Origin of the sequence: Neolewinella aquimaris, assembly GCF_014197245.1 — a bacterium.
GTDB lineage: Bacteria > Bacteroidota > Bacteroidia > Chitinophagales > Saprospiraceae > Neolewinella > Neolewinella aquimaris.
On sequence record NZ_JACIFF010000001.1, the window covers coordinates 574,301 to 631,971 of the forward strand.

46 protein-coding genes and 1 tRNA gene (2 of these 47 running past the window's edge) are annotated in these 57,671 nt (G+C 58.1%); 26 read left to right on the plus strand and 21 right to left on the minus strand.

The window, feature by feature from the left end:
• Positions 1–1,713, minus strand: the 5' portion of a protein-coding gene (locus GGR28_RS02380) for an alpha-1,4-glucan--maltose-1-phosphate maltosyltransferase (RefSeq protein ID WP_183494112.1). Its footprint begins 216 nt before the window's first position; 1,713 of the gene's 1,929 nt are visible here — the first part of the coding sequence; the start codon lies at positions 1,711–1,713; the stop codon falls past the left edge of the window.
• 223 nt (positions 1,714–1,936) lie between these two features.
• Here GGR28_RS02380 and lpdA point away from each other — a divergent pair, with 223 nt between their 5' ends.
• On the plus strand, positions 1,937–3,334 hold the full coding sequence (gene lpdA, locus GGR28_RS02385) for a dihydrolipoyl dehydrogenase (protein WP_183494113.1): 1,398 nt from the start codon (positions 1,937–1,939) through the stop codon (positions 3,332–3,334).
• Positions 3,335–3,419: 85 nt separating this feature from the next.
• On the opposite strand, the gene GGR28_RS02390 is transcribed toward lpdA, so the two are convergent.
• The gene (locus tag GGR28_RS02390) at positions 3,420–3,734 is read right to left on the minus strand and encodes a type B 50S ribosomal protein L31 (RefSeq protein ID WP_183494114.1); all 315 of its coding nucleotides are present in this window, start codon (positions 3,732–3,734) and stop codon (positions 3,420–3,422) included.
• Positions 3,735–3,831: 97 nt separating this feature from the next.
• Here GGR28_RS02390 and GGR28_RS02395 point away from each other — a divergent pair, with 97 nt between their 5' ends.
• Genes GGR28_RS02395 through radA form a run of 5 tightly spaced genes read left to right on the plus strand, consistent with a single transcriptional unit; the run spans position 3,832 to position 9,190 of the window.
• Positions 3,832–5,442: a lamin tail domain-containing protein gene (locus GGR28_RS02395; protein ID WP_183494115.1), complete on the plus strand. Its 1,611-nt coding sequence runs from the start codon at positions 3,832–3,834 to the stop codon at positions 5,440–5,442.
• A 4-nt stretch (positions 5,443–5,446) separates the two neighbouring features.
• Positions 5,447–6,025, plus strand: a complete 579-nt coding sequence (locus GGR28_RS02400) for a phosphatase PAP2 family protein (RefSeq protein WP_183494116.1) — start codon at positions 5,447–5,449, stop codon at positions 6,023–6,025.
• A gap of 46 nt (positions 6,026–6,071) precedes the next feature.
• Entirely contained in the window at positions 6,072–6,782 is a 711-nt protein-coding gene (locus GGR28_RS02405; RefSeq protein ID WP_183494117.1) for a ZIP family metal transporter, read from the plus strand.
• 44 nt (positions 6,783–6,826) lie between these two features.
• Positions 6,827–7,735 carry a DMT family transporter gene (locus GGR28_RS02410; protein WP_183494118.1) on the plus strand — a complete coding sequence of 303 codons (909 nt, stop codon included), beginning with the start codon at positions 6,827–6,829 and terminating at the stop codon, positions 7,733–7,735.
• 45 nt (positions 7,736–7,780) lie between these two features.
• Positions 7,781–9,190 (plus strand): DNA repair protein RadA, encoded by a 1,410-nt coding sequence (gene radA, locus GGR28_RS02415; RefSeq protein ID WP_183494119.1) that lies wholly within the window; start codon positions 7,781–7,783, stop codon positions 9,188–9,190.
• Here the strand turns inward: radA and GGR28_RS02420 are convergent.
• Together GGR28_RS02420 and GGR28_RS02425 are read right to left on the minus strand one after the other, a co-directional pair.
• On the minus strand, positions 9,187–10,473 hold the full coding sequence (locus GGR28_RS02420; RefSeq protein WP_183494120.1) for a putative HlyD family type I secretion protein: 1,287 nt from the start codon (positions 10,471–10,473) through the stop codon (positions 9,187–9,189). The two genes, radA and GGR28_RS02420, sit on opposite strands and share 4 nt — an antisense overlap.
• Positions 10,473–12,722 carry a peptidase domain-containing ABC transporter gene (locus tag GGR28_RS02425; RefSeq protein WP_246416186.1) on the minus strand — a complete coding sequence of 750 codons (2,250 nt, stop codon included), beginning with the start codon at positions 12,720–12,722 and terminating at the stop codon, positions 10,473–10,475. The genes GGR28_RS02420 and GGR28_RS02425 overlap by 1 nt, the downstream gene beginning before the upstream one ends.
• 43 nt (positions 12,723–12,765) lie before the next feature.
• On the opposite strand from GGR28_RS02425, the gene mnmA reads away from it, so the two are divergent.
• On the plus strand, positions 12,766–13,869 hold the full coding sequence (gene mnmA, locus GGR28_RS02430) for a tRNA 2-thiouridine(34) synthase MnmA (RefSeq protein WP_183494121.1): 1,104 nt from the start codon (positions 12,766–12,768) through the stop codon (positions 13,867–13,869).
• Positions 13,870–13,905: 36 nt separating this feature from the next.
• Here the strand turns inward: mnmA and GGR28_RS02435 are convergent, their stop codons facing one another.
• Both GGR28_RS02435 and GGR28_RS02440 read right to left on the minus strand, forming a co-directional pair.
• Positions 13,906–15,060: a THUMP domain-containing class I SAM-dependent RNA methyltransferase gene (locus tag GGR28_RS02435; protein ID WP_183494122.1), complete on the minus strand. Its 1,155-nt coding sequence runs from the start codon at positions 15,058–15,060 to the stop codon at positions 13,906–13,908.
• A gap of 73 nt (positions 15,061–15,133) precedes the next feature.
• Positions 15,134–15,724, minus strand: a complete 591-nt coding sequence (locus GGR28_RS02440; protein ID WP_183494123.1) for a UbiX family flavin prenyltransferase — start codon at positions 15,722–15,724, stop codon at positions 15,134–15,136.
• A 174-nt stretch (positions 15,725–15,898) separates the two neighbouring features.
• Here GGR28_RS02440 and GGR28_RS02445 point away from each other — a divergent pair, with 174 nt between their 5' ends.
• From GGR28_RS02445 to GGR28_RS02460, 4 genes are all read left to right on the plus strand, one after another.
• Complete coding sequence (locus tag GGR28_RS02445; protein WP_183494124.1) at positions 15,899–16,384, plus strand: hypothetical protein; 486 nt, start codon at positions 15,899–15,901, stop codon at positions 16,382–16,384.
• Between the two features lie 90 nt (positions 16,385–16,474).
• Positions 16,475–18,961: a DUF5686 and carboxypeptidase regulatory-like domain-containing protein gene (locus GGR28_RS02450; RefSeq protein WP_183494125.1), complete on the plus strand. Its 2,487-nt coding sequence runs from the start codon at positions 16,475–16,477 to the stop codon at positions 18,959–18,961.
• A 112-nt stretch (positions 18,962–19,073) separates the two neighbouring features.
• Complete coding sequence (locus GGR28_RS02455) at positions 19,074–19,448, plus strand: single-stranded DNA-binding protein (protein WP_183494126.1); 375 nt, start codon at positions 19,074–19,076, stop codon at positions 19,446–19,448.
• A 1-nt stretch (position 19,449) separates the two neighbouring features.
• Complete coding sequence (locus GGR28_RS02460; protein WP_183494127.1) at positions 19,450–19,743, plus strand: single-stranded DNA-binding protein; 294 nt, start codon at positions 19,450–19,452, stop codon at positions 19,741–19,743.
• Here the strand turns inward: GGR28_RS02460 and ccsA are convergent.
• Positions 19,740–22,616, minus strand: coding sequence for a cytochrome c biogenesis protein CcsA (gene ccsA, locus GGR28_RS02465; protein ID WP_183494128.1), 2,877 nt, complete (start codon positions 22,614–22,616; stop codon positions 19,740–19,742). The genes GGR28_RS02460 and ccsA overlap by 4 nt on opposite strands.
• 6 nt (positions 22,617–22,622) lie before the next feature.
• Positions 22,623–23,021 carry a cytochrome c maturation protein CcmE domain-containing protein gene (locus GGR28_RS02470; RefSeq protein ID WP_183494129.1) on the minus strand — a complete coding sequence of 133 codons (399 nt, stop codon included), beginning with the start codon at positions 23,019–23,021 and terminating at the stop codon, positions 22,623–22,625.
• Positions 23,022–23,226: 205 nt separating this feature from the next.
• Between GGR28_RS02470 and GGR28_RS02475 the strand changes: the two genes are divergently transcribed.
• Positions 23,227–23,922: an L-type lectin-domain containing protein gene (locus tag GGR28_RS02475; protein WP_183494130.1), complete on the plus strand. Its 696-nt coding sequence runs from the start codon at positions 23,227–23,229 to the stop codon at positions 23,920–23,922.
• A 15-nt stretch (positions 23,923–23,937) separates the two neighbouring features.
• Here the strand turns inward: GGR28_RS02475 and GGR28_RS02480 are convergent, their stop codons facing one another.
• Positions 23,938–25,512 (minus strand): carboxylesterase/lipase family protein, encoded by a 1,575-nt coding sequence (locus GGR28_RS02480; RefSeq protein WP_183494131.1) that lies wholly within the window; start codon positions 25,510–25,512, stop codon positions 23,938–23,940.
• Positions 25,513–25,595: 83 nt separating this feature from the next.
• Positions 25,596–28,430, minus strand: coding sequence for a carbamoyl-phosphate synthase large subunit (gene carB, locus GGR28_RS02485; protein WP_183494132.1), 2,835 nt, complete (start codon positions 28,428–28,430; stop codon positions 25,596–25,598).
• A gap of 237 nt (positions 28,431–28,667) precedes the next feature.
• On the opposite strand from carB, the gene GGR28_RS02490 reads away from it, so the two are divergent.
• Positions 28,668–28,752, plus strand: a tRNA-Ser gene (locus GGR28_RS02490).
• A 40-nt stretch (positions 28,753–28,792) separates the two neighbouring features.
• Here the strand turns inward: GGR28_RS02490 and GGR28_RS02495 are convergent.
• Both GGR28_RS02495 and GGR28_RS02500 read right to left on the minus strand, forming a co-directional pair.
• Positions 28,793–30,322, minus strand: coding sequence for a tetratricopeptide repeat protein (locus tag GGR28_RS02495; protein WP_183494133.1), 1,530 nt, complete (start codon positions 30,320–30,322; stop codon positions 28,793–28,795).
• Between the two features lie 381 nt (positions 30,323–30,703).
• Positions 30,704–31,531 carry an alpha/beta hydrolase gene (locus GGR28_RS02500; RefSeq protein ID WP_183494134.1) on the minus strand — a complete coding sequence of 276 codons (828 nt, stop codon included), beginning with the start codon at positions 31,529–31,531 and terminating at the stop codon, positions 30,704–30,706.
• A gap of 87 nt (positions 31,532–31,618) precedes the next feature.
• On the opposite strand from GGR28_RS02500, the gene fmt reads away from it, so the two are divergent.
• Entirely contained in the window at positions 31,619–32,560 is a 942-nt protein-coding gene (gene fmt, locus GGR28_RS02505; protein ID WP_183494135.1) for a methionyl-tRNA formyltransferase, read from the plus strand.
• A gap of 18 nt (positions 32,561–32,578) precedes the next feature.
• Here fmt and bshC read toward each other — a convergent pair whose 3' ends face one another.
• Positions 32,579–34,177, minus strand: coding sequence for a bacillithiol biosynthesis cysteine-adding enzyme BshC (gene bshC, locus GGR28_RS02510; protein WP_183494136.1), 1,599 nt, complete (start codon positions 34,175–34,177; stop codon positions 32,579–32,581).
• A 57-nt stretch (positions 34,178–34,234) separates the two neighbouring features.
• On the opposite strand from bshC, the gene GGR28_RS02515 reads away from it, so the two are divergent.
• Together GGR28_RS02515 and GGR28_RS02520 are read left to right on the plus strand one after the other, a co-directional pair.
• Positions 34,235–35,329 (plus strand): endonuclease/exonuclease/phosphatase family protein, encoded by a 1,095-nt coding sequence (locus GGR28_RS02515; RefSeq protein ID WP_183494137.1) that lies wholly within the window; start codon positions 34,235–34,237, stop codon positions 35,327–35,329.
• A gap of 18 nt (positions 35,330–35,347) precedes the next feature.
• Positions 35,348–36,142: a hypothetical protein gene (locus GGR28_RS02520; RefSeq protein ID WP_183494138.1), complete on the plus strand. Its 795-nt coding sequence runs from the start codon at positions 35,348–35,350 to the stop codon at positions 36,140–36,142.
• Here GGR28_RS02520 and GGR28_RS02525 read toward each other — a convergent pair.
• Positions 36,139–38,796, minus strand: coding sequence for an AAA family ATPase (locus GGR28_RS02525; protein WP_183494139.1), 2,658 nt, complete (start codon positions 38,794–38,796; stop codon positions 36,139–36,141). The genes GGR28_RS02520 and GGR28_RS02525 overlap by 4 nt on opposite strands.
• 193 nt (positions 38,797–38,989) lie before the next feature.
• Between GGR28_RS02525 and GGR28_RS02530 the strand changes: the two genes are divergently transcribed.
• From GGR28_RS02530 to GGR28_RS02555, 6 genes are all read left to right on the plus strand, one after another.
• Entirely contained in the window at positions 38,990–39,460 is a 471-nt protein-coding gene (locus tag GGR28_RS02530; protein WP_183494140.1) for a ribonuclease H-like YkuK family protein, read from the plus strand.
• 46 nt (positions 39,461–39,506) lie between these two features.
• Positions 39,507–40,805: an amidohydrolase gene (locus GGR28_RS02535; protein WP_183494141.1), complete on the plus strand. Its 1,299-nt coding sequence runs from the start codon at positions 39,507–39,509 to the stop codon at positions 40,803–40,805.
• Between the two features lie 40 nt (positions 40,806–40,845).
• Positions 40,846–41,748 (plus strand): DUF4421 family protein, encoded by a 903-nt coding sequence (locus tag GGR28_RS02540; protein WP_183494142.1) that lies wholly within the window; start codon positions 40,846–40,848, stop codon positions 41,746–41,748.
• Positions 41,749–41,758: 10 nt separating this feature from the next.
• Complete coding sequence (locus GGR28_RS02545) at positions 41,759–42,127, plus strand: DoxX family protein (RefSeq protein WP_183494143.1); 369 nt, start codon at positions 41,759–41,761, stop codon at positions 42,125–42,127.
• Positions 42,128–42,235: 108 nt separating this feature from the next.
• Entirely contained in the window at positions 42,236–43,207 is a 972-nt protein-coding gene (locus GGR28_RS02550; protein WP_183494144.1) for a hypothetical protein, read from the plus strand.
• A 17-nt stretch (positions 43,208–43,224) separates the two neighbouring features.
• Positions 43,225–43,764 (plus strand): hypothetical protein, encoded by a 540-nt coding sequence (locus GGR28_RS02555; RefSeq protein WP_183494145.1) that lies wholly within the window; start codon positions 43,225–43,227, stop codon positions 43,762–43,764.
• 19 nt (positions 43,765–43,783) lie between these two features.
• Here the strand turns inward: GGR28_RS02555 and GGR28_RS02560 are convergent, their stop codons facing one another.
• The 4 genes from GGR28_RS02560 to trxA all read right to left on the minus strand — a co-directional run bounded on the left by GGR28_RS02560 (position 43,784) and on the right by trxA (position 47,830).
• A complete protein-coding gene (locus GGR28_RS02560) occupies positions 43,784–44,551 on the minus strand; it encodes a succinate dehydrogenase/fumarate reductase iron-sulfur subunit (protein ID WP_183494146.1) in 768 nt (255 codons plus the stop codon).
• A gap of 6 nt (positions 44,552–44,557) precedes the next feature.
• Positions 44,558–46,552: a fumarate reductase/succinate dehydrogenase flavoprotein subunit gene (locus tag GGR28_RS02565; protein ID WP_183494147.1), complete on the minus strand. Its 1,995-nt coding sequence runs from the start codon at positions 46,550–46,552 to the stop codon at positions 44,558–44,560.
• A gap of 19 nt (positions 46,553–46,571) precedes the next feature.
• Positions 46,572–47,315 (minus strand): succinate dehydrogenase cytochrome b subunit, encoded by a 744-nt coding sequence (locus GGR28_RS02570; protein WP_183494148.1) that lies wholly within the window; start codon positions 47,313–47,315, stop codon positions 46,572–46,574.
• Between the two features lie 173 nt (positions 47,316–47,488).
• On the minus strand, positions 47,489–47,830 hold the full coding sequence (gene trxA, locus GGR28_RS02575) for a thioredoxin (protein ID WP_319936701.1): 342 nt from the start codon (positions 47,828–47,830) through the stop codon (positions 47,489–47,491).
• Positions 47,831–47,908: 78 nt separating this feature from the next.
• On the opposite strand from trxA, the gene GGR28_RS02580 reads away from it, so the two are divergent.
• A complete protein-coding gene (locus GGR28_RS02580; protein WP_183494150.1) occupies positions 47,909–49,036 on the plus strand; it encodes a DUF3810 family protein in 1,128 nt (375 codons plus the stop codon).
• Here the strand turns inward: GGR28_RS02580 and GGR28_RS02585 are convergent.
• Genes GGR28_RS02585 through GGR28_RS02595 form a run of 3 tightly spaced genes read right to left on the minus strand, consistent with a single transcriptional unit; the run spans position 49,008 to position 52,152 of the window.
• A complete protein-coding gene (locus GGR28_RS02585; RefSeq protein WP_183494151.1) occupies positions 49,008–49,949 on the minus strand; it encodes a hypothetical protein in 942 nt (313 codons plus the stop codon). The two genes, GGR28_RS02580 and GGR28_RS02585, sit on opposite strands and share 29 nt — an antisense overlap.
• A gap of 24 nt (positions 49,950–49,973) precedes the next feature.
• The gene (locus GGR28_RS02590; RefSeq protein ID WP_183494152.1) at positions 49,974–50,849 is read right to left on the minus strand and encodes a septal ring lytic transglycosylase RlpA family protein; all 876 of its coding nucleotides are present in this window, start codon (positions 50,847–50,849) and stop codon (positions 49,974–49,976) included.
• Between the two features lie 37 nt (positions 50,850–50,886).
• Entirely contained in the window at positions 50,887–52,152 is a 1,266-nt protein-coding gene (locus GGR28_RS02595) for a PDZ domain-containing protein (RefSeq protein WP_183494153.1), read from the minus strand.
• 346 nt (positions 52,153–52,498) lie between these two features.
• Between GGR28_RS02595 and GGR28_RS02600 the strand changes: the two genes are divergently transcribed.
• The 3 genes from GGR28_RS02600 to GGR28_RS02610 all read left to right on the plus strand — a co-directional run.
• Positions 52,499–55,597 (plus strand): SusC/RagA family TonB-linked outer membrane protein, encoded by a 3,099-nt coding sequence (locus GGR28_RS02600; protein ID WP_183494154.1) that lies wholly within the window; start codon positions 52,499–52,501, stop codon positions 55,595–55,597.
• 28 nt (positions 55,598–55,625) lie between these two features.
• A complete protein-coding gene (locus GGR28_RS02605; protein WP_183494155.1) occupies positions 55,626–57,197 on the plus strand; it encodes a RagB/SusD family nutrient uptake outer membrane protein in 1,572 nt (523 codons plus the stop codon).
• Between the two features lie 84 nt (positions 57,198–57,281).
• Positions 57,282–57,671 carry the 5' portion of an NUDIX hydrolase gene (locus GGR28_RS02610; RefSeq protein ID WP_183494156.1) on the plus strand. 162 nt of this gene lie beyond the right edge of the window, so the window shows 390 of its 552 coding nt (coding positions 1–390); the start codon lies at positions 57,282–57,284; its stop codon lies beyond the right edge, outside the window.

The window sequence follows — 57,671 nt, forward strand, 5'->3', positions numbered from 1 at the left end:
GTCGCTGTACTTGACGTAGCTGAGCAGGTTGGGGTTGTTGGTGTCGGTGAATACGAGGTTGTTCGTTTGCTGAAGGGCGGTGTGCTCCTTGCGAATCCGGTTGATCTGTTTGTAGGTCTCCGTGATCCGGTTGCGGTACGTCCAGTCGTAGTGGCGGGCGACGTACTTCTCGCTATCGTAGTATTCTTCCTTGCCGTTGGTGTTTCCACGGTTTTCCATGATCTCGTAACTGGGGCCGTAGAGTCCGTAGCTGCTCGAGAGGGTTGCCGCCAACAAGAGGCGCTTGACGAATTGGTTCTCGTTGGCCGCCATCATCTCGTAGGCGAGAATGTCCGGGGTATTTGGCCAGAAGTTGGGCTGCATGTACTGGCTTAGCTCCGTAGTGGTGAGCTCCTCGAGGTACTCCCGCATCTCCGCGGCCGTGGTGCGCCAGGTGAAGTAGGTGTAGCTCTGCTGGAAGCCGCGCTTGGCGAGTTCGGCCATGATCGCCGGGCGGGTAAAGGCCTCGGCCAGGAAAATGACGTCGGGGTAGCGCTCGTTCGTTTCCCGGATGATGTATTCCCAGAAGCGGTAGGGCTTGGTGTGGGGGTTATCCACCCGGAAGATGCGCACGCCGGCTTCGCACCAGTAGAGGGTCACGTCGAGCAGTTCCTTCCAGAGTGCCTTCCAGTCTTCGGTCTCGAAGTTGATGGGCACGATGTCCTGGTACTTCTTCGGCGGGTTCTCGGCGTACATGATCGATCCGTCGGGACGCCAGATGAACCACTCGGGGTGCTCCTCGATGTAGGGATGATCGGGAGCGCACTGAAAGGCGAGATCCAGGGCAACCTCCATGCCGTGCTCGTGGCACTTGGCCATGAGGCGTTTGTAATCGTCAAGGGTGCCCAATTCGGGAAGAATGCTCTTGTGGCCGCCTTCCTTGGAACCGATGGCCCAGGGACTGCCGGGTTCTCCTTCCATCGCGTTCGTTGCGTTGTTGCGGCCCTTCCGGTTGCGGAAGCCGATGGGGTGGATCGGCGGCATATACAGCACGTCAAATCCAAGTTCTTCGATACGTGGTAGCAGTTCTTCCACGTCCCGGAAAGTGCCCGTGCGATTGATGTCCGGGGAAGTGGACCGGGGAAACAGTTCGTACCAGCTGCTGAATCGCTCTTTCCTGCGTCCCACCTTCACCTTCAGTCCCAGATCGTACACCGTCTCGTACCGCCGCAGGGGATGGTCGTGCAGCAACTGAGCGAACGATTCGCTGAGGACGTACTGAACGCCCTCCTCGGTTTCACCACCCAGTCGTTGGATGGCCTGGGTTACTTCACCGTGGGCATCGCCGCTGAGTTGGTCGGCCTTTTCGCTCAGCAGGTTACCCCCGATGCGCAGTTCGACGTCCATTTCCTGTCCGTCGGCGTGCTTTTTCTTGAATCCCCGGTACCAGGTTTTGAGGTGGTCTACCCAGGCTACGAGGCGGTAGTCGTAGTAACCCTGTTCGTCGACGGGAAAGGAGGCGGACCAGAGGTCGTTGGGGCTTTCCTCCATTTCCGTGACCTGCCACGTGTCGCCGTCGCTCTTGCGGTATTCGACGATGGCACGCAGGTAGTCGTGGCTGTCGCCGAAAATGGTGGCGGAGACCTTGACGGATTCACCGACTACGCGCTTCACCGGAAACCTTCCGTTGTTGATCTGGGGGGTGACGTGGTCGATTATGGTACGGTTCTGCATAGTGTGCTTAAGCAATGTGATAAAGGCATAGAAACGATTGCTCCGCGTTACGTTCATTGCCCGGGGCATAAATTTCGGACGGGCGGGTACGCGGGTGCGGTGGGTACCGGCCCAACCGCTTACCTTTGCGGCTTTCTACCGTTTGCCTTGCTCCTGCCTTCCCGCCAACTATGGCTGCCGGAGCGGCGTTTCACCCATTCAAAATAAATAACCCCACCTCCTTATGGCTTACGATCTAATTGTTGTCGGAAGCGGACCCGGCGGCTACGTCGCCGCAATCAGAGCCGCCCAATTGGGCATGAAAGTCGCCGTCGTCGAACGCGAAAGCCTCGGCGGCATCTGCCTCAACTGGGGCTGTATCCCCACCAAGGCCCTGCTGAAGAGCGCCCAGGTCTTTGAGTACATCAACCACGCCGGTGACTACGGCATCGAAGTAGCAGAACCCACCGCCGATTTCGGTAAAATGATCGGACGCAGCCGGGGTGTCGCCGACGGCATGAGCAAGGGAATCAACTTCCTCTTCCGCAAGAACAAGATCGAAGTACTGAAGGGTAGCGGCAAACTGATCCGCGGTAAGAAGGTCGAAGTGACCGACGAAGATGGAAAGGCCACTACCTACGATGCCGAAAACATCATCGTTGCCGTCGGCAGTCGCGCCCGTCAGCTCCCCAACCTGCCCATCGACGGCAAGAAGATCATCGGATACCGCGAAGCCATGACGCTTCCCACCCAACCCAAGCGGATGGTCGTGGTGGGAGCCGGGGCCATCGGCGTCGAGTTTGCCTACTTCTACAGCAGCATCGGCACGGAAGTGACCATCGTCGAATTCCTGGAGCAGGGCCTCGTACCCCGGGAGGATGCCGACATCTCGAAGGAGCTCACCAAAATCTACAAGAAGAAGGGCATCAAGACCCTGGCCAACACCAGCGTGGAAAGTGTCGACACGAGCGGCGACGTGCTGCAGGTCAAGACCAAGAACCGCAAGAGCGGCAAGGAGGAAGTGATCGAGTGCGACGTCGTCCTTTCCGCCGCCGGCATCAGCCCCAATACGGAGAACCTCGGCTTGGAGGACCTCGGCATCGAAACCGACCGTGGTATCATCAACGTCGATGAGCTGTACCGGACCAACGTCCCCGGCATTTTTGCCATCGGCGATGTAGTTCCCGGTCCTGCGCTGGCGCACGTTGCCAGTGCGGAAGGCATTATTTGCGTGGAGGGCATTGCCGGAATGAAGCCGGCCCCCCTCGATTACGGCAACATTCCCGGATGTACCTACTGTTCGCCCGAGGTGGCCAGCGTGGGCTACACCGAAGAAGCCGCCCGCGAAGCCGGTTACGAAGTGAAGGTGGGCAAGTTTCCCTTCTCCGCTTCCGGTAAGGCGAGTGCCGCCGGCGCAAAGGAAGGTTTCGTGAAAGTGATTTACGACGCCAAGTACGGCGAGTGGCTCGGTGCCCACATGATCGGAGCCAACGTGACCGAAATGATCGCCGAAGTAGTCGCCTGTCGCAAACTGGAGACTACGGGACACGAGATCATCAAGACCGTTCACCCACACCCCACCATGAGCGAGGCCGTGATGGAGGCTACCGCAGCGGCCTACGACGAGGTGATACACCTGTAGGGCCACGGCCGTTCAACCATCGCAAAAAGCCCCGGCGAACATTCGTTCGCCGGGGCTTCTTCGTTTCGCGCAAAAGGAGCGAAGACTAGGCCTCCTCCTTGGTGGCTTCGACTTCTTCCGTTGCCGGCTCGTCTTCGATCTTCTTGGCGAAGCGGCTCTTGCCGAACTTCTTGTTGAATTTGTCGATCCGGCCGGCGGTGTCGACGAATTGCATCTTGCCGGTGAAGAAGGGGTGGCTCGCGCTGGAGATCTCCAGTTTGATCAGGGGGTACTCGTTACCGTCTTCGAAGGTGTCGGTGTCGCGGGTCTTGGCGCACGACTTACCGAGCCAGCTTACGTTGGCGTTGATGTCACGGAAGATGACCGTCCGGTAGGTATCGGGATGCAGTTCCTTTTGCATTGCTTTTTATTTTAGGGCGCAAAGATAAGGAATATAAACCATTTACCTTTGGGCGGTGCTTAGATTGATTGGAATAATAATAGCGGGCTGCTTTGGTATGGCCCCCGTAGCTGCGCAGGAGCTCATGGTTACCGAGATCATGGCCGACCCTACACCAAGTCAGGGACTACCCGCAGCCGAATACCTCGAGCTATACAACGCCGGATCCGCCCCGGTGGATCTCACCACCCTGCAGGTAGCTAGTGGCGGAGCACCCAGACCCGTCGCAAGCACTGGATACCTTCTACCGGCCGGCGGGTACGCAGTAATTGTCGATCACGAGGTCGCGGAAGATTTCACGGCATTCGACGTAACGGTGCTTTCCACTGACTTACCCGGTTTAACCAACGGCGGGGACGAAGTATCCATCTATATGAACGATAGGGTGGTAGTAAGCCTGAATTACACCGATGATTGGTACCAGGACAAGGACCGAGACGATGGCGGATACAGCTTAGAATATACCGGACGGGGTGCGGTAAACTGCGGAGGAAATTGGCGGGCGAGTGTGAACGTGCAGGGCGGCACCCCCGGCCGACCGAATAGCGTAGTGGGCCAACCGGCCGATAATACGCCCCCCCAAGTAGTGGAATACACCGTAGACCCGTTCGGTGTGGTGGTTACTTTCGACGAGGACGTGGTCGGGCCGGCGGACCACATTTTCCTGCTCAATGGCGATCCGGTTCGGGTAAATCTGCAGGACGGACGAACGTTCAACATTCGGTTCGACCCGGTGGCGGGACGAGTGGATACGCTGGCGGTACTGCCCGATTACGCAGACTGTGCCGGCAATTTTCCGACCGAGATCGTAGATCTATTCATCCTGCTACCCGTACCCACCGCGCCGGGTGATGTGGTTATCAACGAGGTGTTGTTTGACCCCGGCCCGAATGAGGGCGATTACGTAGAGTTAGTTAACGTATCGGATCACGCGATCGACCTCCGAAATTGGGGGATGTCGAACGTCGAATCGTCGCAGCGGCCAAAGTCGCTCGATAGGTCGATTTTGCTTCTGCCGCAGGATTTTCTTGTGCTCGCCGAAGACCGGGCCGGTTTGCTTGGACGCTTCCCCCGCGTAGACGCGGCGCGCGTACTGGAAGTCGACTTGCCCCCGCTACCGAATGAGCGGGGCAATTTCACCCTTGCGACCGGCGAAGGAATACCGGTCGATGCCTTTACTTACGGGGTAGACATGCATGCTCCCCTGCTTAGTTCCGTTGAGGGCGTGAGCCTAGAACGGTTGCACACCGATGCTCCTACCCAGGAGGCAAGCAACTGGTACTCCGCTGCTGGTACCGCGGGTTATGGCACGCCGACGCTGCCAAATTCCCAAGCTCCAAGCTCACCGGCACAGGTCGCCGAATCCGTGAAGCTGGTCGAGCGCATTTTTTCACCGGACGGAGACGGGCACGACGACGTCCTGGAGATCGCTTACCGGACTGCCGCACCCGGAGCGATGGCCCGCCTGACCGTCTTTGATAGCCAGGGAGCACCGGTCGTCGACCTTCAGCCTACCGTTCTGTTGGGTGCGGAAGGCGTACTGGAATGGAATGGCACCGATGCAAGTGGGCGGATCGCGGATCCCGGGGCGTACATCCTCCTGGTAGAAGTTTTCGATCCAAACGGCCGGACCGACCGGTACAAATTACTGGCCGTACTCGCCGGATAACGCCATGGACCTAGATCATACCCTCTTCGAGTTTTTTAACCAGCAGTTGGCCAATCCTTTCCTCGATGCGGTGCTGCCCGTCTACCGGGATAAGACCACCTGGATTCCACTTTACGTAACGCTTCTTTACCTGATCTGGCGATCCTACGGCATTCGACGGACCCTGTATCTGGTAGTTTGCATCGCAGTGGTTATCGCGGTTGCCGATCAACTCGCTGCGGGGATCATTAAGCCGTGGGTCGGCAGGCTGCGGCCGTGCGCTACTCCGGAACTTGCCGATCGGGTGCGGACGCTCGTTAATTGTGGGGGGGTGCTTAGTTTTCCCTCCAATCACGCGACCAATCACTTTGCCCTGGCGACTGTACTGAGCTTGACCTGGGTGCGATCGAGGGGGTGGCGAACGCTGTTGTTCGTTTGGGCGCTCACCATATCCCTGGCTCAGGTGTACGTGGGCAAGCACTTTGTCGGAGACGTGATTGCGGGCGGGCTGCTCGGCAGTTTTATCGGATTGATCGGCGTGCTGATCTACCGAAGGGTCGCCGGTCGGGAGGCTATTGTACAGAAGTCTGGTCCGGTCAATTAACTTATTGCAACTGGGTGGCGTTAGCAGTGTTCGTATTTCCCTCTCTATGGCTTGGTGGCAGTATTTCTTTCTTTTCGCGTCCGCCCTCATCGGCGGTGGGCTGGCGCAGTACGGTGAGCAGCGGTACCGAGCTTACTTACCCATTCTGCTGTCCTTCAGCGGAGCCTACCTGCTGGCCATCGCGGCCCTGGAATTGATTCCGGACGTATTCGGTGAACCATCGGATGCTCCCGGATTGTGGCTCCTGCTCGGCTTTTTCGTCCAACTGCTGCTCGAAGGCTTCAGTCAGGGAGTGGAGCACGGCCACGTACACACCCACCGCGGGCAGGGTTTCGGCTATGCAATGCAGGTGATGATCGGACTGGGGCTACACGCCATCCTGGAGGGGCTTCCCCTGGGGGCGACCGACGGCCACGTCCACCACCACAATCTGTTGCTCGGTATTGGACTCCACAAACTTCCCGCTGCATTCGCACTTGGCTTATTACTCCGGGGATCGGGCTATTCTCGCCAGTTCGTCTGGGGTTGTTTGACGGTATTCGGCCTACTTTCGCCCCTGGGAGCCTTCCTTGGCGAGATCATCAGCATCGACCCGGTCTGGAGAATTCGGATTCTCGCCCTGGTGGTGGGCAGCTTCCTCCACATTTCCACCACCATCCTTTTCGAGGCCGACGGCAGTCACCGGCACGGTATCTCGGTCAGAAAATTTTTGGTCATCCTCGCGGGCATGTCGGTTGCCTTCTTCACGGTTCACTGACCCGATCCGATTAATGGCCTGACTGTAGGTTCAATTTCTCCCCGATGCATCAGCAGCCACGTCCCTACAGTGCCCGTACCGTCGGCATCCTTTGCCTGCTGCTCGGGGCAGTCCTGTTCAGCTCCAAGGGAGTGATCATCAAACTAGCCTATGAGTACGGGGTGAGCAGCATTAGTTTGCTCGGTCTGCGGATGATCTTTTCGTTGCCGCTGTTTCTGCTGATCGGATACGTTCGCGGGGGAAAAAAGGCCGGGCGAGCGTCAATTTCTACCGGTGATTTTATCATCATTATATCGCTGGGGGTCATGGGGTACTACCTGGCCAGTTACACCGATTTCCTGGGTCTGCGCTACCTAAGCGCCGGCATGGAACGGGTGATTCTGTTCACCTATCCGACTATGGTGCTCATCATCCAGCGATTGGTGTTCGGTACGCCGATCAGGCCCGTTCAGTGGGTGGCAACGGGGATTTGCTACCTGGGCATCGTCATTGCCTTTAGCGGCTCTGACCTAACCGCCGGAGGTGATTTTTTGCAGGGGGCTGCCCTAATTTTCCTAAGCGCCCTGCTGTACAGCACTTACATCATCGGGAGCGGCCGCCTGGCGCCGAAACTGGGGAATGTCCGTTTTACCAGCATTGCTTTGATCACGGCATCCGTCGCGGTGATCCTGCACGTTTTGCTGAGCAGTGAGCCCTTGCTTGGCTTGCCTCCAATGGTCTACGCCTACGCGGGAGTGATGGCGGTGTTTTGTACCGTCATTCCCAGTTATCTGGTCACCGAAGGTGTTCGGCGGCTTGGCGCGGGAGATGCCGCCATCATCGGGGCGGTCGGACCGGTCGCTACGATTGTCCTGGAGTACTTCGCACTGCACGAGCACATGAACGGATTGCAGGGGCTGGGAGCCGTTTTTATCATTGCCGGGGTGGTGATTATCGGCAGGAGCAAGGGATAGACAAACAATTTGTGTTATATTTGTCGGCTCGTCTAAACAACTTCCATGGCCAAAGTAAAAGTCGCTTTCTTCTGTACCAACTGCGGTGCCGAAAGTCCCAAGTGGATGGGGCAGTGTCCTTCCTGCAGGGCCTGGAATACGCTGGTTGAGGAAAAGGTTGTCAAGACCAAAAACGACCGCATCGAACACCAGCCCGACTGGCGATCCGTCGGCAACGGGGCCGCCGCGGCGGCGGCCGGGCCGATCGGGAAGGGTCCCCGTCCCGTAAAGCTGGCTGAGGTGACCGCCGGTGAAGTAGCACGACTCGTCGCTCCCGATCAGGAGCTCAATCGGGTGCTCGGCGGCGGGATCGTCCCGGGTAGTATCGTGCTCTTCGGTGGACAACCCGGTATCGGAAAATCCACCCTGCTGCTGCAACTCGCCCTTCGCCTCGGTAAGCGCGTCCTCTACGTGAGTGGAGAGGAAAGCGAGGAGCAAATAAAGATGCGGGCGGACCGTCTCGGTGGCGTCGCCGACAACTGCTACCTGCTCACCGAAACCAATACCGACAAGCTCCTCAAGCACGCCGCTAACCTCAAGCCCGACCTGCTGATCGCCGATTCCATTCAAACCCTGTCCAGCCCCCACGTGGAAAGCATGGCCGGTACGGTCAGCCAGGTCCGCGAATGCGCCGCCGAGTTGCAGCGATTCGCCAAGGAGAGTGGCATACCGGTATTCCTGATCGGGCACATCACGAAGGAGGGCAGCATCGCCGGACCAAAGCTGCTCGAGCACATCGTCGATGCCGTCCTTCAGTTCGAAGGTGACCGCAACTATACCTACCGCATCCTCCGTACCCTTAAGAATCGGTTCGGCTCTACGGACGAACTGGGCATCTACCAGATGGACAGCACCGGCCTGCGGGAGGTATCCAACCCCTCCGAGCTGCTGCTGAGCGAGCGCGACGAAAATCTCTCCGGCTCCGCGGTCTGCGCAACGTTGGAAGGGATGCGGCCGATGCTCATTGAAGTGCAGGCACTGGTGAGCGCGGCGGTCTACGGTACCCCCCAGCGCTCGGCCACCGGCTTCGACCTCCGCCGCCTGTCCATGTTGCTGGCCGTTCTGGAAAAACGTGCCGGCTTGTCCCTCGGCAACCAGGATGTATTTCTCAACATCGCGGGTGGGTTGCGCGTCGACGATCCCGCCATCGATCTATCCATCATTGCCGCCCTGCTCTCCTCCGCCCAGGATGTGATGGTGCCCCCCAATTTGTGCTTTGCCGGCGAGGTGGGTCTCAGCGGGGAGATTCGTGCCGTCACCCGCATCGAGCAACGGATCCAGGAAGCCGACCGGCTCGGATTTCGCGGTATCTACGTGAGTAAGTACAACGTGAAGGGACTCGATCCCGACCGCTACGGCATCCGTATCCATACCGTGGCTACCGTTCGCGAGTTGTTCGAGGCGCTGTTTGCCTAACCGAAGTTTAGGAGACGGGCGATCAGGCTCTTTCGCTCCACAATGATCGTGGCTTCCCCCTGCATGAATGGGGTTGATTCGATGCGGTACCCAGTGCTGGACAGTAGGCCATTGGGAAAGGTTACTTCGACGGTCAGGTACTCTCCATCCGGAATTACCCCCACACTGGCCACCGTGCCCGCAACCGATCCATACTCAAGCGAGGGCCAACTTGGGAACTGGACCACGACGCGCTGACCGACGCTTACCTTTCCGCTTCCCCGGATGTGGAGTTTCATGACGCCGATGGTATTGCCCGCATTCAGGGGCAGTACCGTAGCGACCATCGTCTCCTTGAGCAGAAAATTATCCTCCCGCACATCGGGCTGCAAGACTACCGTTCCGCTTACCGGTGAAACCACCGTAAAGTCCCGCTTCCACGTTGCCACGGTCCGTTGCAGGGCCTGGTAGGCTTCCTTTAGTTCGCTAGCCGTCTGGGTCGTGCTGCCCTGACGGCCGCTGCGGTAGGATTCGATCTGGTTGCGCATCAGTTCGATGGAAAAACTTACCGACCGTAGATTTCCGGTATTTCGTTGAAGATTTTCCTCGGCCCGGTCCAATCGTTGCTTCGCCTGGGCCAGCTCGTCCGCACTGCCGAGCCCTTCCTGCTGCAATTGCACTTCGGCTTCGAGGGCCGTCCGGGTCTGGATCAACTGCTGCTCCAGAGCACGCTGCAGATTTCTTAATTGCACAACTTCTCTTTCAGCATTCGCGATCATCGTCTGTAATTCGCGGGAGGTGAAGGCATCCAGCCGGCGGATGGAGAGGTTGCGGTAGACCTCCTGCATGTCCTGAAAATTGTAGACGCTCTCCTGAATCGGGCCAAGGACGAGGGTGGGGGGGATGTTGAGGTCGAGCAGGCCGGGGGCATCGTCGCCCCGGTGTTCGATAAGTTGGTCCTCCAGGTAGAGTACGTGCTCGAAGCGTGCGCTACCGTTGCTGGCGACGATGAGGGTCTGTCCGACCGAAACCGTGTCCCGGTCGGCGACCAGTACCCGCTGTATCTCCATATCCTGGCGCGCCAGCAGCCGGCGAGGCGGGTCGACGGTCGTCAGGACCATTTCACCGACGAGCGTCGTCGGATACGTATATAAGGCGGCGAAAGTGCCGAGTGCCAGAACGATCACTACGAGCAATAGCGTTCCGTTCCGCGCGACCCAGCCGGCCGGCGTTCCAATCACTTCGCGCACTTCGGGAGATCGCTCCGACTGAAGTGGACCCGCCGTGGTTACGTCCTGCTGCATCAACTTCCGAGTAGGGTTTGGTTCTTAACGAGGCGGTAGTAACTGCTGCGTTCGGCCATGAGGTCGCGGTGACTGCCCCGCTCCACGATCTGCGTATCTTCAATGACCAGGATGTCATCGGCCCGCTCGAAGGTCGAGTAGCGGTGGGCGACGATGATGATGGTCGATCCCTTCATGTAGTTGAACAGGTTGTCCATGATGGTCACCTCGGTGAAGGCATCTAGGCCGGTGGTCGCCTCGTCCAAAAAAAGGTAGGGCGGGCGGTGGTAAATGGCCCTGGCCAGCAAGATCCGTTGCTGCTGCCCCTTGCTCAGTCCCATCCCCGTTTCGCCGATCACCGTACGGTAGCCCTCCGGCAAACCGTCGATGAACTGCTCAATCTGGGCGATCTTGACGACTTCGAGCAGCCGCTCCTGGTCGATCGCTTCCTCGTTCAGAACAATGTTGCGGGCGATGGTATCGCCGAAGATAAAACCGTCCTGACTCACCATACCGACCTGGTCCCGCCAGAAACGTTGGTCGATGGTCGTCAACCGAGTACCCCCCAGCAGGATGGTTCCCTCGGTGGGCTGGTAGAAGCCCAGGAGCAGCTTAAGCAGGGTCGACTTCCCACTTCCCGACGGTCCTACGATGGCCGTTATCTGTCCGGCCCGGATCCGGGCGTCTACCTCACGCAGCACCCAGGGGGCTTTCGGGATATTGTAGTGGAAAGACAGTTCGCGTAGTTCGATGTCGCCGTCCCCGGGCACCACCCGCATCCGGTGTTCCTCGGCCGATTGTTCGTCGGCCTTGCTGTAAATCTCGTTCATCCGCTCGAGACTGATCAGACTCTCCTGGTACCCCCGGAAAAACTCGCTCAGGTCCTCAATCGGGCTGTTCAGTTGGGCGAGAATGTAGAAGATCGCCACCAGCGCACCGATGGTAAGGGATCCGTTGGTAACCGCGAGGGCGGCCACCAGGGTGATCAGCAGATTCTTAAACTGGTTGATGAGGCTACCGACCGTCTGCTGGTACTGATCGTAGTTATTGATCGCGAGCGTGGTCTGGTACAGCTTGGCCCGCTGCCGCTCCCAGGTCCAGCGGCGCTGCACTCCGGCGTTGTTCTGCTTGATCTCGCCCATGCCGTCGATAATCTCCATCAGCTGCTCGTTGTTGGCGGCGGACTGCTGAAAGTATTCGGTATCCAGTTTGCGCTTGCGCGACTGGAAGTAGGCTACCCAGGCAACCTGGAGTAGGGTGCCGACAAAAAAGATCGCGAAAACCGTACCGCTCCAAAACAGCAGCACGACCGAGAAGGCAACGAAGTTGAGCAAATTGAATATGCGAAAAAGGGTGCTGCCGGTCAAGAACTCCTGGAGCCGGTCGTGGTCGTGGATCCGCTGCAGGATGTCGCCCCGGCTCCGACTATCGAAAAACTCCATCGGCAGCCGCGTTAGTTTGCTGATGTAATCGCTGACGAGATTCACATTGACCCGCCCCCCGATGTGGATCAGAATGTACCGTCGCAGCCCCGCCAGTAGGGTAGTGGTCAGCAACAGTACGGCCTGGGCGATGATCACGACGGTGATAAAATTCGGGTCGTTCAGCACGATCCCCAGATCGATCATACTCTTCAGCAGAAACGGAAGCAACAACTGCAGGACCAGGGCCAGCAGTAGTCCGGCACCGAGGTTGGCGAGTAATTTCCCGTGACTGAGAACGTAGCCGGCAACGTACCGCAGGCTGCCCCCGTACCCGGAAGAAGCCTTGCGGCGGCGAAAGGCGGGGGTAGGCTCGAGCACCAAAACGTTGCCCACGTACTCCCGGTTTTCACTGACCTGGTGCGACCAGCCGGCAACGAGGTCCACCCGACTGACTTCCGTCAACTCCACGGTCGGATCGGGGTCCGCGAGGTGGAAGATGCCATCCACGATCTTGTAGAGGACCACGAAGTGATTTCCCCGCCAGGGGAGGATGCACGGCAGGGGAATGTCTTCCTCCAACTGGGCCAGGGTAGCGGGCAGCGCCAGCGTTTGCAGGCCAATGCTTTCGGCACCTTCACTGATGCCAAGCAGGCTTACCCCGTTGCGGCTCAGGCGGGTGCGTTCGCGCAGTTCTTCCAGCGCGTACTCCTGCCCGTGGTGCCTGGCCACCATGCGCAGACAGGTGGCACCGCAGTCCATCTCCTCAAACTGCCGATAATAGGTGAATCCCAGCATCAGGGGTAAAGATAGCAACTTCGGCAGGCGCTGAATCGTTACCTTTGCCATTCGTTTTGGCCGGGCCCTTGAACCCGTGCGAAAATCAGTACTTATGAGCAAATTAGGACGCGTGCTGGTCGCGATGAGCGGCGGTATCGACAGTACGGTAACGGCCATGATCCTGCACGAGCAGGGCTACGAAGTGGTCGGCATCACAATGAAAACCTGGGATTACGCCAACTCCGGCGGGTCCAAAAAGGAAACGGGCTGCTGCAGCCTGGACTCCATCAACGATGCCCGCTCGGTGGCCGTACAGATGGGTTTCCCCCACTTCATCATCGACATTCGCGAGGAATTCGGCGACCACGTCATCGATAATTTTGTCGACGAATACATGGCGGGCCGCACACCCAATCCCTGTGTCCTCTGCAACACCCACATCAAGTGGAGCGCCCTGCTGAAACGGGCCGACGCGATGGACTGCGAGTTCATCGCCACCGGTCACTACGCTCAGCTCCGGCAAACGGAAGCGGGACGCTGGCATGTGCGCAAAAGTGCCGACGACCGTAAGGACCAGAGCTACGTCCTCTGGGGGCTCAGCCAGGAATGCATGGCCCGCAGTCGCTTCCCCCTCGGCCACATGACCAAGCCGGAAGTACGCCAGCTGGCCTACGACTTCGGCTACGAGGAGCTGAGCAAAAAGGCCGAAAGCTTCGAAATCTGTTTCGTTCCCGACAACGACTACCGGGGATTCCTGAAGCGCCGGCTTCCCGAGCTCGAAGCCAAGGTGGCCGGCGGCAAGTTTGTCACCACGGCGGGTGAGGTGATCGGCACCCACGACGGGTATCCCTTCTACACAATCGGTCAGCGGAAGGGCCTCGGCATGGCTTTCGGCGAGCCCATGTACGTGACCAAGATCGACGCGTCCTCCAATACGGTCACCCTCGGTCCGGTCGATGCCCTGGTCAAAAACGGCATGATGGTGGGAGGGGCCACGCTCCAGAAATACGCCGAACTGCCCGCACAGGGGCTCGAACTGGTTACCAAAGTGCGCTACAAGGACCCGGGCACCCTTAGTCTGGTCGAGCAGATCGCTCCCGATCGCATGGCCGTGGAATTCTTCGCGGACGTACGGGGTGTCGCCCCCGGACAGAGCGCCGTGTTTTACGAAGGCGACGACGTGGTCGGCGGAGGCCTCATCCACGCATCCCGCTAACTAGTTGGGCGGGTACGCAGGTGCAGCGAAAATGGGTCAACGAGCACTGCCCCGGTACAGCTCGTACTTGTAGAAGCGTACCTCCACCGGGCCGTTCATCAGCGGGATCTTCTTACTTGTCCGTAACCCGACGCGCTTGATCGCAGTGGGGTTGGCGGAGATCAACCAGCCCGTGTAACCGGCCCAATTTTGCTTGAAGGTGTCGCCGATGCTTTTGTAAAATGCCTCGATGTCGCCCGTCTCCATGCGCATCTCATAGGGAGGATTGGTCACCAGTAGGCCGGTAACCTCCTCGGTTACTTCGGGTGGGGTAAGATCGACAAATGCGGATTCCTGTAGTTCTACATAGGACAGCACGTTGGCCCGCTCCAGGGTAGCCCTACTGATGGCGATCGCGAGCCCGTCGATGTCGGCGCCCATTAGGGGAAAAGCCGGTGACTTTCGCCGCGCAAGCGCTTCCTGGCGGATGGTACCCCAGGCGGCGGGATCGAAGTCTGGCCAGCGTTCAAACCCGAAGTTGCGCAGTAGGCCGGGGGCGTGATCGGCGGCGATCATGGCGGCTTCGGCCAGTATCGTGCCGGAGCCGCACATGGGATCCACGAAGGGCTGGTCGCCCGTATATCCGGCAATTTTGAGCATACCGGCGGCCAGCACCTCGTTGATCGGAGCCTCACCCGTCCTGCGGCGGTACCCGCGGCGGTGGAGGCCGTCTCCCGAACTGTCGACGCTAAGGTCTACCTCCCCGCTGCCGCTGATGCGCAAGTGGATGTTCAGATCGGGCGATCCTTTTGCAACGGACGGGCGCGTTTGGTACTTGTCGCGAAATTGATCGACGATCGCATCCTTGGTAAGCTGGGCGATGAAATGAGTATTGCGGAACCAGCGACCCGGATCCACAACGTTGACGAACAAGCTGCCTTCTGGCTTGAGGTACTTTCTCCAATTGGTAGCGCGTAGGCGATCGTAGAGCGCCTGCTCGTGCTCCGCCGCAAACTCGTCGATATTGATCAGTACCCGCAGTGCGGTTCTCACTTCCAGGTTGAGTCGATACACCAGTTCGAGGTCGCCGGCGCAGGTAACGACCCTACGCCCCGCGGAGATTTCGGTAGCTCCCAGCTCCAACAATTCCGCAGCCAGTACATCTTCCAGTCCGGCCAGGGTAGGCAGGGCCAGTTTTAAATCGTGGGGCATCGTCTAGGTTTTGCGGCAAGGTAGGTAATGATGGGGTGTCCGCGTTCCGGTGTGCCTTCCCTGAAATCCCAACTTACTCCATCGGGTCGATGGACTCGGTCTCCCCCCACCGGTAGGTATCCTTCAGTTCGAAGCCCGCCAGATCGAGCACGCGATCGACCACCGTGCCGGCAATTTCTTCCGCGGTCGAAGCACCACTGTAGAAGGAGGGAACGGCGGGACAAATCACGGCACCGCTCTCCGTCAGGGCGGTCATGTTGCGCAGGTGAATAAGGCTGTAGGGGGCCTCGCGGGGCACAAGAATTAATCTCCGACGCTCCTTAAGCACGACGTCGGCGGCCCGGGTGATGAGATCGTTCGAAATGCCGGAGGCGATGCGGGCAAGGAGTCCCATGCTGCACGGACAGACGATCATCGTCCCGTAGCGTGCCGAACCCGAAGCGAAGGGGGCCGAAAAGTCGCGTTGCCCGTAGTAGTCGAACGGATAGGATTTCCAACCATCCTCCCTGAGTTCGAATTGCCAGTTGAATTTGCCGTTCTCGGTGATGACGATGCCGACCTTGGTCCACTGATCTTCCAGCTCGCGCAGTTTGTCCAGCAACACCTTGGCGTACAGCGAGCCGCTGCTGCCGCCGATCGCCACCACTATTTTCTTTTCGGACATGCCCAACGTTTGGGTTGCTAACGTGCGTTGGGATGATAGGTTGTCGGCCCTGCCGTCAGCAAGCCCCGCCGCCGGATTGACTCCCTTCAACCGGGGATGCGGATAAGTGATTGATGGGATAACGGTGTGGGGGCGGGGTAGTATCTTTGAGGTCCCAAAACCACCGATACGTATATGGCCTCACCCCTCGACAATTTATCCTCCGAAAGCCGCATTTGGATCTACGGCGCGGAGCGTGCTCTGACCCGTGACGAAACCACCACGGTGCGCAAGCGCGCCCAGGAATTCGTGAGCCAGTGGGGAAGTCACCAGAAGGCCCTGAGTGCCGGTGCCGACGTGCTGCACAATCGCTTCCTGGTACTGGCCGTCGACGAAACCGAAGCCGAGGCCAGCGGCTGTTCGATCGATGGGAGCGTACACTTTGTCAAGGAACTGGGGGCCGAGATCGGCGTTGACTTCTTCAACCGCATGCGCTTCAGCTACCGCGACGACAACGGCAAGATCCACACCGTAGGGCGCGAGGAGTTCAAACTGCTGTACGCGCAGGGGCAGCTTACCAACGAGAGCATCGTATTCGATCCGCTGGTGAAGGAGCTCGGCGAGCTGCGACAAATTTTCGAGCGGCCACTCGAAGACAGCTGGCACAGCCGGATGGTATAAACAAGCCGTTAACGGGGCTTAAATAAGGTTTAAAGGCGGTGATCGGCACAACGATCGAACACACCCGAACGTCTATCTGGCAGCAACAGCATGACCAGATTACTACCACTCCTCAGCCTGATTTTACTGGGCCTCACCGCGGTGGGGCAGTCGGTCAGCGGCCGGATCGTCAACGAGTTCGACGAGCCCGTACCCTTCGCCAATGTGTACGTCCGCCAATTGGAAACCGGCGCGGTATCCGACGATGAGGGCCGCTACACCGTAACCTTCCGGGTGGACGGCGAGTACGAACTGGTTTTTTCCAGCCTGGGCTACGAAAGCAGGTCGATCCGCCTGGTGGTCGGGATGGAGCCCGTAACCTACGACGTGCGGCTCCTTACCTCCGGCGTCGAGCTCCAGGAAATTACCGTTAGTGCTTCGGCCCGCGACCCGGCCTATGCCATCATCGGCAAAGCCATCGAGCGCAAGCGAGCGCACCTGCAAGCCGCGGAAAGCTACCGGACCCAGGTATACGTTAAGGCCGTGGAGGAGGTTGGGGAGCGCACACCGGATTCCCCCGCTTCCCTTGGGGAAAGCACCGGACCCGCGGCCCCGCCCTACGATCCCTTTGCCGCCGAAGAGAAGGACGCGAAGGCGCTGCTTGACGGGCTGAATATGGTGGAAATGGCCGTTCAGCTCAACTACGCCTATCCGCGAAAATTTAAGGAGGAACGCAACGCGTATTCGGCTTACGGTGACGTACGGGGTTTATTCGTTCCCAACTTTACCGAGACGGACTTTAACTTTTACCGTAACCTGGTTTACCTGCCGGGCATATCCGATGCGCCGGTCATTTCGCCGCTGAGCAACACCTCGGTGTTGACCTACAAATTTACCCTGGAGGCGACTGATTCGGAAAACGGAAGGCTGGTGTACCGCATCCGGGTGGAGCCCCGAAAATCGGGAAACAGCACCGTCTCCGGACTGCTCTTCATCGATGCGGATACGTATGCGATCAATCGGTTCGACTTCCACTTTCCGGAGGGCAGCCTCGTGTTTTCCGATCGCTTCCAACTGGCGCAGGATTACGCACTCACCGCGGACAGCATATGGGAGGTGCGCAAGCAGGTGTTCACCTACGAGACGCGGCAGGGCAAGCGGAAGCAATTCCGCGGCACCACCACCCTGAGTTACCGCGACTACGACTACGATTATGCCTTCCCCGACAAGTTTTTCGGGAACGAGGTAGCCGTTACGACGGCGGAGGCTTACTCCCGCGACAGCAGCTACTGGAAGACGGGCAGGACGGTAGCGCTAACGGCGGAGGAGCAGCGCATGGTGTACCTGCGCGACAGCATCGATGCCGTTACGAGTTCGCGGCGTTACCAGGACAGTATCCAGGAACTCTACAACCGGGTTACCCTGATGGACCTTGCCTGGGACGGAGTCGGGTTTCGGAACAACGAAAAGAAGAGCCACCTGTACATCGGACCGGTGAGTAGCCTGATCGATTTTTCTCCGGTCGGTGGATGGCGGGTCGGGCCCTACGTATCGAATTACCGCAGGTATCCGAACGGGAAGGTCCTCAGTATTTCCGGATCGGTCGACATCGGGTTAAAAAATCTGGACGTACAGGGTAAAACGGTCACCTGGTACCGTTACGATCCCTTCCATATGGGCGACGTCTCCCTCTGGGCGGGGCGGGCATTTGAGTCGTTTAATCCCAACGATGCCTACCTAAACCAACTGAAAGCCTCCAGCTACTTCGTAAAGGATGAATTCAGGATCGGACAGCAGCGGGAGATCTGGAACGGGTTCTACCTCAATACCAATATCGGGCTGGCCGACCGTAGGCCCATCACCGGTTACGATACCGACAACATCATCGACGGGGTGATCGACGACGACGCTCCGGCCGTAGACTTCGATCGGTACCAGGCCCTCATAAGCAACGTGTCCGTTTCGTATACGCCCGGTCAGCGGTACATGCGGGAACCGAACCGGAAAGTGGTTTTGGGAAGCAAGTGGCCGACCTTCAGCCTGCTCCACCGCCGGGGGTGGTCAGGCCCACTCTCGAGCGACGTCCGTTTCGATTACCTCCAGTTTGCCGTGGAGCAGAACATCACCTTCGGCGCCCTGGGCCAGTCGAAGTACCGGGTGCAACTGGGTGAGTTCGTTAACGCCGACGATTTGCGGTACGTGGACATCAAGCGATTCCGTGACTCCGATCCGTTGCTGTATTCCGATCCCCTTACCACCTTTCAGGCGCTCGATGCCTCACTAAGCACCGACGGATTGTTCCTTGAACTGCACCACATTCACCACTTTAACGGGGCCCTCATCAATAACATACCCCTCCTGAAGAAAACCCGGCTCAGGGCCGTTGCCGGGGGTGGATTGCTCTGGATGAAGGAGAACAAGTTCAACTATCAGGAGCTTTTCGCCGGGGTGGAACGGGTATTTAAACTGGGTGCCCGCCGCAGGGTACGGGTTGGACTGTACGGAATCGCCGCCGACTCGAACCAGGGCACACCCACAGCAGCCTATAAGGTCAGTTTCGACCTTATCGACATCTGGAAGCAGGACTGGAGCTTCTAAACGAGCAGTTACCTAAAGGTTTGTAAACGCATATATTCGCAAGTACACGGTTAACTTACGGGTATTCGGTGATGAACGACGCAATTTTGCCGCATCACCAATCCAGTAGTCTATGCTACCCATCCACAATCAAATTCAATTGATCGGTCGTGCCGGACACGACGTCGAACTGCTGACCCTCACCGACGGAACCTACCGCGCCACGCTACGGCTATACCAGAACGAGCGCGTTCCCGGCCGGGAGCACGAGGCCCAGGTGCACTCGCTGGTTGCCTGGAGCGCGGTGGCGACGCAGTTGCACGCCCGGATCAGGCGGGGAGATCGTATTCTCGTGCAGGGGAAACTGCTGCACCGAAAATTTGAAGTGAACGGACAGCCCACGGTTAAATCCGAGATACACGTGGCGCACTTCAGTCTGCTGGGGTCCCGTTCGATCACGCGGTCCGTGTCGCTCGCGGCCGAGCCCGCACCGGAAACCTTCGGCTGATATGAATTCACTAACGCTGATCGGTACGGTGGCGGCGGCTCCGGTGTACCACTGTACTTGCCGTGCCCAGGATATCGTAAGGATTCAACTGCAGACCCTTGACCGAAGCGGCGGGGAGCACCGGCACCACTGCGTGGCGTTCGGTCAGGCCGCCCTCGATCTCCACGAGCACCTGAAGCCGGGGGAACGGTTGGTGGTCCGGGGCGAATTACTCTATCGCAAACTAAGAAGGAGCGATGCGGCGGCGGAGCGACCCTACGTATTGATCAGGAAGTACGGCTTTCTGGGCGGCTAGGATAAAACCGATGCGTCGCGCGCAGCCTTGCGGGATCGTATCCGCACGACCATACTAATCAGCAGCCCGAGCATCATCGAGATGGTACCGAACCAGAACAAGTTGATGCCGGGAAACTCGATGGCCTGTAAGGTCACGTAGTCGGTCCGGTAACTTTTAGGTGCAACCGCCAGGGGAACCGCGAAGGCATCCTGCGGCGGGGCCGTAGCGATCCGGAGGGTTGCTTCGTTGGTCTCGGGATTAAGGCTCACCAGGTGGGCGTATAGTCCGAGCGAGGTGATCTCATCGCGGACGCCACTGGGCTGGTTGCCCCGGATGAGGAAGACCGGCTGCATGGACTGTCCTTCCGACTCGAGTAGGGCACTTACCCAGATGTCGCCCTCCTGCGGTTGGAAGTGATCTACGGTGGGTTGGGAAACGAACTGCTCGAAGGTAATGACGTGGTCGTCGATGACGATGGAATTGCCCGGCTTGAGCACGTACTCCCGGTAATTGAGGTCGGCGTCCTTGATCAGGAGTTGTTCGAATACGCCTTCGTCGATCTTGACCCGGAGCGACATGTCGTTGATCTGAGCGGGGTAGTGGTACAGCAACCCCTCGCGGAGGACCAGTGCGACACTTGCCGTGGTGTCGTGATCGGCGATTCCTCCCGTCCTGGTCGCTCGGACTACCGCCCCCATTCCGATATCACCGGGTTCGGCGACGTAATCCGGATGGACGGGCAGACGGGAGAAATTCTCCAGTCCGACGGTGTAGGTGTAAATAATGGAGCTGTTGCGTTGGGGGATATCTACCGTATCCCGGAACGTCGCACGTTCGCCGATGTCGAGGGGAAAAACGCGGTACTTCAGGCTGTCCTCCGTTTCCTGACGAATCTTCACGCTTTGTTCCTCGGGGGGCAGTCCCATAATCACGGTGAAGATGTCCTTGTTCCAGTAGTGCTTGGTGCTGGGGTTGGTGATGGCGATCTTTTCGAATCCCTTGTCGTAAAGCACGTTTGGTTCGAGCTGAAATTCTTCGAGGACGCGACCGTCGGGATCGACCCGCTGGTAGTCCATGAAGTACTTCCGGTTCATGCCTTCGATGGTATCTCCCTTGAAGGTGACGATGTAGTCTTCCATGCCCAGTGGAATATCCTGGTAGAGGCGCACGGTGCTGCGGGCGAGTTGTTCGTCCTCGGTCAGGCCTTCCATCAGGTACTGGTTCTGGGAGACGATCCGCTTGTTGCCGGAACTCGCCATGATACCGACCAGCATGATGCCAAAACCAATGTGACTGACCACGCTGCCGGCCACCTTCGCATCCTTCCGGAGAAAGAAGATCAGGTAGTCCAGATTCGACCATACGGCAAACCAGCCGGCAAACAGCATCAGCTTGAAGGGAATGCCGGGGGCCTTGATCCAGAGCAGGGTAAGGGCGGTAAGCCCGGCCGCACCCACGACTGCGACGCCAGTGTGGAGCAGGAAGGTGCGCAGGTGCTTACTGAAGTTGCGTTCCCGCCAGCGCAGGAACTGGGCTAAGCCGCTGAGGAGGCCGATGAAGATGCCGATCCAGATTTGAAAGCCGTTGTGGTGGGCTTCCGGATCGGTAAGCGTGAGGCCGTCGTAGACCGGGTTCATCCACTCCCGGAGCTCGTTGTACACCGGTAAGCTCGTGGAGCCGGTGATGAGCAGAGCCGACATAAAGAGCGTAAGGCTGCCGATGAACATCCAAAACTCACGGCTGCTGGTAGCTTCTTCCTTCTCGGGTACCGGAATGTGTCGCCAGCGCCAGATGACGAGTCCAATGCTGAGCAGGAAGTAAAATCCGAGGAAGAAAAGTAGTTGGGCTTCGAGTCCCATCTCAGTAAAAGCATGTACGCTCGTATCTCCTAATACACCGGAGCGGGTAAGGAAGGTGCTGTACACGATCAGCACGAAGGTGAAGAGGTAAAAAAGGTAGGTGGCCCGGATACCCTGACCCGTGGCCCGACTGATCAGGTTAGTATGAATACCGGCAACCAGCATCAACCACGGGACCAGGCTGGTATTTTCTACCGGGTCCCACGCCCAGTAACCGCCGAAGTTAAGCGCTTCGTACGCCCAGGCCGCACCCATGAGGATTCCGATGCCCAGGATACCCGCGCTGAACAAACTCCAGCGCAGACCGGGCGTGAGCCATTCGCGGTGACGGCCCGTCCACAATCCGGCCACCGCGTAGGCGAAGGGCACGACCGTGCTGGCAAATCCCAGGAAGAGGGTGGGGGGGTGAATGGTCATCCAGTAATTCTGGAGACTCGGATTAAGTCCGTTGCCCCGCAGCAGTTCGACGTAATCCGCCTGCTGGAAGATGGGCGCATTAACGGTTTCCCGCAGGAGCAACATCGGGTTGGATCCGAGCTTGATGAGGCTGTCGCCGAACCCGAAGTGGACACCGAGCAACATCGATACGATGACCACCTGCACGGAGCAGACTACCGCCATCACAGGTTTCTCCCAACTGCGGGCGGTGACCATAAGGACGTAACCTAAAATGACGTGCCAAAACATCCACAACAGGAAGCTGCCCTCCTGGCCCTCCCAGAAGGCGGAGAAAATATAGCGCTGCTGCAACTGTCCGTCGACGTGGGCGGTGACGTACTGGTACTCGTAGTACTGATTGAGCATCGCGTAGAAGATGCAGCCAATCACGGTGAACACGGCCGCTCCGTGCGCCAGGAAGCTCAACTGGCCCAGGCGCTGCCAGCCCCGGCTGCGCAGTACTTCGCTCCGGTACTGGGTGGCCAGGAAGTAGCTGACCATACTGAGAATCGCGGAAAAAAACGCGAGCAGAACGGCGAAGTGGCCGATGTAGCGGGGACCGAGGTGCTCGTTGAGGTACTGTATTTCTTGCATGTAAGCCTAGCTCTCGGTAAGGTTCTTGATCATCGCCTCTTCGTCCTTGTACTTGCTCGGACACTTCATCTGGATGTCGCTGGCGATGAACTGGTCGTCCCGCATGCGGCCCGTCAGTACGATGCTTTCGCTCATTTCAAAGTCCTGGGGTTTGCCCATCAGCAGCACCACTTCCCGTTCGTTGCCGGTGATATCTTCGAGGAAAAAACTAAAGTAATTGGGATCGGTGAGCGGATCGTAGATCGTAGGCTTGTCCTTGACGTAGGTACCGACCAACTGCACCTTTTCCCCCGTTGCGGCCGCCTTATCGAAATTGGCGTATTCCGAGGTAGCCTTGCCCGTCTGGAGCAGGAGAACGGCGGCGACAACGACCAGGAGAATCGCGAGGATATAGGACTTTTTCATTGGGCGAACGGATTAAAAAATTGCGGCGTGCATCAGGAAAACGCTAAGGTAGCCGGACCGTTGCGCCACACGGTCAGGCCAGGGTAAAATGCCTCTCTACACCATCCATCCGCGACCCGCAATTACCCGACCGATTACGTAACTTTTAGGGAACAATTCCCTATAAATCAGTATTTTGATGGAAACCGCCCGTACGGGTTAGCCGATGATTACCGCCGACCGTTCCCTGTTCTTTGCTCTACTATTCGTTTGCCTCGGTCCCGCGCTCGCCGCCCAGAGCAGCGTACGGGAATTCCGACTCGGCGGCAGCGCCAAAATTCTGAGTGAAGACTGCATCCGGCTCACCCCCGCAACGCCCTACGTTTCCGGCTCGGCGTGGTTCCAGAATCCGATGGACCTGAGCTATCCCTTCGAGCTAACGGTAGACCTGGTGCTCGGCGAAAACGACGAGCTGGGAGCCGACGGAATCGTGTTCGTTTTTCATCCCACGATGCAGACCGGCTACCGGGGGGAGGGCATGGGTTTTGCCGGTCTCTACCCCTCGCTCGGGATTGAATTCGATACCTACCAAAATTTTCACCTCGGAGACCCCGCGGGCGACCACCTGGCCATTATGCCCCACGGACAACCGAACCACTCGGTCAGCCTACAGGGGCCGGTGCCGTTACCCAATTTGGAAGACGGTGTGCGACATCCGCTCACGATCAGCTGGCACCCGGGGACAAACACCATGAAGATCACGTTGGACAACCAGCTTCGCGCCACCTTTACCCGCGATATCGTAGCCGATATTTTCGGCGGCAACAGCAAGGTGTACTGGGGAGCTACCGCGGCTACCGGACGCAAGATCAACTTTCAGGATGTGTGCATTCGAAAGCTGGTCTACGCTAGCCTCGACTGATTAGAGCGCCTCCAGTTACCGTCGTGCCCCTTCGTACATCTGGAGCAGGTAGCGGTACCGCGGCTCGGCGAGGAAGGCTTTGGCCTCACTCTCGGTATTCAGAAGCATCACTTCCGGCGTTTCCCCTTCCCCGAGACGGGGCCACTGGGGTAAACCCTCACCGTTCGGATCGCCCCGCTTGACGAAATTGGCTAGGTAGGACAGCATGGTGGATGCCGTTTTCCGGTCTTCCTCCTCCCAAGCGTACTGATCCGAGAGCGAGAGATTGTCCAAAAAGTATTCGATATCCGTGGCGTGTGCCGCGCCGTCGGGCTCCTGCTCGCGCTGCTCACCCCTGAGCGGCGGGCGAATGCGATCGAAGCGGTAACGGTACACGGGTTGATCGCTGTACTGGCGCTGCAGGTTCGCCCACTGCCAGGTACCTAGTACGATCCAAGTATCGGAGGCTAATTCGATTGCGGACCGACGGGGCGTTTCGGGGGAATAGTGGTGCAAAATTTCCTCCGATTGTTCCGGAAATTGTTCTTTGACCATTTCTTGGAAGGCTACGGGAGAATCAGGGAAATTTCCCCAGGGGCGTTCCGTGCTCGTCCAGCCGACCAGCAGGGGTACCTGAGCCTGGTTGCCGTTGCGGAAGGTGACCGTTGGATCTTCGGTGATGAAGTGGCCATCAATAACGATCGGCGGACTACCAAGCTGGCCGGCGGTGTAGGTTTCGTACAACTCGCGGGTCGACGCCTGGCGCAATTCGGCAATGGAGCCGTAGCCCGTTGCTTCCACAAATTTTTCACCCCAGGCCTCACCCTCCTCTAGGGGTGGGATCGGCCGTTGCGGGTTCACCGCACCGCCACTCTGACCGACGGCCCCGGCGAGGAGATCGCGGGATAGCGGCGAGACCATCTGTAAGCTGACCGACATGGAGCCGGCACTCTCGCCGGCAATGGTGATCCGTTCGGGGTCACCACCAAAAGCCGCGATGTTTTTCTTTACCCAAGCAATGGCGGCGGCCTGGTCCATCAGCCCGTAATTTCCGGACCCGCCGTATTCCGACTCCGCGGACAATTCCGGGTGAGCCAGCAGGCCGAAAACACCGAGCCGGTAGTTGGGAGTTATCACGACCACCCCTTCCCGGGCCAGGCGTTCGCCGTCGTAGCGGCCCTCGTCGCCCGAGCCCGCCGTGAAGCCACCTCCGTAGAAATAGATGAGCACGGGCAGCCCCGTCTCGTCCTTCCTGGCGGGCGTCCACACGTTGAGGTAGAGGCAATCTTCACTCACCGACGGGGAGCGGAAACGCATGTCGTCATAGACGTACTGTTGTACGGGTCGCGGTCCGAACTCCTTGGCCATCCGTACGCCTTGCCAGTCGGCAGCCTGCTGGGGTGGCTGCCACCGCAGTTCACCCACGGGGGGCGCGGCAAAGGGTATGCCGAGGTAGTGTTGCACTCCGGTACGGGTGCTGTAGTTGCCTTCGAGGATGCCGTTCGAGACTTCGGTTTGCACGGCAAAACCGAAATTGATTTCCTGGGCCTTTGCGAGGGACGTAAAACAGAGGACCGACACAAAAAATAGTAGGGGAAACTTCTTGGTCATAGCAGTAGATCGAATTTAGCTAAAGGTAGCTAGCGCCGAACTAAATCTGCCAATCGCCTTCCGGAATAACCCGGAGCGTAAGGTTACCGCGTCAGGTACTGGCTTCGGTTGCGGTCGAGCTCGCGGAAGAATGGATCGGTCATGTCCTTAACGAAGCGAATGGCCTCTCCGGTAGATTTCATTTCCGGGCCTAGTTGCTTATCGACGTTGGGAAACTTGTTGAAGCTGAACACCGGAACCTTGATCGCGTACCCGCTGGGCTGGGGATTGATGGTGAAATCCTTCAGCTTGTGGGTGCCGAGCATCACCTTCGTGGCAATATTCAGGTAGGGCACCTTATAGGCCTTAGCGATAAAGGGCGTCGTGCGGGAGGCCCGGGGGTTGGCCTCGATGACGTACACCTTGTCTTCGCCCGTTTCCTTGTCGGTTTTGATCGCGAACTGTACGTTGAGCAGCCCCTTAATCTTGAGGGCGAACGCGAGTTTCTCGGCGTACTCCCGCATCGTATTCACGGTTGCGACACTGAGAGAGTAGGTGGGCAGGACCGCCGAAGAGTCGCCGGAGTGAATTCCCGCAGGCTCGATGTGCTCCATAATGCCCATGATGTGCACTTCATCGCCGTCGCAGATCGCATCGATTTCGGCCTCCTTGGCGCGGTCGAGGAAGTGGTCCACGAGTACTTCATCGTCGGGAGCCTTCTTAAAGATCGACAGGACGTGCCGTTCCAGTTCCGCGTCGTTGATCACGATGCGCATGTCCTGACCGCCGAGTACGTAACTGGGCCGTACCAGCACGGGGTACTTCACGCGGTGGGCAACGTCGAGCGCTTCGTCGGCATCCTTTGCCGTTCCGAAATTGGGGTAGGGGATATCAAGTTCCTTAAGCAGGTTGGAGAAGCGTCCACGGTCTTCGGCCAGGTCGAGGGCATCGTAGCTCGATCCAATAATCTTAACGCCCCGCTTGGTAAGCTCATCGGCCAGTTTAAGCGCGGTTTGGCCGCCCAACTGAACGATGATACCCTCGGGTTTTTCCAGTTCGATGATCTCCCAGAGGTGTTCCCAGAACACGGGCTCGAAGTACAGTTTGTCGGCCGTGTCGAAGTCCGTCGAGACAGTTTCGGGATTGCAGTTGACCATGATGGACTCGTAGCCCGCTTCATGTACCGCTTTAAGTCCGTGCACACAACAGTAGTCAAATTCAATACCCTGTCCGATTCGGTTAGGACCGGAGCCGAGTACGATGATCTTTTTCTTGTCGGAGGGAATGCTCTCGTTTTCCCCGTCGAAGGTGGAGTAGAAGTAGGGAGTGTCCGACTTGAATTCCGCCGCACAGGTATCGACCATTTTGTACACCCGGCGGATGCCGAGTTTGTAGCGCTGCTTCGTGACGGCCTGTTCGTCGACGCGGAGCAGGTAGGCGATTTGAATGTCGGAATAACCCAGTTCTTTGAGCTGACGGAAGAATTCCTCCGGAAGGTCTTCCGGTACGTTGAACTTCATCACTTCCGATTCAATGTCTACGAGCCGTTTGATCTGGTTGATGAACCAGGGGTCGATCTTCGTGAGCTTCTGAATCGTCTTGCGGGGCACCCCAAGGCGCAGGGCATCCTTCAGGCGGAAAATGCGGTCTTCGCTGACGTTTTCCAGTCGATGCAGGATGTCATCGGTCTTGATCCACTCCTTGAAGTCGGAACCCAGTCCTGCGCGGCCGTTCTCCAACGACTGGCAGGCCTTTTGGAGGGCTTCCAGGAAATTGCGACCGATGCCCATCACTTCACCGACCGACTTCATCTGCAGGCCGAGCCGGTGATCGGCACCGGGGAATTTATTGAAATTCCAGCGGGGGATCTTGACGATCACGTAGTCGAGGGTAGGCTCGAAGTAGGCGGAGGTGGTCTTGGTGACCTGATTCTTCAGTTCGTCCAGGCGGTAGCCCAGGGCCAGTTTCGCGGCGATCTTAGCGATGGGGTAACCGGTTGCTTTCGAGGCGAGTGCCGAGGAACGGCTAACGCGGGGGTTAATTTCAATGACGATCAGCTCTTCCGTTTCCGGATTCTGGCTGAACTGAATGTTACAGCCGCCGGCGAAATTGCCCATCGACCGCATGGCGAGAATCGCCTGATCGCGCATCTCCTGGTAGGCGGTGTCGGAGAGGGTCATGGCGGGCGCTACCGTGATCGAATCGCCGGTATGGATACCCATTGGATCGAAGTTCTCGACCGTACAGATGATGACCACGTTATCGGCGGCATCACGGAGTAGTTCGAGCTCAAATTCTTTCCAGCCCAGCACCGCTTTGTCGATCAGTACCTCGTGGGTAGGACTGGCGTCGAGCCCGCGACGCAGCATTTCGGGGTAGTCTTCCTCGTCGAAGCAGAAACCACCGCCGAATCCACCCAGGGTATAGGACGGCCGGATAACCAGTGGAAAGCCAATCTCCTGGGCGGCCTCCATTCCCTCCAGAAAGGAGTTGGCGATCATGGCCGGGGCGCACTTCAGTCCGATTTCTTCCATGTGTTTGCGGAAGAGCTCGCGGTTTTCGGCCAGTTCAATGGCTTCCAGATCTACGCCGATGAGGCGGCAATTGTACCGTTCCCAGATACCGACTTCGCCGCACTCGATGGCGAGGTTCAGGGCCGATTGGCCGCCCATGGTGGGCAGGACCGCATCGATCTTTTGTTCTTTCAGGATCTGCTCCACGCTTTCGATCGTCAGCGGCAGCAGGTAAACGTTGTCGGCCGTCATCGGATCCGTCATGATCGTGGCCGGATTCGGGTTGAGGATGGTCACCTCGATCCCTTCTTCCCGGAGGCTGCGGCTGGCCTGCGTCCCGGAGTAGTCGAATTCGCAGGCTTGGCCGATGATGATCGGCCCGGAACCGATGATGAGTACGGATTTAATCGATGTATCCTTTGGCATGGGGGAGTGCGTCTGTCAAAATTCGGGCAAAGATAAGCAGCGCAATCGCAATGCCGGCGGCGGCGCGCAGGAGCAATGAAATCCACCCGAACGGCGTACCCTGGATTCCCGACCGGAGAACCGTTGCGAATAGGTTGCACACGGTGGCCGAAAAATTTCGTGGGGCGGGCGAAGCTTGGCATCTTGCATCTTCCGCGCTACTGTGCTACCTTTGCGGCCCCAAGAAATCACCCTTCCGGAGGAATGGCAGAGTGGTTGAATGCACCGGTCTTGAAAACCGACGTACCGCAAGGTACCGGGGGTTCGAATCCCTCTTCCTCCGCACCATTGTCTCAACGCCCGCCTGCCCCGCAGGTGGGCGTTCATGTTTCGTCCGATTGTTCCCGGCGCTTGCGGACCCGTTTATAGCCAAGCTGCTGCAGAATCAAGGTCCATAGGGTGTCGAAGGGGATCAACTCCATGTAGTAATCCAGGTGAGCATCCGTTATCGGGTGTTTCTCCAGTTGTTTGAGGTAGCGGGAGGAATGTCGCTCGACCGCAGACCGGTGGAAGCTCTGCGCGGACAGTTGGCTCAGCGCCTTCAGAAACAGCTTAATGCGCCGGTGCCCCTTATCCCTAAGGTGACGGCGGGCGTACTTTACCACCGCTTCAATGCTGTAGGCAGTTTTGCTGTGCCGCTTCGTGACGATGTGCCCCACGATTTCGATGATGAGGAGGTGAACGTTTCGGTGGCTTTTCTCCGCCGCGGAATGTTCAAAAGAGTTGAGGAAACGGCTGATCCTGAAGCGACTGAAGGTGCGATCCTCACCATCGATTTCGATCTGGTCCATACGGAACAGCAAATACAGATAAGCTTCAATAATCCGAAACGTTTCGTAATAATACCTAAGCAAGTTACGACCCACGAGAGTGGGGCGAATCGTCCGGTAGATGTCGTAAGCCTGCTGAAATTTTTCGGCGCGCAGGGACAGCACGAGCATTAGCTCGTATACCTTGATGTAGTTGTGATCTTCGGTGCCGGTCTTGGCCAACAATTTTCGGGCAAAGGCCATGCCGTTGGTGTAATCGTTGCGCTGGGTGTAGGCAACGGAGAGGTTGGCTTCGAATACTTGAAACATGGTCGATTGGGCATCGGGCTTCCCTTCGAGGTAGGCAATGGCCTTGTTTGCAACCTGGATAACCCGGTCGTAATCGTTCTCGGCCAGGTATACATTGAGCTCGATGAGGTAAACGATGTAAGAGATCATGGCCACATCGAACCGCTCGATCAGGTGAGCGCTACGCCGGTATGCCTCGGCAGCCGCCCGCCGGACCGTCGCGCTGTCTTCGCGACTGTTGCGCAAATAAAAGATTTCGTTCAGGTCAGTTACCACGTCATGGTAAGCCCATGACAGTTCACGGTAATGGCCGGCCCGGTCCCGGAAGTACACGTACCGATCGGGTCTAAAATTGCGGTTGTTGTACTGCCGCCGGAGCATGGTAGCGGCCTCGAACGCAGCGTGGTAGAATTGCTGATCCTCGGCGATGCGGAAGGCTTCCTCCAGAAAGGGGAGCAGAACCCCGGAGCTCACCGTGGTCCGCAGCTGCTTGCCAATCACGATCAGTTTCCAAACGTAATTGTACTTCCGCTTGCGTTGGTCGGTGTTCCGATCCTGGGGCTGTACCGTACACAGAAGGTTAAGCAAGTCGAGCTTGAGGGTATGTTTGACCTTACGGAAGGCAGCGGATCCGGGGTTCATCCCCAGGGCCCGGGCCGCCGCCCCGGCGGTCACCTCCTTTTTTGTCTGCAACAGCTTAAAAAGGGTGCGCAGCTGTTTCCGTTGCTGGTTTTCAGTGGTACAGGAATCGTAATCAGTCCCGACCAACTCAACGAGTTCGGATAGGTCTCTCATTATATACTAAACCGTCGCGACAAACGGCCACTAGCTATGCCGTCTGCCCTAATCCTATAACGATAGGAGCAATACCGGACGGCGCGACTAACCTATTTGTCCGCGCCGACCCAATGGGGGTGTCTCTCCCACAAAATAAGTGCTGGTCCCCACTGTTTGCCGGTCCGTAGGCCACAGTCCGTAACTCACCCTCCGCCGGCAGGTGATCGATTGTGAACGTCGCCGATGCATAGACACAGGATTCACAATATGGCCGAACTGGAGGAAAGATTTGGGAATTGGCTGACCACTTTCCGCGGGAAACCATATCCGGTCGCGACACCAAGCTACTCATAGGAAATGTAGCAAATATTGCGTCCGGAATAATGTATTGCCGCCCCCTTACGGCAACCTTTCATCAACCCACTCCCCGATAAGTTGCATAACTGCCTCATTTTCCGGCTCGTTGTGTAGCTCATGGTACATGCCGGGAAAGCTGTGGAAAGTGAGGTGTTGCGGGTTGCGCTCGGCAAAGGCGGCACTCGCGTCGTGGGAGGTGAGTCCGTCCGCAGTCCCGTGGAGCAGCAGGGTAGGGACGTGCAACCCTCCGGAATAGGCCTGTAGAAATGCGGCACGTTCCAGCAGGTCAATCCCGGTCTGACTGCTCAACCGATCATGATTGTAGGGATCCGCCCGGTAGGCCGCAACTACCGCGGGGTCCCGGCTGATCTTGGTCAGGTCGAGTTGGTTGCTCAGGGTGAAGGTGGGGTAGAGCCTGCGCATCAGCTTACCTACGGCCACCGTTACCGGATTCGGGGAAAAGGCTTCGGCAATGTGGGGCGAACTCACGATGGCGCCACTTATGGCGGGCTTGCGGCGGATGAGGTAGTGTAGCAGCAGCTGTCCACCCATGCTCTGGCCGTACAGAAAGACGGGGCGGTCGGGGTACCGTCGCTCGCACTGTACCAGCAGCTGGGCCACCCCGTCGAGGTAATCCCGGTAATTCTTGGCGTACCCCTTTTTTCCTTCGCTGCGGCCGAAGCCCTGTCGGTCGTACCCGATCACCGCGATGTTGCGCTCGTTGAAAAAGGCAGCCAGGTGATCGTAGCGGCGACAGTGTTCCCCCAGTCCGTGAATGATGCCGATGACGGCGCGCGGATCGGCCACGTGCCAGTCGGCGGCGTAAATCTGTAAGCCCCGCTCATTTTTCCATCCGAACTCCTGTACCATAGTGGAAAGGTAGGTGATGCCACCAAATCCGCCCGCTATTTACCGGATTTCGCCTGCACCTGCGGCCCCGCCCCATACCTTTGCGGGATGGAAAGTAAGGAGCTAAAAATTGTATTCATGGGTACCCCGGAATTTGCCGTGCCCAGTCTGGATAAATTGATCGAGACAGGATACCGCGTGGTGGGTGTGATCACGGCAACGGACAAAATGGGCGGGCGCGGCGGTAAAAAATTGCTGGAGTCGCCCGTGAAAAAAGCTGCGGTACGGCTGGGAATCCCGGTACTGCAACCGAAAAATTTGAAGGAGAGTGATTTTCAGGAAGCGCTGCGCGCGCTGGGTGCCGACCTCCAGATCGTAGTGGCGTTCAGAATGCTGCCCGCCGCGGTCTGGCAGATGCCCCGCCTGGGAACCTTCAACCTCCACGGTTCCCTACTGCCCCGCTACCGGGGTGCCGCCCCCATCAACTGGGCCGTGATCAACGGAGACCGCGAAACGGGGGCCACGACCTTCTTTATCCGCCAGGAAATCGACACCGGCGACGTGCTGCTGCAACACCGGATGCCCATCGGAGAAAACGAAACGGCCGGAGACGTGCACGACCGCATGATGGTGGAAGGGGCCGAACTGGTGGTCGATACCGTCCGCCTGATCGAATCCGGTGACTATACCCTACGCAAGCAGGACGATGCCCAGGCCACCCCCGCGCCCAAAATTCACCGGGAAACGTGCCGCATCGACTGGCACCGACCGGTTGGCGAGGTACACAACTTCGTGCGGGGACTGAGCCCGTGGCCCGCCGCCTGGACCACGCTCGACGGCAATCAACTTAAGATTATCAGGAGCCGGGCCGAAACTCGCTCCCAAACCCTGCCGCCCGGCACGGTAATTGTCGAAGACAACGAACTAAAGGTTGCCTGTACCGGTGGAAATTTGATCGTGGAGGAAGTGCAGTTGGCGGGTAGGAAACGAATGTCGACCGGCGACTTCTTGCGCGGCGATTCCATCAGCGCGGGGCAGGTGCTGGAGTAGGGGGCTTGGGGAAGTGGATCAGTCCGGCATCACCACGACCAGTCCGTCCTGCAGCGGATCGAGTTCTTCGATCAGTACTTCGAATAGTTGCTCGCCCTCCTGTAGGTAGAAGTTCAGGAAGTTATCGTACCGTTCCTGCAGACCGTTCGCGGGAAAGAGCTTATCCCGCAGTCCGCGAATTTGGTTCATCGCCGTTTCGAAGCGCTGTTTTTCCGTCCTTCTGATTCGTCCCTCCAGATTTTCGACCGCCTTGGCCTGGCGGGCGTGTTCCCCCATCACTGCCTTGGCGAGGGTAGGGTCAATGCGTTCGGCTTTTTCGGCGATGCCCCGAAAGAGGGATTCCAATTTGGCAAGTTCGTCGGCCAGGCTCAGTTCGTTCTCCGACTGCTCGGCCACGTAATCGCGGATGATCAGGTCGGCATCGCGGAAGAGGGCGCGGTAATCCAGTCCAAGCTTGTCCAGCTTTTTCTGGTTGCCGCGGTCGATCCACAGGGCCGAGTTGCGCCGCACCAGCATCGGGAAATTGATCCCGAAAGCCGCAAACTGCTGCTTGCGCTCGAGCCAGTAGGCAATTTCACCGCCGCCGCCGATGTAGGCCAGGTTGGGAAAGATAAGTTCTTGGTACAGGGGCCGCATGACTACGTTGGGACTGAACCGTTCGGGGTGATCCTGCAGCTCCCGGCGCATCTCGTCGGTACTGAATTCGAGATCGGTATCCAGGATGCGAAAGCGTTCCCCCTCCCGTACGATGCGGTTGCGGCCGGCGGGTTTTTCGGTCAGGTAGAAGAGGTTGATGTCGCGGGCGTGGGCCTGTCCGCTGTACCCTAGTGCTTCCAGCTGCCGTTGGGCCTCCTCGATGAGCGGCTGACTGACCGAGTCGAACAACTCCCGTTCCATAATATGCCGAAATGCCTCCTTGAAGGGGCGGTGACTCATGTCCGCTACCACGACACCGTGTTTTCCGAACAGCTCGTGGACGAGCGCCAGGGCACCCATTCCGTAGGTTTCGTGGGAGGTATACGCCCGTTCGATGCGTGCGTATACGGAGCGGGCCGTCTCGCGGTCGCCAAGAATTTCCTTCAGTTGTTCCAGTGCCGAGCCGAGGGTGTCGGACAGTCGTTTTCCCACCGGTCCGGCCCCTTCGTTTTCCCACTCGATGCGGTTGCCGTAGAGGTACGTATGGTTAACCTCCTCGAAATCATGGTCTTCCGCTCCGCTGATAAAGACCGGCACGAACTGCTGCTCGGGATAGGCTTCGTTGAGTTGGCGCGCCAGGTTAATGGCCGAGCAGATCTTCAGCACGTAGTACAGCGGGCCCGTAAATAGCGAGGGCTGGTGGGCGGTAATTACCGTAAAGGTCTGGCGGGAACGCAGGAGCTGTAAATTTGCGGGGGCTTCGCCCGCAAGGCCAAGGTCAGCGTACTGCTGCTCGAGTGTATCCACGAGGAGATCGCGGTCGGTATTGTCCCTGGTCTTATCCCGTATGACTTCCCGAAAAGCTTCCAGGCTGACGGGGTAGTTGTAAAATGGTTTCAGGTCTTCGCTACCCGTTGCGTAGGCAACATCTCGTTTAGAAAACTGGGGTACTTCAACAAAGGGTATGCGTTCTATTTTCATGGTGTTGTCTACAAATTCTGCCCCCAAAGGTTTGTTATCCTACATAGTCTACCCCACATGCGCAACGTCTGGAAAATTATTCGCTGGCCCCTCTTTCTCCTGGTTGCGTACGTCGGCGGAATCCTGCTATACGGAACGTTCACCGACTGGCAACCCACCGGCACCGCTACTTTGGGCCCCAGCGGCGGCCAGACTTCCCCCTCCTACGAAGTGCCCGACTCGATCATTACCCTTACCACCTGGAACGTGGGGTTCGGCGGAATGGGGGCCGAAGATTACTTCTACTACAACCGCGGTGACTTCTTCTGGACCGACCTGGGAAAGGCCCGTGCCGCCCGCGAGAACGTTGACCGCTACGTGGCCGGCCAGGAGCAGACGTTAGCGACCACCCAATCGGATTTTTTCTTACTACAGGAGGTCGATACGGCCAGCCGGCGCAGCTACTACACCAATCAGTTGGCCCTCGACCGGGCGGCCCTCCCGGACTACGCGGCCTACTACGCCCCCAACTTTCAGAGCAAGCGCGTACCCCTCCCGGTTTTTCAGCCCTGGGACCATTACGGAGCGGTACAGAGCGGTCTGGTCACTCTGAGCCGGTACCAATCGGTCGTTGCCGAACGCATCCAGCTGCCGGGAGAATTTCCCTGGCCCACCCGCCTGTTTCAGCTTGACCGCTGCGTGCTGCGGCAGGTGTTCACGGTTGCGGGTGGACGCGAATTAGCCCTGTACAACCTTCACCTGTCTGCCTACGACCGCGATGGGGGCCTGCGGCGACAGCAGATGGACTTCATCCGGGAGCTCGTAAAGAAGGATTACGCCGCGGGCCGCTACGTGATCGCGGGAGGCGACTGGAACCAGCTCCCCCCTGGCTTCAACTGGTTCTCCCTAAACCCTACGGTGGAGGAAACGATCTTACCGCCGGGCGTCGGCTTCGACTTTTTCCCGCCGGGATGGAACTGGGCATACGATCCCGCGGTAGCCACGGTACGAAAGTCCGACGAAGTCTACGACGCACACCGAAGTCAGCGCAGCGTGATCGACTTTTTCCTGACCAGCCCGAACGTGCGGTTGCGGCGGGTGAAAACCCTTAATCAGGACTTTCGCTTCAGCGATCACCACCCCGTTTACCTCGAAGCCGAACTGATGCCCTGATTTGCTGTTATCGCCGCTATGAAACTACCTCTGCTCCCCCTTTCCTTATTTCTCTTGCTTGCAGTATACGCTTGCGGGTCGACCGAAATCGATGCAACGACGGAAACGATCGAAATCAGGGACGAGAATCCTCCGGCGGACGGGTTCGATGCCACTGGTTCCGACGAGCGCGCCATCGCGATCGCCGATAGCGTGGTAAAGCACCACGGAGGTCGGCAGGCATTCGACAACGCTCGCTTCTTTAAGTGGAATTTCTTCGGTGCCCGTACCCTCACCTGGGACAAGGAAGAGGACCGCGTCCGCATCGAAGTTCCGGAAAAGCAGATCATTTACCTGTTGGATTACAGCGATGACGATCTCACCGGCGCCGTGCGCAAGGAAGGCGTAGAAATGACCAACCCCGATAGCCTGGCGATCTACCTTCAGTCGGCAAATTCCATGTTCATCAACGACAGCTACTGGTTGATCCAACCCTTTAAATTGAAGGACAGTGGGGTAACGCTCAAGTACATTGGGGAAGAAACCGACCCGAAGCAGCAACGGCCCTCCGAAGTGATCGAGCTGACGTTCAAAGACGTTGGAGACACGCCCGGTAACCGCTACCGCCTGTTCGTCGACAAGGAAACCTACCGCATCAATACCTGGCAGTTCTTCCGCAACGCAGCCGATGAGGCCCCCGCTATGGAAACGCCCTTCAATGGTTACCGGGAGTACAGCGGCATCCTGATCTCCGGAGACCGGGGAGGAAGGGCCCAACTGACCGACATCGAAGTGACGGACAGCATTCCCGAATCAGTCTTTACACAGTTTTAGAAACCGATACGCTTGCGCTGGATGGAGAGTTCCTTCGTGTCCAACTTCAGGTGCTCGACGTCGACCTTGAGAATGCGGCATCGTTTACTTGACTGCGCCCGATCTTCCGATGCCTGTCGCAGGTCGTGGCGCCGGAGTATGTCGACCACGATCTGCCGCACGGTGCGGGCGTTGCCGAAGTAGCTGTCGCGGTACTTGTACAGGAAGGTGAGGTAATTTTCCAGGTGAGTGCGCGCGGGACCGGTCAGTTGAGCCTTACGCTGCTGGAACATGCGCTCGGCGATCTCAGTAAGCTGCTTCGGGCTATAGTCTTCGAACCGCAGCACTTTGTCGAACCGACTGCTTAGTCCGGGATTGGCCTTTAGAAAGGAGTCCATGTTATCGGGGTATCCTGCTACGCAGACAAAGAACTCTCCCCGCTGGTCCTCCATTCGTTTCAGCAGAGTTTGAATCGCTTCGTCGCCAAAGTCGCCACGCTGCGAGGTCTTCAACTGCGTAAGGGAGTAGGCTTCGTCGATGAAGAGTACGCCGCCAATGGCTTCTTCGATCACCCGCGCCGTTTTTTCCGCCGTTTGCCCTACGTATCCGGCAACCAACCCCTGGCGGTCGGTCTCCACGATATGCCCCCGCTCCAGGATGCCCAGCGCATTGTACAATGTTGCCAGGATTCGGGCAATGGTGGTTTTTCCCGTGCCGGGGTTGCCGACCAGCACGGTGTGCAATTGGAATGCGTTGAGTACGTCGCGATTGGTCTTTCGGTAGTAGCGCACCAGGCGAACCAGTTCGTTGAGCTGATCCTTGATGTTGTCCATGCCAACCAGGCTGTCCAACTCGGTCAGGGTAGCAGACAGGAGGGGTTCATTGACCGGAATGGTGGGGCGCTCCTGACTGGGCAGCAATTTGATCTTTCGCACGTCGGCCGCTTCGATGGTGCTCAGGTGGTCGTTGCTGAGGGTCGCGCCGGTTTCGTCGCGCGACATCAGGCGCAGGGCCATTTGTACTTTCGCCTTTTCAATTAGGTCGTGTACGTAGCGGGCATTGCCGAAGGTCCGGTCGCGGTCGCGGAAGGCCTGGGTGATCGTTTCATCGACGAGGGCCTTGGCCTCCAGGGTCAACTTTACCCCGAGCTGATTGGCGGAATAAACCGCGATGCGACTGAGTTCCTGAGGCAGGAAGTTGCGGAATTCGTAATGGTGTTTAAAGCGCGACTTCAGTCCGGTATTGCTGTCCAGGAACCGCACCATCTCCTCCGTATAGCCGGCCACGATGACGGCCAGGTCACCGGTGCTATTCGACATTTCCTTGACCAGGATCTCGATGACCTCGCGGCCGAAATCCTTGCCGTCGTCGTTGCTCCGGGCGAGGGAGTACGCCTCGTCGATGAATAGCACCCCGCCGCGGGCACTCTCGATGACCTCCCGCGTTTTCGGGGCAGTTTGTCCGATGTACTCGCCCACCAGGTCTACGCGGTCCGCCACCACGGTGTGGCCACTGCTCAGCAGGCCCATTTTCTTGTAGAGCTTGCCCATCATCCGGGCGACGGTTGTTTTGCCCGTGCCCGGATTGCCGCTGAAGACTGCGTGGACGTCGATACCGGTGTCCATCGCAAACCCGCGCTGCTGCCGCAGTTGCAGAAACTGGATGTACACGGCATGGTCGCGCATCTGCTGTTTTACCTCGTGCAGCCCGATGAGGGCGTCCAGGTTGACCATAATGTCCTCGAAGGTGCCCGACTCATCGTCGTCGGAGTTTAGCACCACCGGTCGGTCGCTGCCGGGAAGGTAGACCGAAGGGTTGCCCGCAACGGCTTCGTCCCGTACGCTGAAGCGGATCGAAGCCAGTAGGGAATCAAGAAAAACGATGTCGGCCGTATAGTTGTCCTCCCGCCACAAGTTCGGGTTAGCGGCACCCCAGCCGGCCGTTACCTTTATGGTGTCCTGGTCGCTTTTAACCGATTGTAGGCGGGCCACCTGCCCCTTGACCTCCCGGGCTTCGTTCTGAAACTTGGTGAACAGCTCCAGGTGCCAGTCTTGCTCCTGTTGTAGGTTTTCGAAGAGCAGTTCGAGGTAGATGTAGCGGGTTTCCTGACTGGAAAATTGGCGCAGGTAGATGCGATCGTCCTCACTGACGTCGTCGTAGGGACCTTCGTATAGCTTTACCGACAGCAGTTTGAGGTACTTATCGGGCATTCTGGGCTCTTCCTCGTCGTCGCGGTCGTCGGTATCGCGGTATTCGGCCGGCTCGATGACGTAGAAGTACTTGCTGCCCACTTTTTGGCCTCCGATGTAGGCTTCCCAGTAGTAGGTTCCCGCGTTCCAGAAGGTGCCCTGTTTCTGGTTTCCCCAGCCTTCCCGGAGGAAGACGATGTGGTCGAAGCGGCTGACTTCCTTATCGATGGACAGCGTGCAAATTTCGGTCTTGCCCTGCTCGGTACTGCGAAAACATTTGAGATCGACGTGGAGCGACCAGTCTTCCTCGTCAAAGCGTTTGTTGAACAGCGACAGTTCGGTGTAGATGTAAGCCGTTTCGAAGCGATCGAACACCTGACGGTACTTTTTTCCGTTGTCCCAGAGGTATTCCGTGGAGTTATAGACCTTCAGTTCCTTGAACTTAAAGGGGGATGTCGACGTGGCTTTTTCTTGGCTCTCCCGCATTAGGGTAAAGTAACTCCAATATCCCCTATTCTGCAACTTGCCGGGGGGGATGTCGGTGGGTGAATGGGCAACGGGTTTTGCTGAATTGTCGGTAAGTTAACATCCCGGCAACTTACTAGCGCCCCGGTTCGGTTATCTTCACGCAGAGGCGTAGAATAACGACAACCCCATGAACACGAAGGCTTTAACCGAAATGAGATGGCGCCGCTACGACGGCCGCCGAATTAGCCAACCCATCGCCGAGGCGGTGGAAGAGACCATAGTCCGGGAACGGGCCGAAGGATACCGGCTCAAAGTTTGCATCGGCACCGACAGCCAGGTCAGGGGAAAAACCGTCGAATTCGCCACCGTTATCGTTTTTCTGCGCGAGAAACGCGGCGGCTTCATGTTCATCGCCAACTACAAGAGCGAAATGAAGATGAGCCTGCGGGAACGCATGATCCTGGAAGTCGGACGCTCGGTGGAAATCGCCTATGCGCTCTGCTCGATCCTGGACAAGCACGAGGTCGAGCTGGAGGTCCACGCCGACATCAATACCGATCCCCACTTCCAGAGCAACGTGGCCCTGAAGGAAGCCATGGGCTACATCCTCGGCATGGGATTCGTCTTCAAGGCCAAACCCGACGCCTTCGCCTCCTCGGCCTGCGCCGACAAGGTTTGCTAGGTAGTCATATTGCGTATCTTCCGCGGTAAACCAGATAAGCTACCGAATGCGCTCCTTACTTACCCCGCTATTTATCCTTGCTGCCGCGGCCGTGATCGCCCAGACCGACTACGCCGCAACCGCCCGGGCCGCTACTGACCTCGACGACAAGGTGGTCGAGTGGCGCCGCCACGTGCACCAGTACCCGGAACTGAGCAACCGGGAAACTGAAACCGGAAAGTACATCGCCGATCACCTGGAACAACTCGGATTGGAAGTTCACCGCAACGTGGCCCACACCGGTGTGGTCGGCGTACTACGCGGCGGCCAGGCCGGCGGAGTGGTGGCCCTGCGGGCCGATATCGATGCACTGCCCGTCACCGAACGGGCGGATATTCCCTTCGCAAGTAAGGCAACGGGCGAGTACCGCGGAGAAGAAGTAGGGGTGATGCACGCCTGCGGACACGACACCCACGTAGCCATGCTGATGGGAGCAGCCGAAGTGCTCGTCAATCAAAAGGAAGACATTCCGGGCACCGTCGTCTTCCTGTTTCAACCCGCCGAGGAAGGCGCCCCCGAAGGAGAGGAAGGCGGAGCGGAACTGATGGTCAAGGAGGGCGTGCTGAGCGACTACGGCGTCGAGGCGGCCTTCGGGATTCACATCAATTCCCAGACGCCGGTCGGTCACGTCAACTACAAACCCGGCGGGGCAATGGCGGCCAGCAACAGCTTTTCCATCGTGGTGAAGGGCAAGCAGGCCCACGGTTCCGCCCCCTGGGCGGGGGTCGATCCGATCACGGCAGCGGCCCAGATCATTACCGGCCTGCAGATGATCGTTGCCCGACAGACTGAGCTCACCAAGGAGCCGGCCATCATCAGTGTTGGCAAGATTCAGGGCGGTGTCCGCAACAACATTATCCCGGAAGAGGTGACCATGATCGGTACCATCCGCACGCTCGACGAGGACATGAAAGCGGAAATATTCGATCGCATTCGGCAGACCGCGACCAACATTGCCGCCAGTAGTGGAGCGGAGGCGATCGTGACCATCAACGACGGCTACCCCGTCACCTACAACGACCCGGAAATGACCGCCCGCATGCTGCCCACGGTGGTGTCGACGGTAGGAGAAGACAACGTTCACCTAGTCCGACCCATCACCGGAGCCGAGGACTTTTCGTTTTTCGCTAAAGAGGTACCCTCCCTCTTCCTGTTTTTGGGAGGCATGGACCCGGCAATGGACCCGAAAGAAGCCCCGGGCCACCATACTCCCGACTTCGTGATCGATGAGCGCGGACTGAAGTACGGCGTACAACTCTACACCAACCTAGCCCTCGACTACCTCCACGGTCAGAATGGAAAGTAGGTACGGTGTGCTGCGGATCATAGTTGTAGTAAGCCTACTATTGTCCGCAATCCCGGTAAGTGCCCAGCTGGATTCTTCCTTTGTCGAGACCTTTGCCAGCACCACACGGGTCAACGGCGGGCTGCGGTACCGCGACAATTCCGCGACCTTCTCCGTCGGGAATCAAGAAACCCTAAAACTCGGTAATCGGGGCCTCGCCCTGCGCCTCGGCGGCCGCTACAAGTGGATCGGCTATACCTTCAGTATTCCCCTCAGCGACCTGGGCACGGATTCGGAGCTGGGAAATGCTAAATCTTTAGGGGCCAACATTCAGTTTTACCGCGACAAGTTTTACCTGAACGCTAACCTTCGCCGGACGATCGGATTTGAACGGGAAGCGGTAGGAGAGGAGACGATATTTCGCGACGACATTCGTTTTTTCAATGCACTCCTCTTCGGGTTCAGGATTTTGAATTCGAAGACCTTCAGCCTACGGTCCAGCTTTAAACTGCGGAACCGGCAGTTGCGAAGTGCGGGATCCTTGCTGGTGGCTGGTGCGATCCACCGGCAGATCCTCAAGGCTGACAGTCTCATCATTCCCCTGCGCAACAACGGATCGACCACCATCGACCGTTTTTCGCAGACCAAAGTTGGAGTCGGCCTGGGCTACGCCCATACCTTCGTATTCGGCAAGCTGTTTTTCGCTACGCCGCTGCTCGTTGTCGGACCCGAGATTCGGTTTATCGATTACGACCCCATCGCATCCGCACGGGAATTGGAACGTTTCCGCGTCAGTCCCCGGATTCGCGGGCGCCTGGCAGTCGGGGTGAACGGGAGAAGAAATTACGCAGCGCTTACCGGCGCTTACCTGCCGAGTGCCGATGCATCGGAAAAATTGAACACGCGGGTTGACGAGGTCCAAATCGAACTCGTACTCGGTCACCGCATTGGTATCGAAGACTAATCCATATTTAATGTCGCTACTCGCCTACGGCTTCGCGGTCGTCCTGATCGTTGCCGGAATTTATCATTTCGTCAACCCCCATTTTTACTTCTCTTTCATGCCCAACTGGTTTCCAAAACCACTCGCGAACGCTGCGGGGGGTGTAGCGGAAATATTAATCGGGGCGGCCATGCTTTGGGGACCGACGCGGGGGTACGGACTGTACGCGGCGGTTGCGCTGATGTTGTTATTTTTACCCCTCCACGTAATCGATTTGCTGCGCGAACGTCCGGCAATCGGATCGAAACCCATCGCCACCTTTCGCCTGTTGTTGCAATTCGTGCTCATCGGCTGGCTGCTGTGGGAGGCAAGAACCTTCGGGGCGGGTACGCTTCGATAGGTATCGGGAAAGTGAAAATCCTGACCGAGCCGACCCAATTCCGGTCCGTAGGACACTATTATGTAATTTGAAACTGTTTTGCATTTAGCAAGCAGATAACCATAGACCATGAACACCACTTTGAGCGAAAGCGAGCTCCGCGGAGACCGAGCCGGTAAAATCACGGCAACCGTTGGCTTTTTGCTGATCGTCGTACTCCTGCTGATTCCCATCTTCTTTTTCCAGAACCCACCCCCTGGCCAACCCGGGATACTAGTCAACCTCGGTTTTGTGGACATGGGAGACGGAGACGAAAACGCCGCCGCGCCCAGCCAACCGAAACCGGAACCCGAACCAACGCCTGCCGTCGCTGCACCCGCGACCCCGCCGCCACCTCCGCCCGCCGCTAAGCCGGAACCTAAGCCCGAGCAGCGCGAGGTCATTGTAACGGAAGATCCCGCCGCAATCGCCCTACGCAAGCAAAAAGCCAGGGAGGAAGCCGCCCGCCAGGCCGACGAACGCCGCCAGAAGCAGGAAGCCGATGCCGAACGCCGCCGGCAGCAACAGGAAGCCGATGCCGAACGCCGCCGGCAGCAAGAAGAAGCCGCCGAACGCAAACGCCAGGAAGATGCCGCCGCCGCCCGCGCCGCTGCTGCCGCCGAAGCCGAACGCAAACGACAGGCGGAAGCCGCCGCACTGAAGGGACAACTCGGCGGCGCATTCGGTACCGGAAACGGCAGGGGAAATACCGGTACACCGGGTAACCAGGGCGTCGACAATGGCGACCCCAATGCCGACCGCCTCAGCGGAATCTCCACCGGCAGCGGTCGGGTAAGCGGTGGTCTCGGCGGACGCGGCGTACTGGCCAGTCCACCCGTACAAGAAAATTCCCAGGTCTCGGGAACGGTCGTCATTGAGGTTTGCGTCAATCCCCAGGGGCAGATCACCAAGGCCGATTACACCCAGAACGGTAGTAGTACCGCAGATCCCACCCTGGTAGCCGCCGCCCGCAACAACGCCAAAAAGTGGCGCTTCGTCGCCGATCAGATGGCTCCCGCCGAACAGTGCGGCCGCATCAGCTACAACTTCAAGGTGCAGTAGCTACTTAATTTTGCCGGATGTGGCGTCTCCTCCTGGTAGTTATCGGCCTGATCCTGATGATCGGTGGTTGTAATGGATTGGTCAGTAGCCAGTTTGGCACCTACCGCCTACGGGTGATCCCGGTCGAGGCGGCCAGGAAGGGGGTGGGGGATGCGGACTACGTCAGGATCACCGGTACCGGTGTAAGCGAGGTCGCGCAGGGATTCCTCAGCAGCAACGGGGTTAAACTCCGACTATTTGTTGCTCAGCCGGTAACGGATGCGCCCTTGGAGACCCACCTCATCTTCTGGACAGAGTCGGGAGCAACCGTTTCCCCGGTCGATACGGCTGACCTTAGCGGCACTGTCGAACGGCCTCCCAGCTTGCCTAAGCTAACCGCGGCGCTGAACGACGCGGGTGTCACGCTTCGGGAACCGGTCACCTACGTTCACCTTGGAGAGCGACCGCTATCCTGGCCCTGGCAGCTGCTGATGTTCCTCGGTGGTATTGGACTTGCCGTAACTACCGAGGCCGTACACCACAAAAAAACGCACGCCGAAACCGGCGTGCGTTCCTGATCGAATCGGAAGACCCAAGTTAGTTTGCGACCTTCTCGCTTCCCAGCGTGGAGCCGATGTACTGGCGATTGAGCCGCGCAATGTGTTCTACCGAGATGCCCTTAGGACATTCGGCTTCGCAGGCCGTAATGTTGGAACAACGGCCGAATCCTTCGGCGTCGTGCTGGGCGACCATTCGCTGTACACGGGTTTCTGCTTCTACTTTACCCTGGGGAACCTGCGCCAGGTGACTCACCTTGGCTCCGACGAACAGCATCGCGGAGGCATTCGGGCAGGCCGCTACGCAGGCACCGCAACCGATACAGGTGGCCGCATCGAAGGCGTGGGAGGCCTGGTCTTTTTCGATGGGAATGGCATTGCCGTCCTGCGCCTGACCGGTATCGACGCTGATAAAGCCGCCGGCCTGGATGATGCGATCGAACGAATCACGGTTCACCACGAGGTCCTTCACGATGGGGAAGGCCCGTGAGCGCCAGGGTTCGATGGTGATGGTGTCGCCGTCGCGAAAGTTGCGCATGTGCAACTGGCAGGCGGTGGTCTGCTGCATCGGACCGTGGGGGTATCCGTTGATCACCAGCGAACAGGTGCCGCAGATGCCCTCCCGGCAGTCGTGCTCGAAGGCGATGGGATCTTCCTTCTTGTTGATGAGCTTTTCGTTAAGGACGTCGAGCATTTCCAGGAAGGACATGTGGTCGTTGACGCCATCCAGATCGTAGTTCACGAATTGGCCTTTGGGGAACTTTCCCCCCTGGCGCCAGATCCTGAGCTTGAGTTTCATATTATCCATGGCTAATTATTTGTAGGATCTGGTCTTCAGCTCCACGTTCTCGAAAATCAGTTCTTCCTTGTGCAAGATGGGTTCGTCGTCGTCCCACTCCCACGCGCTCACGTAAGCGTACTCGTCGTCGCGGCGCAGGGCTTCCCCTTCTTCCGACTGGTACTCCTCCCGGAAGTGACCACCGCAGGACTCGTTGCGATCCAGGGCATCGAGCATCATAAGCTCCCCGAGTTCGAGGAAATCGGCGACGCGCAGGGCCTTTTCCAACTCGGGGTTGTACTCCTTGATGCGGCCGGGTACGAAGACGTCCGACCAGAATTCCTTCCGTAGTTCCCGGATCAACTTACGTCCCTTGCGCAGTCCTTCGGCGTTGCGGGCCATACCGCAGTATTCCCACATGATCTTGCCGAGTTCCCGGTGGAAGGCTTCGGCCGATTTGGTGCCGTTGATGGCCATGAGCCGATCGATGCGATCCTGGGATTTCGCTTCCGCAGCCATGAAGGCCGGACCGTTGGGGTCCACCATCGGGTTACGGATCTCCTGCGAGAGGTAGGTGCCGATGGTGTAGGGGAGGACGAAGTAGCCGTCGGCCAGTCCCTGCATCAGCGCCGAGGCACCGAGGCGGTTGGCCCCGTGATCGCTGAAGTTGGCTTCGCCGATGGCGAACAGGCCGGGTACGTTGGTTTGCAGGTTGTAATCGACCCACAGACCGCCCATCGTGTAGTGCACGGCGGGATAAATCTTCATCGGCATCACGTAGGGATCTTCGCCGGTGATCTTTTCGTACATCTCGAAGAGGTTGCCGTACTTCTCTTCGATCACGGCCACACCCAGTTCGCGGATGCGCTGGTCATCGGCACTGTACTCGTTCAGGCTGTGCGCGCGCGACTTTCCGTAGCGTTGGATGGCCGCATCGAAATCGAGGTAAACCGCCAGACCGGTGGGGCTAACGCCGAGGCCTTCATCGCAGGCGGTCTTTGCTGCCCGGCTGGCGACGTCGCGGGGAACCAGGTTGCCGAAGGCGGGATAACGGCGCTCCAGGTAGTAATCGCGCTGGTCTTCGGCAATGTCGAGACCCGTCTTGCGACCCTCCCGGATGGCCGCCGCGTCCTCCTGACTTTTGGGCACCCAAACCCGGCCGTCGTTGCGGAGCGACTCCGACATGAGGGTAAGCTTGGATTGGTACTCTCCGGATACCGGGATGCAGGTAGGGTGGATCTGGGTGAAGCAGGGGTTGGCCATGTATGCACCTTGCTTTACGGCACGCCAGGCCGCCGACCCGTTGGAATTCATGGCGTTGGTCGACAGGTAAAACACGTTGCCGTATCCGCCGGTACCGAGTACGACGGCGTGGGCCGCGTGACGCTCCGTTTCTCCGGTCAGTAAGTTGCGGGCGATGATGCCGCGCGCCTTACCATTCTCCATGACCAGGTCGATCATTTCGTGGCGGTTAAAGAGCTGAACGTTGCCCAGACTGATCTGCCGGCTCAGCGACTGATAGGCTCCGAGCAGCAGCTGCTGACCCGTTTGCCCGCGGGCGTAGAAGGTGCGGGAAACCTGGACGCCGCCAAACGACCGGTTCGAGAGCAGGCCACCGTACTCCCGCGCAAAGGGGACGCCCTGGGCAACGGCCTGGTCGATGATGCTCACGCTCGCTTCGGCCAGCCGGTGCACGTTGGCCTCGCGGCTGCGGTAATCGCCTCCCTTGATCGTGTCGTAAAATAGCCGGTAGATGCTGTCTCCGTCGTTCTGGTAGTTTTTGGCGGCGTTGATGCCACCCTGGGCGGCGATGGAGTGGGCGCGGCGGGGACTGTCGTGAAAGGTGAAGACCTTTACTTTATACCCTAATTCTCCGAAGGTGGCCGCGGCGGCTCCTCCGGCGAGGCCGGTACCGACGATGATCACTTCCAGGCGGCGCTTGTTGTTGGGCGCAACCAGCGGCATGGAGGAGCGGTACTGCTTCCACTTCTCGGAAAGCTCGCCGGGGGGTACGTTGGATTGAAATGGCATTGCTCTTGGATTCTTGGAGTTAAAGGACACCCTGGTGGCGGAGGTACATCACGATGGGAATGATCGCAAACCCGAGGGGTACCAACACGCTGTAGACATAGCCCACCGCTTTGATTAGCGGCGTGTACTTCTTGTGGTTAAGACCTAGCGTCTGAAAGGCAGACTGGAAACCGTGCCAGAGGTGAAAGGCGATGAAGACCATCGCAACCACGTAGAAGATCACCATGCCGATGTTTTCGTAAGTAGCGGCAACAAGGGCGTACAGGTCTTTCGCCCCCTCGTACCCTTCGGCCGTAAAGGGACCGATGCTGTCGCTGAAGTGCATCTGCCCCCAGAACTGGACCATATGCACGATGATGAACGCCAGGATGACCATGCCTAGGCTGCCCATATAGATGGACGACTTGCTGCCCCCCGCCGTACGGTCGACCTTGACAGCGTACTTCTGATCGCCACGTGCCTTACGGTTCTGGGACCATAGCAGAAGCCCCTGGATGGCGTGTAGGATGATAAAGGCGTAGAGGAGATAGGACGTCGTCTTGATGACCGGGTTGTTGGTCATGAAGTAGGCATATGAGTTGAAGGCGTAACCATCATCGTTGCCCAGGATGAGCTGTAGGTTTCCGATCAGGTGCACGACCAGAAAGGTGATGAGGAACAGCCCGGTCAGGGACATAATGATCTTCTGCCCGATGCTGGAGGTCAGGAACTTGCCGAACCATCCCACCCGGGAAACGGTACGTTTTGCGGTACTTGTCGCCATGCGTTGGAACTATATTTTGCTTTGATGGCCAAAGCTAATAGTAAATCGCTAGATGGCTACCGTGGTTGCCCCCGCAGGCCGGATGTACCGCCTATTTAGATCGGTTCCAAAGTAAACATAAAAAAAGCCCCTTCGTCGTGGACGAAGGGGCCGTTAAGTTTGATGTTTGCGGCTTAAGCCGTGGCAAGTTGTGCCTCGATCTTCTGCGCCAGGGCCTCCTTGGTGGCGAAGCCGACGTGCTTGTCGACTACTTCGCCGTCCTTGAGGATGAGGATGGTCGGAATGTTGCGGACGCCGTAGCGCTGGGTAAGTTCGGCGTTTTCGTCTACGTCCACTTTGGCGATGAGCGCTTTGCCGTCGTAATCCTTTGATAGTTCTTCGACGACGGGGCCGATCATCTTACAGGGACCGCACCATTCCGCCCAGAAGTCGACCAGGGCAATGCCTTTTTTGTCAAGTACCTCTTGCTGAAAGTTGCCGTCCGTGAGTTGGAATGCCATAATGCATTTATTTATGTTCTTTGTGCAAATCGCACGACAATCAAACGCGGCTTCCCCGCATTGGTTGAAGGTAACCCGCCCCCGCTCCGCTAAGTGACGCTATCCGACATACCCCTGCTCCCGCGCTCCGCCGCCCTACGTTGGCTGCTGGTAGTTGCCGTGGTAAGCGTAGGCTTGCGCGTAGCAGTGCCCCCCCACATGATCGAAACGCTGTACAGCAGGGGACTCTTCGTTGGCATCAGAACCGTGGTGGATGCTGCTCTGGGTTGGATCCCCGTACCCCTGTTTTTTCTTTTTTGGGCGGGCATACTTTACCTGCTGGTCCGTCAGGTCGTGCGTTTCGTCCGGTCTACTCGGAGCAAACACCGGTCGAGAAAAAATATCGTAAGGCAAACGGCGCGACTCACCCTGACGGTAGTTCTCACCATGGTCACAGCTTTTCTGTGGCTGTGGGGGTTCAACTACGGACGCCTGCCGGTGGAGGAACAGCTGCAGTTCGCCACCTACCAACCTGATCTGGACGAATTGCGCGACCGGGTGCACGCCACGGCAGCCACGCTGGCAATTTACCGCAGGCAAATCACCGGCGACACCACTGCACTAACGGCCCAGGATCTACCCTACGATCTGGAAAATTCGGTGCGGCCGTTGCTGGCAGCCGCACTGGTCCGCCACGGTTACCCGGCAGCCGGACGTCCCCGGGCGTGGGAATTGCTGCCCCGGGGGATACTGCTGCGATTCGGGACGGCCGGCGTTTACTGGCCCTGGGTGGCGGAAGGAAACGTGGATGCGGGGTTGCATCCCCTGCAAAAACCGGCCGTGCTGGCCCACGAACTGGCCCATGCCTACGGATTTGGCGACGAGGGAACCTGCTCGTTCTGGGCCCAACTGTCCGCCCGGGAGACGACCGACCATCGCCTGCGGTACGCGATCGAACTCAGTTACTGGCGGCAGATCGCCGGGATGCTGCGGTACGCCGATCCGGAGAACTACCTGATCTGGCGCGCGGAACAGCTCGATCCGGGTATTCGCAACGACCTGCAGGCCATTTACGACAATGGGGACTTATACCAGGATATTGCACCGGTGCTCCGGGACGCCACCTACACGGCCTATCTGAAGGCACAGGGCATCCACGACGGATTGTTAAACTACGGTCGTGTCGTACAGCTCGTGGAAGGCTACCGTCGAGCTAGGGTCGGTCAGCCGGAAAGGAAATAAGAAGACGGGTTCGTCGTTCGGGCCGTCCGCCGCCCAATTCGGCGACGTTTTCAGTACCGTAGATGCCCAATCCCGCGGGTAAAATCCGTGCACCGTCTAGGCCGAATTTGGTGAACACCACCGCTATCCGCGCCGACCTGGCGAAGCTTTCTTCGTAGGCGCGCAGGACCTGACCATCCGTACTTTCCGCGTGACCGATCACCCGGTAATCCGCCCGTGGGTAATTGCGCAGGGTGGCGGTGAGCTTCCGTAGGATCCGCTGCCCCTCCAGACTGATCTCTTGGTTGGGGTCGAACAGCAAGCTGTCGCTCAGGGTAAGTGCCAGAGTGGAGCCGGAATTGCGCACGAGTGTGTAGCCGTCGTCGACGGTTGCAATAAGGAGTTGCTGAAGTTCGTCGTACAGTCGGTCCGTCAGAAGTACCGCATCGCTGACCGGATCTACCGGATTGGTGCCCTGAAGGCCGCGCTGGGTGCTCAGGCCGGACAGTTGCCGCTCGCGGGCGTCCAGTTCCAGCCGGCGCTGTCTCAGGCTTGCTTCCTGTTTGCTTAACTCCGCGCTGCGCAGGCTAAGGTCTTCCTGTAGGGTCGCAATGTCGCTTTCATTTCCGGCGACCAGCAGGCTGTTCTGTTGCAGCATGTCGTCGTAGCGGCCGCGCAATTCGCGCAGCGTCCTCTCCAAATTCAGGTTCGTGGCCGTCAGGTTTTCGATGGTGCGCAGTTGTTCCTTGTCGAGGTCGGCCTCCCGGCGGGTGCTGTCGCGGACAGCCAGGGTAAGTGCCGCGGAAAGGCTGTCGGAGGTGAGGGCCTGATTGCGGTAGTAGTCGCGCTCGGTGGCCAGGGTTTCGTACTGGGCCTTGGGAATGCACGCCGTGAGAAAAATGCCGAAACAAAGGATAGCGAAAGTGATCTTCATGAGTGTCAGTTCTTTATGTGTGGCTTACCGGACACCCAGGTCGACGGCAAACCCACTGATGTTGTACCGCTTCTTCAGGTCACCGGCGTAATTCTGGGCGCTGGCCTGGTCGCGAAACGGCCCGAGGATAACCTTATAGCTACCCGCATCCTGCTGACCGGTTTTTTGCAGAAGGATGTCGTCAAAGTAACGACCCTGGAGTTCTACTACCTTGTCCATGGCACTTTCCAGCGACTTGAAGCTACCGACCTGGACGCCATACCGTCCGCCGTCGGCTTCCCGCAGGTTGATGGCGTATAGGCCCGGCGCGAAGGTTTTGCCCCGCACGGGTTTGGATGTCGCAGCCTGAGAAGGTGTAACCGGCGGGGTGGGTTTTTCTGCGGGCGGGGTAGGGGTTGCGGGAGTAGCTACTTCGATAACCTGTGGTGGTGCCGGCTGTTCCACGATGATTACCGGGGGCGCTTCCACTTCAATTTTCGTCGGCGTCGGCGGTTCTGGGTCGGTTGCGATCTGGCGCCGGGGCTCGGCTACCGCATGCTGGTCGGGGGTGGAGAGCAGGGTAAGGGTCACCGGAACGGTTCGCTCTCCGATCATTCCCAGCTCCCGCGCGGCCCGCTCACTTAACTCCACGATGCGACCGCGGATGAATGGCCCTTTGTCGATAATGCGCACCACCACGCTCTTGCCGTTGTTTTCGTTGCGTACGCGGACGGTGCTGTTGTAGGGATAGGCCTTGTGTGCGGCGACCAGCTCATCCTTATTGTATATTGCTCCGTAAGCCGTTTCCGCACCGTTGTACTCATCCGAGTAATAACTGGCCAGGCCGGTTTGCCGGTCGCCGATTAATTGGGCGTGCAGGGCCGGGGAGCACAGCAGGAGGAGGACGATTAATTGCTTCATATACGGTTTATTAAGTACGGTGGCGGCGCGTATGTTCTTAGATCAGGTCTTCCAGGGCAAAGGTAAAATCGAGCAGCCTACCGGTCCGGTACACCCGCAACCGGATTTTTCTTCCCGGTTTCCCCTCCAGCTTGCGGATGATCGACTGCAGGGAAAGCAGGTTGGCCGACATGCCGTTGACTGCGCGGATGCGGTCGCCGACCTTTATTCCCGCACGATCGGCCGGACTGTTCGGTACGACGTTGCTCACGCTGTACTTGTGGAGGTTGTTGCCCCCGGCCAGAATGTTTAGCCCCGAACGATCGTAGGTGAATTTTTGCTTCCACCGGCGGCCCTCGGGTTTGAAGTAGACCTTCTTCTTGACGTAGTCCACGATGACGGTGAACCGCTTGAGAATTCGCGTTCCCATGATTCCCTCCCGCTCGTTCAGAAAAGTCAGCCCCGCGGTGTCAACTTCCTGAAAGTAGGTGATCACGTTGCGCAGTTGCCGGTTGGCCAGTTTCACGGTTTTGCTTCTCCCAACACTCCCACTCACCGTTCCGCCCAGGCCACTGGCGATGTGGGTTGGAATGGTCTGCAGGGGTAGGTCAGATCGGTCGGTGTCGGGATAGGTGTGCATCAACAGGCTCAGTCCCGCGCCCGTATCCATCAAGAGGCGGCGCGTGGAGGAACTGTCCTGCAGGACGCCGATGTCGACGTTCAGGTAGGGGCGGTTGCGGACGAAGTCGCTCGGGATTTCCACGAACGATTTCTTGATCCGAAACTCACCCGGATCGTGCAGGTACATCACCCGCCGCCGGAAGTCGAATTCGACTACGAACCGCATCAGGAAATCCCCGCCGATGATGCCATGAATATTGGTACCGGTGATTCGCTCGAAGTTGAAGTAGTTCTCCTCCAGCACCAGGACCGAGCGGTTGCGGGCCAGCAGGCGGTCGGCGAAGAGCAGATTGACTCCCGTGGCCAGGTAAGCAGTCAGTTCGGTGTCGACGTCCGCGCCCCTGACCTTGAAGGTGCGTCGGTAGCTGACGTTCAGCAGATCAGTGATGGATTTATCGAGCAGCACCGTATTCTCGGCTCCGGTATCCACCAAAAAGCGCAGGGGGACCACGCTGTTGAGCAAGATCGGAACTACGATGAAATCGTTCTCCAGGTCGAAGGGGATTTCAATGACGCGGTAGTTGCCCAGCACCTTCATATCCAGTCGCTGCGCGCGCAGCACTTCCGGACCACACAACATCCAAACCACCAGCAGCAGGGGCAGGGCGGGGACGCGGGAGCAGCGGGGGAAAGGGAGAAGCAATTGTCTTCGGTTAGTGACTACCGCTACCAAGGTAAGAAGTAAACAATAGGCAGCGTTTGCAGTTTGTGAGCGTTATAGCGATGTTAATAAAGTGTAAGTGCCCGGACGATTATCGTACCTGATTATCTACGGGGGCGGCCTACATTTGCGACGAACTATCCACAGATTCGATTGATTTAAGCTTTCGCCTCTGCTATTCGATCATGTAAACAATCAGCGACTTTGTCCAGGAATTTCCTGTCGGGTATACACTCCCCAAAGTACTCACCCGCCACCGGGTGCAATGACCTACCGTGCCGATCGCGAGAGCGGCACATCTCTACCATTCACATTTAGAATCTTTACTATGAAGCTTAACTTTGACCACATCCATCGTGGTTGTCTCTTTCTGTTATTCGCGCTTCTCAGCTCGGCGACTGCCTTCGCGCAGACGTCGGTCAGCGGCACGATAACCGACGCGGAAAGTGGTGATCCCCTCATCGGTGCCAGCATACTGGTCACCGGTACCTCTACCGGAACCGTCACGGACTTCGACGGAGCCTTCACGCTTAACGTTCCCGAAGGAGCCGAGTCGCTGACCATCTCCTACACGGGATATGCCACACAGACGGTCCCCTTCACCGGACAGACCACCCTTGATCTGCAAATGACTTCGGGCGAGCTCCTCGATGAGGTCGTCGTCGTAGGTTACGGTACCGTCACCCAGAAGCAGGTGACCAGTGCCGTTACCTCCATCGACTCCGAGGACTTTAACGCCGGCAACATCAACGACCCCTCCCAGTTGATCCAGGGAAAGGTCGCCGGTCTGACCATCTCCAAGCCCGGTGGTAACGTAAACGGTGGTAGCACCATCCGTCTGCGGGGACTTTCCTCCTTCGGCGGCAACCAGTCGCCCCTCGTGATCATCGACGGTGTCGTAGGTGCGGACCTTAACACGGTTGACCCCGCCGACATCGAATCGATCAACGTACTGAAGGACGGTTCCGCCGCCGCCATTTACGGCATTCAGGCTTCGGCCGGTGTAATTATCATCACCACCAAGCGCGGACGCTCGGGCGACGCGGTGATCGATTACCGCGGCTACGTTACCGCCGAGAACATTGCCAAAGCACCCCCCGTGGCCGATCGCGAAACCTACCTCTCCGAACTGGAGCGAGTGGGTGACCTGTTCCGGTCCCGCTCGGATAATCCCGAGGACCTGTCTACCGGCGCCGAAGTGCGCGCTGCTAACGATTTCGGTGGAGAGACCGACTGGATCGATGAGGTGACCCGCACCGGCATCAGCCACGTCCATAACCTGAGCTACTCGGGCGGATCGGGCAACACCACCTTCCGCGCTTCCGCCAACTACCGTGATATTAAAGGTATCGGTGTGGTAAACGATGGTTTCCGCCAGCTCAACGGCCGCGTGAATTTCAACCAGAAGGCGCTCAACGACCGCCTTACCCTCACGCTTGACGTGACGGCTACGGACCGAGATGCGAGCATCTTCAACCCCGCAGCTTACCGCTACGCAATTACTTACAATCCTACTGCTCCGGTTTTTGCCGATCAGGGTGGATTCAATGTACCCGAGTCGATCTCCTCACCGAGCAACACCGGTTACGGCGGCTTTTTCGAAATCAACAACTTCGATTACTTTAACCCCGTAGCGATTGCCCGCCTAACCCGCCGCAACGAGCAAACGACCACTGTACTCTACAGCTTCAGTGCCAACTACGACCTGCTCCCCAACTGGAGCGCTAAGGTGGCCTACTCCCGCAACCACTCCCAGCGCGTTGGTACCTCCACGGCATCACAGTCCAGCCTCTTTGCCGGACAGGCTAACCCACAGGGTAACCCCCTGACGGCAGGTTTCGCGCAGCGTTATTCTTCCGACAACCGCAACGATCTGTTCGAGGCCACCACGACCTACGACGTGGACCTGGGTACCAACAGCCTGGAGCTGCTGGCTGGCTACAGCTGGCAGGAATACAACAACCAGGATTTCAGCTCCGGTGGATTTGGTACGGTATCCGACGCTTTCGGTGCCAACAACCTGGGGCAATTGACCGCGATCGGCCTCGGAACGGTTCAAACCGGATCGGGCCGTGGACAGTACCGCGTCATCGGCTTTTTCGGTCGTGCCCGCCTCGGCATCGGTACGGCGTACAACTTAACTGCTTCGGTTCGCCGTGACGGTACCAGCCGCAACAGCCTGGACAATCAGTACGACTGGTTCCCCGCTGTTTCGGCCAGCGCCGATGTAGTCGACGCGCTTGCGCTGACCGGTCCTGACGAACTGAAGGTACGGGTAGGTTACGGTATCACCGGATCACTTCCCCCCAACAACTACGATTACCTTCAGCGCTTCAACAGTGTAGGGCAGTACCCCCAGGGCGGTGCGTATAACGTAGCCGTAGGACCGATTTCGAACTCCAACGAAAATCTCCAATTCGAAAAGAAGGGCGAACTGAACGTTGGACTTGATTTCGCATTTCTCGACTACCGCCTCACGGGTACGGTCGACTACTTCATGCGGCGGACCAAGAACCTACTTGTAACCGCAGAAGTACCTAGTCCCCCCTTCCTGATTCCCACCATTCAGGCCAACCTCAACAATGCGGACCTGGTAAACAATGGTATCGAACTCTCGCTGGGCTACTCAATCGACTTCAGCGAAACGGCATCGTGGCAGCCCCGCCTTACCTTCTCTTCCATCAACACCCGCCTGGAAGACAACGGCGAGGAGCCCGATTTCAGTTTCAACAACAACCAGGAGATTCAGTCTACCACCCCGGGTTCTCCCGGTCAAAATGGTGACCCCATCAGCCGCCTGGTGTTCGGTGCCGACTTCGGCGGCCTCTACACCCGTCAATTGGACGTTGATGCTACGCTCGCTTCCAACAGCAACAACTATGTTTTCCTTAATGAAGAGGAAAAGGTCCTTGTTGGAAACGGACTGCCCGATTTCAGCCTCGGCTTTGCCAACAGCTTTACTTTCGGACAAGCCGACCTGAGTTTCTTCCTCCGCGGAGACTTCGGACACGATCTGGCCAACCTGTCCCGCAACTTTTACGGACAGGCGGGTAACTTATCTAGCCGGCCCATCGACAACCTGGTCATCACCGACCTGTACCAGCCGAACATTACCGCTGCACCCAAATTCAGCGACTACTTCATTGAGGATGCCAGCTTCCTGGCGCTCGACAACGCTCAGATCGGGTACACCTTCAACATTGCCGGTGAGTCCGGATTCCGGAACGTGCGCCTATACGTTGCGGGTCAGAACCTGTTCTACATCACGAACTATACTGGTGTGGATCCTAACATTCGCTTCTTCGATGACGTAAACGGAAACGGCTTCGTCGACGGCGGCGAAAGTACCCTAAGCCCCGGTATCGATCGCCGGAGCACATTCTTCCGCACACGTTCCTTCACCTTCGGTGCTAACGTAGGATTTTAATCCAGGAAGTCTCTAAAACAAACAAACAATGATGAAAATTAATTTTAAAAAGAACGTAGCGGTGGCAGCAATGATGCTGGCGCTGGCCCTACCGTTCAATTCTTGTACCGATCTGGACCCTGAACTATATTCCGATCTGTCGAGCAGCAACTTCCCCACCGGGCAGGGTGATATCATCGGTCTGTACTTGTCGGCCTACACCCGCTTGTTCCCGATGATGAATCACAACAGTTACATGAGTATCCAGGAGGTCTCATCCGATGAGATCGTGATCCCGGTTCGCGGGTCGGACTGGTTCGACGGTGGCATCTGGGTGCGGACCCATCGGTTGACCTTTGATCCAACCGACGCTCAGTTCAACAACGCTTGGGTATTCCTGTATCAGGGCGTACAACAGGCAAACCTCGTTATTCAGACCATCGAGAATGCCGATGCTATTCAGGATGAGGACAAGGTTGCCTTCCTTTCCGAGATCCGCAGCCTACGTGCCTACTGGTACATGCTGCTGATGGACGCTTTCGGAAATGTTCCCCTTATTACCGAAGACTCTGACCTGACCGATCTCAGTCCAATGCAGGCCACCCGCTCAGAAATCTTCAACTACATCGAAAGTGAACTGGTAGGAGCCGGACCGGGGCTTACCCGCGACAAATCAACGGCTACCTACGGTAAGATCAACTACTGGGTAAACCGCGCTTTGCTATCCCGACTGTACCTCAACGCCGAGGTATATACCGGAACAAGCCGGATTGCCGATGCGGAAAGCATGGTCGATGAGATCATCAACAGTGGAGTGTACAGCCTGACGACCGACTACTTCGAAAACTTTGCTGCCGACAACGACCAGGGCTTTGCCTCTACCTCCGAAAACATGTGGGTGATTCCCTACGATGCACCTGCCATTGCTGGGGGCTTCAACATTGCTCAGATGACGCTGCACTACAACAGCCAGGAAACCTTTAACCTCCAGGAGCAGCCCTGGAACGGCTACTGCAGCCTGTCGGAGTTCTACAACAGCTACGACGACGAGGACCTGCGGAAGGGCGAATACGGAAACCATACCGTTCGCGGTAACTTCCTAGCCGGACCACAGGTGAAGGCCAACGGAGACCCCGTTCTCGACGGTACCGCTGACGACCCGGGTGGCGAGCCCCTGGTGTACACCGTTGAACTCAACGCACTCGAGCCAAATGCTTACCGGCAGGCGGGAGCGCGGGTGTTCAAATTTGAAATTCCCGCAGGAGCGCCCAACACCCTCCCGAATGACTTCCCCATCGTTCGCTACTCTGAAGTACTGCTGACCAAGGCCGAGGCCCTGGCCCGCCAGAACAAGGAAGGTGCCGAGATGATGGTAAACATGGTGCGGGACCGTGCCGGTCTCGATGACCTGGATCAGGTTTCTCTCGACGATATTCTCGCCGAACGCGGCCGGGAGTTGTTTTTCGAGATTCTGCGCCGCACCGACCTCATTCGTTACGGTAAATTCGCTTCCGGAGAATGGGACTTCAAAACCAGCGTGCCCGAATCGCGGAACCTGTTCCCCATTCCAGCGCCTCAGCTCAACGCGAACCCAAATCTGCAGCAAAACGACGGTTACTAAGCGTTGTTACTACCTCAACCGGTGACAAAGGCCCGGTCTGCATCCGCAGACCGGGCCTTTTCCTTTACCCTACTTTTGCAAACCATGAATTTTTGTTCCCACTGCGGTTCTCACGACCTTAAACTACGCGTCCCCGAGGGAGATACGTATCCCCGGATAAGTTGCGGCAATTGCCAAACGATTCACTACCAAAACCCAAAGGTTGTCACCGGCTGCCTGCCCGTCTGGGAAGATAAGGTGCTGCTGTGCCGGCGTGCCATCGAGCCGGGGCGGGGGCGGTGGAACGTTCCGAGCGGCTATCTGGAAAACGGAGAGTCCGTGGCCGAAGGGGCCCGGCGGGAAGTCCGTGAAGAGGCTGCGGCGGAGGTGACGATCGATTACCTAATTACGCTCTACGACATCGAACGAATTAACCAGGTCTATCTGCAGTTTGTAGGACAACTGGTCGACGGGGTCTTCGGCATCGGCCCCGAA

Bases quoted from the DNA above. Each gene is read 5' to 3' on its own strand.
- carB (WP_183494132.1), bottom strand. From the start codon at position 28,430: ATGCCAAAGGATACATCGATTAAATCCGTACTCATCATCGGTTCCGGG.
- GGR28_RS02405 (WP_183494117.1), top strand. From the start codon at position 6,072: ATGGCTTGGTGGCAGTATTTCTTTCTTTTCGCGTCCGCCCTCATCGGC.
- GGR28_RS02470 (WP_183494129.1), bottom strand. From the start codon at position 23,021: ATGAAAAAGTCCTATATCCTCGCGATTCTCCTGGTCGTTGTCGCCGCC.
- GGR28_RS02500 (WP_183494134.1), bottom strand. From the start codon at position 31,531: ATGGTACAGGAGTTCGGATGGAAAAATGAGCGGGGCTTACAGATTTAC.
- GGR28_RS02520 (WP_183494138.1), top strand. From the start codon at position 35,348: ATGAAACTACCTCTGCTCCCCCTTTCCTTATTTCTCTTGCTTGCAGTA.
- GGR28_RS02545 (WP_183494143.1), top strand. From the start codon at position 41,759: ATGTCGCTACTCGCCTACGGCTTCGCGGTCGTCCTGATCGTTGCCGGA.
- GGR28_RS02440 (WP_183494123.1), bottom strand. From the start codon at position 15,724: ATGTCCGAAAAGAAAATAGTGGTGGCGATCGGCGGCAGCAGCGGCTCG.
- GGR28_RS02530 (WP_183494140.1), top strand. From the start codon at position 38,990: ATGAGATGGCGCCGCTACGACGGCCGCCGAATTAGCCAACCCATCGCC.
- GGR28_RS02395 (WP_183494115.1), top strand. From the start codon at position 3,832: ATGGCCCCCGTAGCTGCGCAGGAGCTCATGGTTACCGAGATCATGGCC.
- GGR28_RS02590 (WP_183494152.1), bottom strand. From the start codon at position 50,849: ATGAAGCAATTAATCGTCCTCCTCCTGCTGTGCTCCCCGGCCCTGCAC.
- radA (WP_183494119.1), top strand. From the start codon at position 7,781: ATGGCCAAAGTAAAAGTCGCTTTCTTCTGTACCAACTGCGGTGCCGAA.
- GGR28_RS02475 (WP_183494130.1), top strand. From the start codon at position 23,227: ATGATTACCGCCGACCGTTCCCTGTTCTTTGCTCTACTATTCGTTTGC.
- ccsA (WP_183494128.1), bottom strand. From the start codon at position 22,616: ATGCAAGAAATACAGTACCTCAACGAGCACCTCGGTCCCCGCTACATC.
- GGR28_RS02585 (WP_183494151.1), bottom strand. From the start codon at position 49,949: ATGAAGATCACTTTCGCTATCCTTTGTTTCGGCATTTTTCTCACGGCG.
- GGR28_RS02400 (WP_183494116.1), top strand. From the start codon at position 5,447: ATGGACCTAGATCATACCCTCTTCGAGTTTTTTAACCAGCAGTTGGCC.
- GGR28_RS02420 (WP_183494120.1), bottom strand. From the start codon at position 10,473: ATGCAGCAGGACGTAACCACGGCGGGTCCACTTCAGTCGGAGCGATCT.
- GGR28_RS02605 (WP_183494155.1), top strand. From the start codon at position 55,626: ATGATGAAAATTAATTTTAAAAAGAACGTAGCGGTGGCAGCAATGATG.
- GGR28_RS02555 (WP_183494145.1), top strand. From the start codon at position 43,225: ATGTGGCGTCTCCTCCTGGTAGTTATCGGCCTGATCCTGATGATCGGT.
- GGR28_RS02550 (WP_183494144.1), top strand. From the start codon at position 42,236: ATGAACACCACTTTGAGCGAAAGCGAGCTCCGCGGAGACCGAGCCGGT.
- GGR28_RS02535 (WP_183494141.1), top strand. From the start codon at position 39,507: ATGCGCTCCTTACTTACCCCGCTATTTATCCTTGCTGCCGCGGCCGTG.
- bshC (WP_183494136.1), bottom strand. From the start codon at position 34,177: ATGAAAATAGAACGCATACCCTTTGTTGAAGTACCCCAGTTTTCTAAA.
- GGR28_RS02410 (WP_183494118.1), top strand. From the start codon at position 6,827: ATGCATCAGCAGCCACGTCCCTACAGTGCCCGTACCGTCGGCATCCTT.
- GGR28_RS02565 (WP_183494147.1), bottom strand. From the start codon at position 46,552: ATGCCATTTCAATCCAACGTACCCCCCGGCGAGCTTTCCGAGAAGTGG.
- GGR28_RS02435 (WP_183494122.1), bottom strand. From the start codon at position 15,060: ATGCCCCACGATTTAAAACTGGCCCTGCCTACCCTGGCCGGACTGGAA.
- GGR28_RS02445 (WP_183494124.1), top strand. From the start codon at position 15,899: ATGGCCTCACCCCTCGACAATTTATCCTCCGAAAGCCGCATTTGGATC.
- GGR28_RS02600 (WP_183494154.1), top strand. From the start codon at position 52,499: ATGAAGCTTAACTTTGACCACATCCATCGTGGTTGTCTCTTTCTGTTA.
- GGR28_RS02525 (WP_183494139.1), bottom strand. From the start codon at position 38,796: ATGCGGGAGAGCCAAGAAAAAGCCACGTCGACATCCCCCTTTAAGTTC.
- GGR28_RS02570 (WP_183494148.1), bottom strand. From the start codon at position 47,315: ATGGCGACAAGTACCGCAAAACGTACCGTTTCCCGGGTGGGATGGTTC.
- GGR28_RS02390 (WP_183494114.1), bottom strand. From the start codon at position 3,734: ATGCAAAAGGAACTGCATCCCGATACCTACCGGACGGTCATCTTCCGT.
- GGR28_RS02450 (WP_183494125.1), top strand. From the start codon at position 16,475: ATGACCAGATTACTACCACTCCTCAGCCTGATTTTACTGGGCCTCACC.
- lpdA (WP_183494113.1), top strand. From the start codon at position 1,937: ATGGCTTACGATCTAATTGTTGTCGGAAGCGGACCCGGCGGCTACGTC.
- fmt (WP_183494135.1), top strand. From the start codon at position 31,619: ATGGAAAGTAAGGAGCTAAAAATTGTATTCATGGGTACCCCGGAATTT.
- GGR28_RS02460 (WP_183494127.1), top strand. From the start codon at position 19,450: ATGAATTCACTAACGCTGATCGGTACGGTGGCGGCGGCTCCGGTGTAC.
- GGR28_RS02480 (WP_183494131.1), bottom strand. From the start codon at position 25,512: ATGACCAAGAAGTTTCCCCTACTATTTTTTGTGTCGGTCCTCTGTTTT.
- GGR28_RS02495 (WP_183494133.1), bottom strand. From the start codon at position 30,322: ATGAGAGACCTATCCGAACTCGTTGAGTTGGTCGGGACTGATTACGAT.
- GGR28_RS02515 (WP_183494137.1), top strand. From the start codon at position 34,235: ATGCGCAACGTCTGGAAAATTATTCGCTGGCCCCTCTTTCTCCTGGTT.
- mnmA (WP_183494121.1), top strand. From the start codon at position 12,766: ATGAGCAAATTAGGACGCGTGCTGGTCGCGATGAGCGGCGGTATCGAC.
- GGR28_RS02560 (WP_183494146.1), bottom strand. From the start codon at position 44,551: ATGGATAATATGAAACTCAAGCTCAGGATCTGGCGCCAGGGGGGAAAG.
- GGR28_RS02425 (WP_246416186.1), bottom strand. From the start codon at position 12,722: ATGGCAAAGGTAACGATTCAGCGCCTGCCGAAGTTGCTATCTTTACCC.
- GGR28_RS02455 (WP_183494126.1), top strand. From the start codon at position 19,074: ATGCTACCCATCCACAATCAAATTCAATTGATCGGTCGTGCCGGACAC.